Genomic DNA, 54,124 nt, shown 5'->3' on the forward strand with positions numbered 1-54,124 from the left:
CCGCTACGAACGCAAGGGCGAGCACTTCGCAGCCTTCGCCAGCATCGCCGTGGCCGTCATCTGCTACCGCAGACTCTCCAAATGAGATGACTCCTTAGTGTCAGGCCGAGCGGGAACCCCGGACCGGGGCCCGCTGCGGTCCCCCCGATCGGCGGCACCGCCCACCCGCTCGTCCATTCCCGGGTGGCCGGTGCTGCCTTCCAGGCCAGCGCCGAAGGGTTCCTCACCGTGGTCGTGCACTCCCATGTCTTCTTCCTGACCCGAGATCCGGTCTCCGTGCCCATCGCCCGCCGCAGGGTGAGGACCCGCATCGTCAGCTGGGGCGTCCTGCTGGACGAGGACACCCGGCTCGCGCTGGACACGGTCACCTCCGAGCTGGTGACCAACGCCGTCCGGCACACCCAGCGGCCGATGCTCACCGTCGCCGTCTACGTGAGCGTGAGGCTGCGGCGGGTCCTGGTCGAAGTCTACGACGGCTCGATCGCGCTGCCCCGACCCCTCCGGGCACTGCGACTGCTCCTCACTCATCCAGCGTGCCTACGGAGTCGCCGGCATCCAGCTCACCCGCACCACCTACACCCAGGTCGCGGAAGGCACCGCCGTCTCCACCGACCCGGCAGCACTTCGCGCGGGAGACCTCGTTTTCAGCCGCGGCAGCGCACAGCGGCCCGAGCACGTGGCCATGGTGATCGGCCCCGGCCTCATCGTGCAGGCGCCACGCACCGGCGACGTCGTCAAGGTGTCGGAGCTGGCCCAGCAGGGGCCGGTCCTCGCGACCCGGCGCGTCGTGGCCGGCTGACCCCCTGCAGTTTCCAGTTGATCTTGTCAGTTTCCGGTCGATCTGTCGTCGACCTGTCATCACCAGCGGGAAACCGCAGGTCAGCCGTCCGAACGGCCTGTCATCCCCGCCGATAGGGGGCCGGTTCCCGAAGAATCTGACAGATCGATCGGACGAACTCGCTGACAACTCATCCGGACATCTGCGCATCGCCGCAGGCCGCGGCTGTTCCGAGTGACAAGTACGCCGGAGCCTGCGGCGTACGATGGCATCCCCTTGGAGGTGGTTCGTGTTCAACAGCGTACGTACCGTGATGGCCTTCGCCGTGGACCCCGAGGCGGCGGCCCGCTGGTGGGGTGAGCTCCTGGACGTTCCCATGAAGCTCGATGTCAGCGACACCGGGGCCGTCTACGCCTGGGTGGAGATCGGCGGAGTCGAGGTCGGCTTCCACCCCGCCGACGACGAGCGCAACCCCAGGGGCGGCAGCCCGGTCGTGTACTGGGGAGTGGACGACGTCGACCAGGTGCGCGAGCGGCTGCTGGCGGCCGGCTGTAAGCACCACCGCGGCCCGCTGACCATCGAGCCGGGACGGCGGATCGCCCAGCTCCAAGACCCGTTCGGCACCGTCGTCGGCATCGAAGGCCCGTAGCAGCACACGCGCCGAACGCCCGGTGCCCCGCTGACCACCAAGGATCAGCGGGGCACCGGGCGTTCGGCGTTCACCGGTCCAGGCCGTGCAGGCTCTCCAGTCCGGTGGCCGCCGCGTACGCGCGCAGGGCCGCCTTCAACGAACCGGCCGTCCAGCGGGCGCCGTGGGCGGCGGTGGCGTCGAGGTACAGGCCCAGCACCTGGTCCGGGCTGGTCTCGTGCCCGGCCTGGCGCAGGACGGCAGGGAGGGTGACCAGGTCGATCAAACCGGTGACGTCCGGGCGCACGCTCTCCACGTCCAGCAGCACCACCTCGCCGTCCGCGCGTCGGCGCAGGTGCTCGGGCTTGAGGTCGAGGTGGCCCAGCGGCACCAGGTTCGGGCCGTAGGCCTCCAGGTGCGCGGCCAGCACCTCGCCGTACGCGCCCGGGTCCGCCATCCAGGCCGGGGCCGGGGCGCTCCACAGGGCGGCGAGGGTGAAGGCGGTCAGTGCCTCGGCGGCCTCGTCGGGCAGCCGCAGCGAAGCGGTGTGGACGGCGGCGACGCGCTCGGCCAGCACCGCGGGCATCCGCGGTCCGCTCCAGTCGGCCGCCTGCGGCAGGTACTCCAGCAGCAGCGACAGCGACTCCTCGCCCTCCGCGTACAGCCGGGCGACGGGGGCGGTGTCGGCCAGCAGCGCGTACGCCAGCGTCTCCCCGGCGTAGGCGGCCGGATCGGCGTGGAGTTTGAGGACCAGCGAGCCCTGCGGCGGCGGCCGGTGCACCGCGAACACCGCGGCGGTGTAGCGGGCGCTGAGCACGCTGACCCTGCCGTTCACGCCCGGGTGGTCGGCGGCGAGTGCCCGGCGGGCGCGCACGAGCAGGTCGGCGGGGTCGGTGGGCATCGGGGTGGCCAGCCACCCGGCCGGGCGGATGCGGGCCAGGCCCGTCAGCGCCTCGGCGGCGGTGGCCGGGGCCGTCGTCACCGGGGGACCGCCGGGGCGGTGATGCCGGCGGCCATGGTGGCGTAGGACAGGGCGGCGAGGTCGGGGCGCTGGTGCTCGCCGTAGATGCCGAAGAAGGCGTAGACGAGGCTGTCCAGCGGGCGGCCGATGTGCCAGCACTCCATCGCGCCGCCGGCCACGTCCCACACCTGCAAGCGGCCCGTGATCAGGGCGAGGTAGTCCTGGAAGAACATCTCGGCGCCGAACGGGTAGGCGGCCATCGCCTCCTCACGGCGGGTCGCCTCGACCTGGACGAAGTCGGCGGTGGTGACGTCCCAGGCGAGCTGCAGGAGGTGGCCGCCGGGGCCGTCCTTGAGCCGCAGCACCGCGCGGTGCGCTCCGAGCGGGCCGGAGAGGTACTCGTGGATGCTGCACGCCAGCATCCCGGTGCCGGTGGCCAGCAGCTCGCGGCCCAGCCGCGGCAGCTCCGCCGTCACGACGGCGAGGGCCTGGTCCTGGTCGGCGGGTTCGTCGGCGAGCGGGGACAGCTGGACCGTGCCGGGGTCGGCGAGGAACACCGCGTGCGCGACCAGGGCCTCGTACTCGAAGTCGTCGTCGATCCGTACCCAGCCGACCCGGTCGGCCGTCACCTTCTGTGCGGGTGAGGCCGGGACGGTCAGCCGCTCGCCCGGGCGCGGGCCGTGGACAGTGAAGAGGTGTTGCAGGCCGTTGGCGGCCGCGGCCATCTTCGGGTGGTCGGAGTACAGGAACGGGCCGTGCGGGCTGCCCGGGGGCAGGAAGCCGTTGCCGCACAGCGCCACGTCCGCGACGCCGTCGAGCGGGGCGAGGACGTCCAGCAGCAGCTGGTTGAGCACGCTCAGGCCGGTCTTGTGCCGGGTGCCGTCCACACCGGGCAGCAGGTTGACCGAGGAGGCGGGCATGCCCGGCGGCACGATCTGGGAGTTGTTGGAGACCACCGCGACGCGGGGCACGGGCTGGGCGCCCTCGGCGACCTGCTGCAGGTACAGGTCGGAGGGGTCAGCGTCCACCGCGACGAACACCGCCGGCCCGTCGCCGACGCGCAGGCAGGGCTGGACGACGCGGTCCTCCCAGAACAGGGTCCGGGCGCCGGCCGGGTAGAGGGTGACGCGCAGCTCGCCCAGCTCGATCGGGGTGGTGTGGTCGATCCGGTGCACGGTGAACCCCAGCGCCGTGATCGCCTCTTCGGCCGGGGCGGGCAGCAGCGGCCCGCTGTAGACGGGCACCTGCCGGTCCAGCAGGTCGAGCGAGGGCAGGTGGAAGTGGTCGAGGTGCTCGTGGGTGAGCACGACGGCGTCCGGGCGCGGCATGAGGCCGGTGTCGACGGTGCGCGGGGGCCACACCCGGCACTCGGCCCGGCCGGGCAGGCCGAACGCGGGCTTGAGGACGGGGTCGATCAGGACGCGGTGGCCGCCGCCCTGGACCAGCCAGGTCTGGTGGCCCAGGAACGTCAGCTCCAGGCGGGTGTCCACGGGGTGCCTCCTTGATATGCGGGACCGGGGGTGTGGAGAGCCCGGGAGGGCGGGACGGCCCCAGCCGCCCCGCCCTCCCGGAGTACCTCAGTGGTGGTAGGAGTGCGGGGCGGCGGCCAGCGCGCCGGTGCCGACGAACCGGCTGACCTTGGCCTGGAGCGCGGCGACCTTCTTCGGGTCGAGCGTGACCGCGGTCTTCGCCGGGGTGGTGGTCTTCGTCATGGCGCAGTCCTCCTTGCGTGAAGGGGCGTTGGGGACTCGGCCGGAGGGCCGGTCCGGTGCTCACAGTTCACCGCCGCGCGCCGCCGGGGTCGAGGCCGGATCACCGGACGCTTCACCGGACACCGTGACGGGTAGGTACCGCTGCCTCGCTCACGGTCGCCATGATGGCTACCGTGGTGGTCCTGGATTCCGGGGGTGCCCATGCCCGAACACGTCGCCAACTGGCGCCTCGTCGCGGCCCGCGTCGAGCATGGCTGGCACACCCAGGAAGACTTCGCCGACGCGTACGACGAGACGGCCCGTGAGATCGGTGAGCGGGCCAGGATCTCCGTGCGGCAGGTGAGACGGTGGGAGTCAGGCGAGTCGACTTGGCCCAACCGCGACGCGAGGCGCGTCCTGGATGCGATGTTCGGCTGCCCGCTCGAAGACCTCGGCTTCCGCCGAACCGCCCGGCCCACCGGACGGCGCCCCGGCGGGAGCGGACGACAGATGGAGGAGCGCGACGTGCGCCGACGGACGTTCCTGGGCCTGGCGGGTGCAGTGCCGATGCTCGACCTCCAGGCCCTGGACCACCTCACCGCCGCCGCCCACGGCGCCCGCCACCACGGCGACGGCGAACTCCTCGACCACCTGCGGACCAAACTGGACGACGCCGCCCGCGCGGATGGGCTGGCCGGCCCGCACGAGGCGCTGCCCACCGTGCTGGGCATCCTGGCCGCGATCAACTCCACCGCCCGCACCGCCGGTGAGGACCTGCGGCGCGAGCTGCTGGCCCTCGGCGCCCGGGGCGCCGAACTGGCCGCCTGGCTCCACCGTGACGCCGGCGCACCCGCCCCGGCCGTCGCGTACTGGCACCGCCAGGCCAAGGAATGGGCAACGCTGACCGGCGACGGTGCGATGCACGCCTACGTCCTGCTCCGCCAGGCCCAGGCTACCGACCGCACCGATGCGGCCCAAATGCTCGATCTCGCCCGCGCCGCCACCACCGGGCCCTGGACCCTGCCCCCGCGGCCCCGCGCCGAAGCGCTCCAGCAGGAGGCCCGGGCGCTCGCCCTCACCGGCGCCGGCGCCGACCAGGTGACCCGCGTCCTCGACAGCGCGCACGCCGCCCTCGACCAGGCTGCCCCCGCGAGCGGTCCCGCCACGTGCACCGGCCCGCTCGGCGACGGCTACACCCGCGAGCGGCTGATGGTGCAGAGCGCGATCTGCTACCGCGAGGCCGGCCAGAGCGAACGCGCCGTCAGCCTCTTCCGCGAGCACCTCACCACCAGGGTGTTCGCGCCCCGCGACCGCGCGTTCTTCACCGCCCAGTACTCCGGCGCCCTGGTCGCCGCCGGCGAACCGGACGAGGCCGCCAGCGCCGCGCGCGAAGCCCTCACTCTGGCCGCGGGCGCCCGCTTCGGGCAGGCCCTCGCCGAACTCCACCGCACCGCCGCCGACCTCGCCCCGTACGCCCGGCGCCCGGCAGTACGCGAGTTCCGGCAACGGCTGGACGAGCTGACGCCCGCCTAACCGGCGAGGAACGTTCCCACCTTCGCGATGACCTCGGCCTGCCACGCCTGCGACTGAGGATGCAGGTACTGCGGGTCGTCATGGACGGCGAAGCCGTGCTGGGCGCCGTCCAGTTCCACCAGCTCCACCGGCCCGCCGAACATGGGCCGGTGCCGGCGGGAGGACTCGACGGGGACGAAGGTGTCCGCGGTGCCGTGCACCATCAGCACCGGCGCCCGTACCCCGGCCAGGATCGCCGGGGTGTCCAGGTAGAACACCTCGTTCAGCAGGGCCCGGTTCAGCTCGAACGGCGACTTCTCCGTGAAGCCCTGCTCATCCAGCCGCACCGCCATGTCCCCGGACAGGTAGTCGTCCGACCAGCCCGGCCGGGAGGTGACGTACCGCTCCTTGTAGTCCAAGCGCGGGTTGAGCAGCACCAGCTTGTCGACGTCGTGCGGCCGGTGCGCAGCGTGCAGGGCGGCGGCACCGCCGGAGAACGAGGCGGCGATCACGTGCACCGGGCCCTGCCGTCCGGTCCGCGCGCGCAGGTGGTCGCCGGCCGCGCGGATGTCGTTGGTCACCGAGGCGATCGTCAGCTCCGACTCCCGCCCGCCGCTGGCCCCGTGCGCCCGCAGGTCGAACCGCAGACTGGTCACCCCCGAGGCGGCCAGGGCGGCGGCCAGACGCGTGAAGAAGCCGCCCTCCTCCCGGGTCACCCCCGACCCGTGCACAAGCACTGCCACCCCGGCCAGCGTCTCCGCTGAGCAGACCGTGCCGAACAGCGCGGTGCCGTCCAGGGACTGAAACGCCGTCTCGTGATCGACCATAAGCAGATAGTAGTCACTCAGCCGACCGTCCGGGCCCGCCCGCCCGATCTGGCCTACCGGGGCAGGGCGGCCCGGCGGGCGGCGGCCGCGCGCTCCGGGTGCGGAGTCTTGACCGGCCCGGTCGAGCCGTCGCTGTAGCGCACGGTGCACGCCTCCTCCGACAGAGCCCCGCACCTGGAGCAGGGGACGACGAGTCCGTCGATGTCGGCATCCGCCCCGGCTGCGGCCAGGGCGCGCACCGCCGGTGGCGGCAGCGAGGCCCGGCTGCGCGGCCGGGGAGCCTGCTGCGGCCGCGTGCTGGTCGCGCTCGGGTCGCACGCCTTGTGGACGGGCTTGCCCCGGGTGCCACGTGCGTTGCTGAACACGGTGGGCGACTCCGTGTCGGGGTAGCCGCACACCGCGCAGACCAGCGGGCCGCGCCGGGTCCCCTGGCGCTGGGTCGCGCGGGGCTGCTGCGCGGGCACGACCTCGGTCGTCCCGTCCGCGCGGGTCACGGTGACCGGCGAGGCGGGCGGGGTGTCGTATGAACGGAGGTCGGGGGTGGCGGTGTGGGTCTGCCCCTTGCGGCCGCCTCTGCCGATGCGTCGGGCCATGGCCAGCACCGTAGGGCACCGGCGTCCGACCGGACGCGACGGACGGCCCGGCTAAGGCAGGGTTCACCCGGGCGAGTGGCAGATCGCAGCGCCGCCGCGAGCTGACCGGCCAGCGGCGACTGCGGCCCGCTCGGGGGTCCGGGTCGCAGCCGCCATCCTCCACACTGATGCGGGTGACCTCTGCCGGCACGCGGGGCTACGCCGTGGCGGCGTCGGTCGGACGGGTGTGCTCGGCAGTGGGTACGAGTTCTGGGTGCAGCTGCGCGCCGCTCGCAAACGCCGCAGCGGGGCCCGATTCCCGAGGAATCTGACAAATCGACCGGACGAACCCGCTGACAACTCGTCCGGGCACTCGCCCATCGCCGCAGGTCACGGGACGGTGCCGGGTGACAAGTCTGATCGGAACCCACAGCTTTTATAACGGGACGGCAAAACCTTGGCGGGCGGTGTCTGAACGGGGCGGCCCGGAGGACTTGGTCAGGGCGTGATGTCCGCTGCCGACCAGGAGGTTGCCGTGCACCGCCGTCCCGTTCACCACTTGTCTGGCCTGGGGGTGACGTCGTGACCGTCGCCGATGCCCTCGAATGGGGCGCCCAGGCCTGTCCGTACCTGGCAACGGCCACGGCCGCCGGCGGCGCAGGGTGGGGGTGGGCGGCCCGGCGCCGGCTGCGGCGTGGCCGTGCGGCGCTGACCCGGCGGGCGGTGGTCGAGGTCGTCCCCACCACTGCGTTCGACCCGAGCGAGGGGGAGGTCGCCCGCTTCGGCCGCCATCTGGCCCGGGTCCGCTACGCCGCCGGCGGTGTGCCCGCCCGCGGCTCGGCCGTGCGGGTGCGCTACAGCGCCGAGGCCGGGCGGATGCACTGTTTCCTCGAGGGGCCCGTCGAGGCGGCGGCCGTCCTGGCGATGCCCGGCTTCGCCGGGGTCGAGGTCCGGGCCGCCGGGGGCCGCAGCGCGATCGCCCCGGTCCGCTTCGCCGCGCCCGGGGACACGCGGTGAGCGCGCCCGCGGTCAGCCTCGCCAAGCCCGCCACTTCCCCGGCCCCTTCCGCCGGGCCGGCCCGGCGCCTGTATGTGCAGCGGGCCGAGCTGGTCCTGGCGTTCGCCGACCAGCGCCCGCTGGCGGCGCTGGGCCTGGCCCCGGACCCGCTACAGCAGGTCGCCGCCGCCATGGCCTCGGTGCGCACCGAGGCGGGCGAGCAGGCCGGCGTGGTGATCGACCTGGTTCCGGTCTCCGAGCGGAGCCTGGCCAGGCGGCGGCGTCGCCTGGTGGCGCGCTCGAGGCGCCAGGGGCCGTCGGCGTACGGGGAGCGGCTGGCCGGCGGGGTGTGGGGGGCGGGGCTGGCGGAGTCGTTCTCGGCCGCCTGGTCCGGCGGCGGCTCGGGGCGCAGCAGCGCCGGGCAGCGGCTGCCGCGGATGACGGACGTGCGCGATGGGGTCGGGAAGTTCACCCCCGGCACCGGGGTGTTCGCCCTCCAGCTGCTGCTGCGTACCCGGGCGGCGCACCCGCAGGCGGCGCTCGCGCGAATGCACCAGCTGCTCGCCGCGTTCGCGGTCACCGGTGGCGAGAATTACCTGAAAGCGCGGGTGCCGCGCACCCGGCGTGCGCGGGCGGCGTTCGACCGGCGCTTCGCCAGTGGGGAGTTTGCTCCGGCCCGGCGCCAGTGGGTGACGGTGCCGGAGCTGGCCGGGTTCCTCAAGCCGCCGAGCGCGCGCTGCCAGGCGCCCGGTGTCGTGCGGTCCGGGGGCCTGGTGCCGCCGGCGCCGGCGGACTTGCCCGTCTACAGCGGGCAGCGCGACCTGGTGCCGCTGGGCGCGGTGGTCTATCCGGACGGGGTGGAGCGCATCGGCGCGGCCCGGGTGAAGGATCTGCTGTTCGCGCTGGTGCTCGGCAAGTCCGGGCACGGCAAGACGGAGTCGGCGCTGGTGCAGTGCATCGCGCTCGCCCACGCCGGGTTCGGCACGTGGTTCCTCGACCCGCACGGCGAGGCGTGGGTGCGGGCCAAGCCCTACCTGGCGCACGCCGATGTCGCGGCGCGGGTGTGGGAGATCAATCTGGCGCGCTCCGAGCCGGACCAGAGGGTCGTGTCCTGGAACCCGCTGTCGATGGAGGGCCGTTCCCTCGGCGACGTCCAGGAGGTCGTGCGCTCGGTCGTCGAGGGCATCGCCGCCGCCCAGGACTGGGGCGACCACGCGCCCCGGGCCCGCACGATCCTGGCACGCGCCGCCCAGTCCCTGGCCCTGCTCAACCTGCAGGCCGTCGAGGCGGGGAATCCGGACGCCCAGTGCACGCTCTTCCAGCTGCGGACCTGGCTGACCGACGGGGACTGGCGCGCCCTGCTGCTGCCGAAGCTCCCCGCCCGGGTGCGGGCCTACTGGGAGAAGACCTTCCCGTCCCTGGCCCGGGACGCGGTGCCGACCGTCACTTACGCCATCGACCGCCTCGACACCTCCAGGTCGTTGCAGGCGTTCTTCGGCTCGCCCCGCTCCGCGTACGACGTGCGCCGGGCCATGGACGAGAACCGGATCGTGTTCGTCTGCCCGTCCGGCTCGGAGTCCGACGCTCTCGTCTCGTGCCTGCTCATCCACGACCTGCACCGCGCCGGCCTTTCCCGCCAGGACACCCCGCGCGACAAGCGCGCCACCTTCTGGGCCTGGGGCGACGAGCTCACCGCCCTGGACGCCTCCAGCAAGGGATTCCTCGCCGCCATCGCCGAGCAGCTGCGCAAGTACGAGGTCCGCTTCACCGGCATGACGCAGATGGCGTTGCGTCTGTCCGCGACCACCCGGCAGGCGCTGCTGCAGAACCAGTCCTTGCTGGCCACCTGCGCGGCCGACTTCGACGAGGCCGCGTTCGTCGCGCGCCGCTGGAATGGCCACGTCACCCCCGAGACCATCACCGACCTGCCGAAATACCACTACGTCATGTCCCTGAACCTGGACGGCCGGCGCACCACCCCGTTTAGGGTGCGCGGCCTGCCCGTCGAGGAGATCTACGCCCACTACGACAACCCCGGCGGCGTCCCCGACCTCGACCGGGCGATCGACGCCAACCTGAGCCGGCGCACCGTCGCCGACATCCTCGCCGCCCTCGAGGACCTCGACGGCGCCGTCCTCTCCCACCACCTCGGCCTGCCCTCCGCCCCCGCCGACAACACCGACCCCACCACCACCCTGGACTGAACCGGAGCACCACCCATGCCCTACCCCGTCACCATCCCTCACGGCGTCGGCCCGATCGGCCGGCAGGCCATGACCGTCCTCTACCAGCACCGCCTGGTCTCCACCGACCAGCTGCACCGCCTCCTGACCCCGCACCACACCAGGGCCGAGTACCTGCGCCGCCAGCTCCACCGCCTGCGCGCGCAAGGCCTCGCCGACGCGGTCGGACGCCGCGCTCAGGGGCAGGCCAACCTGTTGTGGTGGCTCACACCCAAAGGCGCCGAAGCCGTGGAAGCCGCAGGCCTGCTCGCCGAGCGCCCCTACCGGATGAGCCCGGAGGCCGCCGCCGGCCCACTGCAGGAACACACCCTGGCCACCGTCGACACCGGCATCGCCTTTGTCCACTGGGCCCGGGCACTGGGCCACGACTGCGGCCCCCTGGACTGGTCCCCGGAGACCGCCCACTACTACCGCGACGACACCCGCCCCGGCGAAGACCTCTCCCTCATCCCCGACGCCGTCCTCAACTACGTCCACACCGACCAGGACGCCCGCACGCGCACCCTGCTGACGTTCTTCGTCGAGGTCGACCGCGCCACCATGTCCGTCGCCCGCCTCGCCCACAAGCTCCACGCCTACGCCAGCTACCAGAAGTACATCCCCGCCGCTGGCGGCCGGGGCGGCGTCCGCACCGCCAAGCCCGGTACCGCACCGGCCTGGCGTGCCCGCTACCCCGCCTTCCCCCGCCTGCTGCTCGTCTTCACCGGCGCCCCCGAGCCGCGCCTGCAACGCCGCATCGCCGACCTGCGCAGCCTCGCCGCCGCCGACCCGCTCACCGCCGCCGGAACACTGCGCGCCGGTGCCACCACCCTCGACCAGCTGCGCCAGGAAGGCCCGTTCGCCCCGGTGTTCACCCCGCTGCTCGGCCCGGCCACCCCCGTCGACGCCTGGCTACGCCCCGGCGCGGCCGCCGCAGCCGTCGCAGCCGCATGACGACATCCGCGCCGCCCACCCTGCTCACTGGACGGGCTGCTGCCTCGTCCTGCGGCGGCCGGGCGGCGGGTCCGAACTGCGCCCGCTTTATTCCGTTTTGAACGCGCTGTGTAGGCGAATCCTCACGCAGTGGTGGGAAATTGGCCGAATTTCTCGTAGTGTGGCCGCTGCGACGCACGCGCACGATGGGGATTGATCATGGCGTGCGCGCTGCGGCCACTCGCTCCACCGACGCTGTCGCACCAGTTCAGGCATGTGACCGCGGGGGGCTGCGGCCAGTTACACCCGGCATGGAAGACGCGCCGATCGCGCGCACCTGCGGCCAGGACAACTTGGGGGATGACGTGCTCGTGACGAACCGTTCGATCAGCCGGACGTTTTCAGCCGCCACCGCAGCCCTGTGCACGGCCGGCCTGCTGGCCGCCTGCAGCTCCGGCTCGGACAGCGCGGCTCCGCCGCCCACCGCGAACTCCGCCCCAGCGACAACCTCCTCCACACCCTCGCCCACGGCGGACCCGACGGCCGACGCGAAGGCCGCAGCGCTGGTGGCCTACCGCGGGATGTGGGGGACGATCGTTAAGGCCTACACGGCCGGCTCTCTCACCGGGGTCGACGACCTGGAGACCTACAGCCGCGATAAGGCTCTGGCGAACATCAAGATCGCGGTCAACTATTACGAGAAGAACAATTTCATCGTGAAGGGCGAGCCCAAGCTTTCCCCTGAGGCCCAGGCCGTGGACCTGACGTCCACGCCAGCGCGGGTGACGATCCGAGACTGCGTGGACACCACCAACTTCCTGCCGGTCGACAAGACGACGGGCAAGCCCTCGGAGACCGATGGCAAGTTTCGGCACGTCACCAGCGCGGTCGCGCAGCGTGTGGACGGCAAGTGGCTGATCGGCGACTGGTCGATCGACAGGCAGCAGACATGCTGAGAGGCCTGGGCGCAGCGTCTGTGGTGGCAGTCTTCACTGTCGCCGGCGCCCTCGGGCTCTCCCCGCTTGCATGGGCCGATGACGGCAGCACCGACTGCCCTCCGGGAGTCTTCAACTGCGACCTTCACGCCACCGGCGGCGGCGCCAAGGGGGGTGGCGGAGCGGGCAAGCCCGCGGGCGACGGCGGCAGCGGAGGCGGAAGCACCGGCGGCGGGGCGAGGTGCACGATCGACGGGGCCGAGGTCGCCTGCTTCGTGGCCAAGCTCGGCTGGTACAACCCGAACGACAGCTGCTACTGGCAGGTCCTCGACCCGCAGCCTCCGGCGGACAGCGAGCGATGGAAGATTGCGGCTGGCATCCCCGCTGACTGGAAGCCCGGACAGGGCGCGCTGTACAACCGCACGTGCCTGGCGAAGGGCGCCGAGCTGATGAGCGGCGCCATGTACAGCGCCACTCCGCCTCCGGGGATGGGCGGCATGGTCGACCCGGCCCAGCTCGCCCAGCAGGCGGTGGACAGCATGAAGCTGACCGGTGCGGAGATCGGGATCGCCCCGAAGCCGGGGTCGACGTCGTTGGTGGGCCTGCCGGTGTGGCTGTGGACGGCCGTCAAGGACACCACCTGGGGCCCGAAGTCGGCCTCGGTGTCGGCCGGCGGCGTCACCGTGACCGCGACCGCGCACGTGGACCGGATCATCTGGACCACCGGTGACGGCGCGAGTGAGACGTGCCGCACCCCCGGCAAGGCCTACCTGCCCGAGTACGGCGCCCAGCAGCCGGAATGCGGCCACACCTACAGCAAGGCCGGCCAGTACGCGATCAACGCGACGAGCAAGTGGGTCGTGGACTGGACGGCGAGCACTGGGCAGAGCGGCCGCATCACCACGGACCGCCAGGCGGCGACCTCGGTGGCGATCGCCGAGGCCCAGGCCCTGAACCAGTGAGCGCGGCCGCAAGGGCCGCTTGCTCCCCTACTCCTGAGGTTTTGTGATGGCACCCACTTTGACCAGGCAGCGGCGTGCGCCGGCCGGTGACGGGGCGAAGGGCGGGCAGTCCGGGCCGCTGCCCGTGGCAGACCCAGGTCCGCGCCGGAGCCGGCGGCCCGCGGTCATCGCGCTGGGCGTGGCGCTGACCGCCGTCGGCGGCCTCGCCGCCGCCTACTACAACATCAAGGCGGCCGACCGGGTCCAGGTGATCGCCGTGGCCCACCCGATCCCGGCGGGCAAGATCATCTCGTCTGACGACCTGAAAACGGCCTCCGTGATCGCGGATCCCGCGCTGCGCCCGGTGCCCCTTTCCCGCGCCCACGACATCCTCGGCAAGGCGGCGGCCTCCGACCTGCCGGCCGGCACGCTCGTCACGGACGACTCCGTGCGCGCCGGTCAGCCGCTGCGGGCGGGCAAGGACACCGTCGGCGTCCTCGCCAAGACCGGCCAGCTGCCCGCGCAGGCTCTGCAGCCGGGCGACGAGGTCCAGGTGGTGTCCACCCCCGGTCCCCAGGACGACAAGGCGGCGCCGGCCGCGCGGCCTTCCACGATCGGTGCGGTCGTCCTCCAGGTCGGCGAGGCCGACGCCAACGGCGCCCGCGTCGTCGACCTGGCCGTCGGGCCGGTGGACAGTCCCGTCGTCGCGTCCTGGGCGGCGACGGGGCGCATCGCCATCGTGCTGAAAGCGAGGCCGTGATGCTCACCGCGCTGGTCTCCGCGAAGAGCTGCGGGGTCACCACCACCGCGCTGGCGCTGACGCTCGCCAGCCCCAAACCCACCGTGCTCGCCGAGTGCGACCCGTCCGGCGGCACGATCCGCACCGGCTACCTCCAAGGCCGCACGACCGCGGCGATCGGCCTGCACCGCCTGGCCACCGCTCAGCGCGACGGCACCCTCGCCGAGGTCTTCGAGCAGCACCTCGTGCCCCTCGACCAGGCCGGGCACCGGCTGCTGCTGCCCGGGCTGACCGACCCGACCCAGACCCCGTCCCTGGCCGGCACCTGGGACCCGCTGCACCGCCTCCTGCGGGTGATGGAGGAGGACGGCTACGACATCGTGGTGGACGCCGGCCGCGTCGTGGTCGAGTCGGCGACCAGCCTCAGCGACACCTACTCCCCCGCGCCGCTGCTGCGCCGCGCTGACCTGCTGCTGCTCGCCGTCCGCGCCGACACCCCGTCGGTGGCGGCGGCCGCCCCCGTGATCCGGGTGCTGCGCGAGGACCTCGACCGGCACGGCACCGGCTCCGGCTCGCTGCGGCTCGTGGTGATCGAGGACGGCCCGCTGAAAGCGGGCCAGATCGCCGCCGCACTGGGCGTGCCGGTGGTCGCCACCATGGCGCACGATCCCGCGACGGCCGCGGCGCTCGGCTCCGGGGGCAGCGTGCGCGGCCGCTTCGACCTCGCGCCGCTGATCCGCGGTGCCCGCAGCGCGCACGAGCAGCTCACCCTGAATGCCACCCGGCGCAGGGTCCAGCTGGCGCCGCGCCCCGTGCAGGAGGCCGCGCGTGTCTGACGTCATCACCCCGTCCGTCCCCGCCGACGAGGCCGGCTCCCGGGCCGCGCGCTTTCGCGACGCGCTGCTGGCCGGGCACGAGGGCCAGGGCTGGCGCATCGCCGGCCCGCAACCTCCTCAGCACGTCCCCGCACCGGCCCCTTCCGTTCCCGCCGTGCGCACCGGCCCCGTCGTCGTCGACGGGCCCGTCGCCCCGCCGGTCCCGCATGCGGAGATCGCGAAGCTGCGCTCGCTGGTCGCCGAGCGGCTGGCCGCCGCCACCGCCGAGTCTCCCGGCATGTCCCGCGACGACCGCCTCCAGCTCGGCCAGTCCCTGGTGACCAGCGTCGTGAGCGTGTGGGCCACCGACTACGCCGCTACGGCGGGCGCGCTCACCCAGGAGGGCGAGCAGGCGGTTCGCAAGGCGGTCCTGCAGGAACTGTTCCAAGCCGGCCGCCTCCAGCCCCTGCTGGACGACCCGGACATCGAGAACATCCTGATCCGCGGCACCGGTGTCCGGGTCGACTACCGTGACCGGCCCTCCGTCGAAGTGGGGCCCGTCGCCGAGTCCGAGGCGGAACTCATCGCCCTGGTCAACGGCGTCGTGCGCACGCAGGGCCAGGGCGAGCGCAGCCTCACCCCGGCGACGCCCCTCATCAACTCACGCCTCGCTGACGGTTCCCGCCTCGCGGCGACCGCCTGGGTCAGCGACCGGCCCCACGTCGTGATCCGCCGCCATCGCACCCGCTCGCAGCGGCTGGCCGATCTCAAGGCCTGGGGCACGCTCGACTCCACCCTGGTGGCGTTCCTGGCCGCCGCCGTCCGCGCCCGCAAGAACGTGATCATCGCGGGCAGCCAGGGTGCCGGCAAGACGAGCCTCATGCGGGCCATGGCGCTGGAAATCCCCCGGTCGGAACGCATCGGCACCCTGGAGGACTCCTTCGAGCTGTGGCTGCACGAAGACCCCGAGGCCTGCGAGGTCGTAGCCCTCGAAGCGCGCGAAGGCAACGGCGAACGGGGGCCCGACGGCCGGCCGGTCGGCGAGGTCACCCTCAGCGAACTGTTCGAACAGAGCCTGCGCATGTCCCTGCGCCGGGTCCTGGTCGGCGAGGTCCGCGGCGCCGAGGCCCTCCCGATGCTGCGCGCCTTCAACTCCTCCGACGGTGGGAGCATGGCGACCATCCACGCCAAGAGCGCGGAGATGGTGATCGAGCGCCTCGTCGAACTGGTGGAGGACGCCGGGCTCACCGACCGCTCCGCCTACCGCAAGATCGCCCTCAGCGTGGACTTCATCGTCTACGTGCGCCTCGTCGACGAGACAGCCATCGGCGGCAGCCGGCACCGCTTCGTCTCCCAGATCGTCGAGATCACCGGCGTCGGCGAACGCGGCATCCCCTCCCGCCAGACGATCTTCGGCCCGCGCCAGGACCCGGGCGGACACCGGGAACCGAGGGCCGTGCCGCACATGCTCCCGCAGTGCATCGGCGACCTCGTCCGCGCCGGCTTCGACCCGACGCTCCTGCACCAACCGTGGGGCACTTGGGAGCACCAGTTGAGGACGGTGACCGCGCTGTGACGCTCACACCCGAAGCTCTGGTCGCCGGGGTCGGCGGGTCGGTCGCCACGCTCGGAATCGTCCTTGCCGTCGTGGGCCTGGCCGGCACCAACGCCCCGCCCGTGCCACGCCCCGAGGGGGCGCTGCAACGGCGTCTGCGGGCAGGCGCCGCCGGGCTGCGCGGGCGCGGCCGGCTGGTGCTCGGCGCCTCCGTGATCGCCGGACTTGTGGTGTGGCTGGTCTCCTCCTGGATGCTGGGCGGGCTGCTGACCACCGCCGCAGCCCTGGGCATGCCGTGGATCCTCCAGCCCGGACGGGGCAGTACGCGGCAGATCACGCGGCTCAAAGCCCTCGAACAGTGGGTGCGCAGGCTCAGCAACATTCACACGGCCGGCACGTCCCTGGAGGCGGCCGTCACCGCGAGCCTGCGCAGCACCCCGCCGGAACTCCTTCCGGAGATCTCGCGGTTGACGGCCCGCCTCGGAGCCGGCTGGCGCCCGCAGGAGGCCTACCGCGCCTTCGGCCACGAGATGGACGATGCGACCGCGGACGCCGTCGCGCTGCTGATGATGAGCCACGTCGAGGACCGCGGGGCAGGCCTGGGCCGGGCGCTGGAGAAGCTCGCCGACCAGGTCGGCGAGGAAGTGCGGATGCGCGAGACCGTCGAAGCCGACCGCGAGAAGCCCCGTGCCAACGCCCGCTGGGTCGCGCTGATCTGCCTGGGGGTCTTCGGGCTCTCGGTCCTGTCCGGCAAGTACGTCCAGCCCTACAGCACTCCGTTCGGGCACCTGTACCTCCTCGCCCTGGCCGCCGCCTTCGCCGGGGTCCTGATCTGGATGCGCCGCATGTCCCTGGCCAAGCCGGCCCCCCGCATCCTCGCCGCCCCGGCGGACGACCGGGACGGGGAGGCCCTGTGATCGCCACCGCGCCCGCCATCGCCGCCGGTGCCGTCACCGGCCTGGGAGTTGCCGTCACCATCGCCGGGGCCACCCGCGCCCGCCCCGACCTGGGCGACGTGCTGCGCCGCATGGACGCCCGCCGGCTGGAACACCTCGACCCGCGGCCCGTGCGAGCCGCCGACTCCGTGCTGGAGCGCATCGGCGGCCGGCTCCTCGGCCAGGTCGGCGACGGCCCGTTCCGGCTGCCCCGCCGAGACCTGGACCTACTGGGCCGCACCCCGGCGCAGCACATCGGCCAGAAGATCGGCTTCGCGCTGCTGGGCCTGCTCTTCCCGGCGCTGGTACCCGCCGTCATCGCCCTGGCCGGCGGCTCGCTGCCGTTCACGGTCCCGGCCCTGGTGTCCCTGGGGCTGGCGGCCGTGATGTGGATGGTGCCCGATCTCAACGTGAAGGAGGAGGCGGGCGAGGCCCGGCGGGCGTTCCGGTTCGGCATCGCCTCCTACCTGGAGCTGGTGTGCCTGGAGCGCGCAGCCGACGCCGGACCGAGCGAGGCGCTGCGCAAAGCCGCGCTGCTGGGCAACGGCTGGGTGTTCGTACGGCTGCGGGACACCCTCACCCGCGCCGAGCTGAGCGGCGTCTCGCCGTGGGACGGGCTGCGCCAGCTCAGCGAGGAACTCGGCGTGCCCGAACTCGGCGCACCCGCCGACATCATGGCCATCGCCGGCGAGGAAGGCGCGTCCGTCTACACCACGCTGGAGGCGCAGGCGTCCAGCCTGCGCGGCACCCTGCTCGCCGAGGAGCGGGCACGGGCGAACATCACCTCCGAGAAGATGATCGTCCCCGTGACCGCCCTGCTGCTGATCATGTCGCTCTACATGGGCTATCCCGCCATCGCGCAGATCATGTCCGCCTGAGCGCCTCCCTCCCCCACCTCTACCGAAAGGACCTTCGCCGTGCCCGACTTCGAGAAGGCGGCCTCCGCCGACCCGGTCATCCAGGCGTTCCTCACCCGGATCCGCTACCAGCTCTACCGACTGCGGGACGCCCGTACGCGCAGCGACTACGGCGGCATGTCCATCGAGGCCGCGATCATCATCGGTGCGCTTGTCCTGGCGGCCATCGGCCTGGGGACGTTCATCGCCACCAAGCTCACCGAGAAGGAAGGCGCGATCAAGTAGCCGCAGGCCGCACGCCCGGCAGCCGGATCCAGGCCTCTACCAGGAGCAGTCCATGTCCACACCACGCCCGGCCCCCCGGGCCCGCCGCCGGCCCCGACGCCGCAGGCCCGGCGGGGACCGCGGCGCGGTCTCCCTCGAGCTGGCGATCCTGTTCCCCGCCCTCATGGCCCTGATCTTCGTCACCATCCAGGCCGGCCTCTGGTACCACGCCCGCAACGTCGCCCTGTCCGCCGCCCAGCGCGGCGTCGAACGCGCCCGCATCCAGGGCGGCACCCTCAGCCAGGGCACAGCCTCCACCCGGGACTTCCTCGACCGGGCAGGGACCTCCATCAGCGACCGGTCCGTGACCGGCAGCGACGGCCAGACCGTGCGCATCGAGGTGAGCGGGACAGTGAACACCTGGATCCCCGGCCTCAGTCTGCCGGTGCACCAGCACGCCTCGGCCGCACGTGAACGGGTGACCGCCCCGTGACCGGCGCCCGCAGACTCCTCGCAGCCGCCCGCCGCCGCCCCGACGGGGGCAGCGTCACCCTGGAGCTGGCCATCCTCGCCCCGGTGCTCTTCGGCATGCTGGCCATCATCGTGGCCGCCGGCCGCGTCCACCTCGCCCACAACGTCGTCGACGACGCCGCCCGCAACGCCGCACGCGCCGCCTCCCTCGGACGCGACGCCGTCTCCGCCCGCATCGCCGCCCAGCGCGTCGCCCAGCAGACCTTCCAGGACCAGGGCCTCACCTGCACGGGCCTGTCGGTCACCGTCCCCACCGCCGGGTTCCAGGCCCCGCTGGGGACGCCGTCCTCCGTCACGGTGACCGTGCGATGCACGGTGGCCTTGTCCGACGTCGCGTTCCCAGGCCTACCGGGCAGCACCACTGCCACCAGTGACTTCACCTCAGCCATCGACGCCTACCGCGGAAGGCCCGCAGCATGACGTCCCGCCAGCCCTGGCCCGCCACGGCGCTGCGCCGGGTCCTCGCGCGACGCCGCGCGACGGGCGACCGGGGCAGCATCACCCTGTTCGTGGCCGTCGCGACGGCCACCATCATGCTGCTGATCGCCTTCCTCGTCGACGGCGCCGGCAAGCTCCGCGCTCTCAACCACGCCGAGGCCACCGCCCAGGAAGCCGCCCGCACCGGCGCGCAGGCCGTCGACGCCGGACGGGCCATCTCGGGCGGCGGCGTCGCCATCGACCGCGCCGCCGCGCAGCGCGCCGCCACCGCCTACCTCCGCAGCGCCGGCGCCACCGGCACCGTGAGCTGGGGGGCGGACGGCTCGATCAACGTCTCCACCACCGAGACGTACCACCCCTACTTCTGGCCCGGCGACATGACCGTCACAGGGCACGGCAGCGCCGCACTGATCGTCCAGGGAGGCTGACCTCTATGCCCCGCCGACCCGCTTCCCGCCTCGTCGCCGCCCTTCGCGGCGTGCTCTCCCTCGCCGCCCTGGTCGCCCTGCTCGCCGCCCTGCCGGTCGTGCTGTGGCACGTCGGCGCGCTGCCCCACCAGGTGCCGAACTGGGACGACGTCACCAACGCCCTGTCGAACCCGGACAACGGCAGCCTCTTCCTCGGTGCGCTCACCCTGCTCGGCTGGGCCGGCTGGCTGAGCTTCGCCGCCTCCACCCTGGTGGAGGTCTGCGCGCTGCTGCGCCACCGGCGGGCACCGCGCGTACGGGCGCTCGGAGCCACCCAGCGCCTGGCAGCCGCCCTGGTGGCCGGAGTGGCGATGCTCCTGCCCGCCGGCGCCGCCTTCGCCGCCCCGCAGACTGCCGCAGCCGCACCGGTCCCCGCGACCGCACCCGCCGCGGTCGTTGGGAGCCCCGCTGCTACCGCCGTACCCGTAGCGGCCCCCGACACCCGCACCGGCCCCGTCCACCAGGTCGTCGACGGGGACACCCTGTGGGACCTCGCCCAGCACTACCTCGGCGACGGCACCCGCTGGCACGAGATCGCCAACCTCAACCCACAGGTCAACAAGGCCGACCTCCTCCAGCCCGGCGTGGTCCTGCGCCTGCCGGCTGACGCGAAGGCCCCGCACGCCGCGCCTTCGGCACCGGCGCAGAAGGACGACGGGGAGGACCCGGGCGGGCACACCGTCACGGTCCGCGCGGGGGAGACGCTCTCCGGGATCGCCGAGCGGGAGGTCGGTGACGCGGACGCCTACCCGCGGCTGTTCGAGGCGAGCCGTGCGACCGAGCAGCCCCGCGGCGTCCATCTGACCGACGCCGACGAACTCCAGCCTGGCGACGTCATCGTCATCCCCGGCCCAACCAACGCCCCCGGCCAGCAGCCCGCCGCCGGCCACGCTCCCACCGACCGCCCGGCCACCAGCACCTCTGCGGCCGACGCCCTCACGCCCAGCTTGCCGACACACACCGTGGACACCCCGGAGAGCCTGTGGGACGTGGCGGTCCGCCACCTCGGCGACGGGCAGCGCTGGCTAGACATCATCGCCCTCAACCCCGCACTCGCCAACACCCCACCCGCCCAACCCCTCCCGCACGGGACCATCCTCCGACTCCCCGCCGACGCCCACCCGGCGCCAACCACCAGCACGACAGCACCCGCGCCCTCCGCCGACCGACACGACAGCCCTCCGGCACAGACCACGCCCCCTGCCGGTACCCCCGCCAACCCCAACACCCCCTCGGCCGCCCCAACCACCACCACGCCAGAACAGGCCACGACCACCCCGGGCGCCCCCCAGAACCTGCACCACCTCGCCCCCGCCAGCATCTTCGCGGGCGCCGGGGCACTGGCCGCCGCGTTCATCGGCGCCCTCGCACTGCGCCGCCGCCTCCAGCAGCGCCGCCTGCGCCCCGGCCGCCACATCCCCCTGCCCACCGGGCGCACCGCCGCCACCGAGCAGTCCCTGCGCGCCGCCCAGCGCCCGGGCGGGTTCCACCTGCTCGACCGGGCCCTGCGCACCCTCGCGCTGAACCTCGCGGACCAGGGCCGCGACCTACCCTCCCTCGACGCGGTCGTCCTCACGGAGTCCCGCGTCGAACTCCACCTCGCCGACGACGGTGCCGCCGGGACGCCGGTTGAGCCGTTCGCCGCTACGGCCGACCGCCTGTGGACGTGCCCGGCCACCAGCCCCGGCCTCGGCGACGAAGCGCGCCTCGCCGCAGCCGACGCCCCCTACCCGGCACTGGTGTCCATCGGCCACGACCCGCAGGGCCGGCTCGTCCTCGTCGACCTGGAACACCTCGGCGTCCTCCACCTGACCGGTGACCAGGACCGCGCCCGCCACGTCCTGCAGGCCCTCGCCGTCGAACTCGCCACCACCCCGCTGCCCGCGCACCTGGAGGTCGACGTCCTCGACGCGACCGCCCCCGGCCTGGAGAACGCCGCCCCCGACCGCGCCCGCCGCTTCACCGACCCCGCGCAGGCCGCCGAGAGCCTGATCGACCACATCACCAGCCAGCGCCGCGCCCTGACCGCCGCCGGGGCCGGATCCCTCCGGTCGGCCCGTCTCGCCGAGGCCTCCGACTCCTGGGCGCCACGGATCCTCCTGGCCGCAGACCTGCCGCAGGACAAACCGGGTGCGCAGCTGCTCGCCGACCTCACCCAGCAGCCCCGCACCGCCGCCGCGGTCGTCACCGCCAGCGCCCCGGCCGGGCCGGACACCGGCTGGACACTCCACTGCCCGGCCGACGACACCGCGGTGGTCCTGCCCGGCTCAGGGCTGCCCGTCGTACTCCAGGGCCTGAGCGACGAGCACTACGCCGACGCCATCGACGTCCTCGTCCTCGCGGCCGGCCCCGCCGACGCCGACGCCCCCTCCTGGGCCACCGCGCCCGGCACCAGCGACCAGGCACCGGACCCAGGGCCGGAAGCGGGCGACGACGGCCTGCCCGCCGAGTACGCCGAGCTGGAAGACGAACTCGCCGACAGCCAGGCGCAGCCCGGCCCGGTCAAACCGTTCCAGGCCCCAGTGCCCCGACCCCAGGCACCCACCGCCCACGACGCGCCCGCCGGCCCAACCCTGGCCGATGTCCTCAACGACCAGGACGACTCGGCACCGGCAGCCCCCGCACGCACCCGGCGCACCCTGCCCGCCCCCGCCCCCGACCAAGCCCCCGACGGCCCGTCCGTCCTGCTTCTGGGCCCCATCACCATCGACGGCGCCGCCGGACAGATCGACTCCAACCGCCGGCGCAGCGCCACCGAGCTCATCACCTACCTCGCGCTGAACCCCGGCGTCGACCACCACGCCATCGACGCGGCCCTGTGGCCCGGACAGATCGTCAGCAAGCAGGTCCGCAACGCCGCCATCTCCCGCGCCCGCTCCTGGCTCGGCTCCGCCCCCGACGGAACCCTCCACCTGCCGCGCGTCCAGGACACCGACGACAACCGCTACCGCCTCACCCACGTCGACTGCGACTGGGACCGCTTCCTCCACCACTACCGAAACGGCCTCGCCGACCCCGGCGAAGACGGCGACCTCGCCCTGCGCCGCGCCCTCGCCCTGGTGCGCGGCCGCCCCTTCACCGGCATCGACCCCACCCGCTACTCCTGGGCCGAACCCGCCATCCAGACGATGGTCTCCACCATCACCCACGCCGCCCACGAACTGTCCACCCGCCGACTCGACGCCCACGACGCGCCCGGCGCCCTCTGGGCCGCCAAACAAGGACTGCTCGCCGGCGAGGAGAACGAGACCCTGCACCGCTGCCTCTTCCGCGCCCACCACGCCACAGGCGACACCGACGCCCTGCGCGCAGCGGCCGCCACCCTCGCCCGGATCAACAGCCGGCTCGGCGACCTCGACATGGAAACCGAAACCGCCGCCCTCCTGCACGAACTGCTCCCCCGCCCCCTCGCCTCCCGCTGACACACGAGACACACACGGACATGCCCATCCCACTGCCCGCCGCCACCATCGCCGGCGTCCTGGCCGGCACCCTGCTCGTACGCCCCCTCACCACCCACTACACCGCCCCCACAGGACACGAACTCCCCCGCCACACCTGCCCCCACTGCGACCGCCCCCTGAACGCCACCCGCCCACGCGACCTTCACGCCATCAGCCTCACCCAGCGCTGCCCGCACTGCACCCACCGAATCGGCCCCGCACCGCTACTCCCCGAGACCCTGACCGGAGTCGGCGTCACCGCCGCCATCGCGACCGGCAGCGGTATGTGGGTAACCGCCGCCCAGCTGTGGCTCACCCTCATCGGAGCCGTACTGGTCATCACCGACGCCTCCGTACGACGCCTCCCGGACCACCTCGTCGCCGCAGCGGCCACCGGTGTCGCCCTGCTCCTCGGCGCAGCCGCCGCCCACGGCTCCCCCGGGTCCCTGCCGCGCGCGGCCGTGGGGGCCGCCACGGCCGCCGCCGTGTTCACCCTGCTCTTCCTTGCCGGAGGCGTCAGCCTGGGCGACGTGAAACTCGCTCCGGTGCTGGCCGCAGTCCTGGGCTGGCACAGCTGGTTCACTCTGTTCTGGGGCCTCGCCGCAGGTTTCACGCTGTGCGCGATGCACGGCGCCGCGCTCATGGCGTCCGGTGGGCGGCAACGTCGGATCGCCTTCGGCCCCGCCTTGATCATCGGCGCCCTCACGGTCTGCGCCATCACACCCTAGGTACCGGCTCAAAGGGTGCCGACTCGCCCATCGGCGTCGGGCCTGGTCTGCCGCGTCCTCTGCGACCAGGTTTTCCACCGGCGTCGGAGGCCGGCGCGGGGAGCCTGGCCGCGGAGTCCAGTACGGATAACGGTCGAGCCTGTCCAGGTCCTCGTCACCGTCCCGCGCGGGTCGTCGGTAGGAATCCCCCTGTTCCGCAGAACCGCTCCCCGCCCGCACCGGAACCGCCACAATGGGGGCCAGACGCCCGGCCGCACGACGAGAAACCCTCGATGCCCAACGAACGCCCCGACAGCTCTGACCACACCGTCGGTGACCCCGGCCCAACTCATCGAACGCGAGCAGCACCACCAGCTCGTCTGGTTCGACACAGCCGGCCCTGCCACAGAACTCGCACAACTCATCCACGGCGAGGAGTGCTACCCCCAGCGGTCCCGGCCCCGGACGACTTCCACTGACCGGCGGCCCCTGGACGGCCTCCACCTGGACACCACCGCCCTCGACCCGGCCGACATCGAAGACGGGTTCATGCTGATCAGCAACGGCTGTTCCTACCCCGGCGGACGCAGCATCTACGGGCCGGCCTCGGACCGGCCCGGCGTCCTGGCGCGGCACGGGGACGTGCCCTAAATGTTCATCACCGCGACCGCACCGCAGAAGCCGTGACCAGGCCACGCTTCCGGCGGCAGGCCCTGCCAGACTGGTTCGGCCGCAGGACGACGGGACCAGGAAGGACGCGGGGATGCTCGAGTTCTGGGACCGGTCGACCGAACAGCGCCTGCTGCGCGCTCTCGACGCGTGCTGTGCCCTGTTGGGCGGCACGGAGGAGTCGACCGCACGGAGGGCGGTCCTCCAGCGCTTGCTCGCGGTTGTCTTCGAGGCCGGGGCCGGCACCGACGACCCGATGAGCGAGCTGTACGCCGCTGACACCGTGCTCAGCGAAATCCCGCCGGACACCGGCCTCGACGACACCCAGGCGCTCGCCTGGCTGACGCAGGCGCAGCAGCGCCGCTTGATCGGCTTCCTCGAGGAGACCGACTCGTGGGGGACCGGGTACTCGAGCGAGGAGATCGACGGGCACCCGATGTGGCGCATCCACCGTCTTGGTGCGTTCCCTCGCCGGCTGCGTCTGCTGATCTCCGCCACGGGCAGCAACAAGACCGCCCTTGCTCGCGGGCTCGGCGTCCCCGCTCACCAGGTCGGACACTGGGCCGCCGGAGGTTCCACTCCCGGGCTCGCGGAGCGGACAAGCTCGCGGCCGCGCTCGGCATCCATCCCAGCTGGCTCGCCGAGAGGCTCGACGGCCAGGCGCCAATCGACTGGTACCAGTTCGAGGACGGCTGTCCGTGTGGAGCCTCGGACGGCACGTTCGCCCGTGAGCCGCTGGACGGGCCGTGCGCGGACATCGGCGCCCATGCCGAGTAGGGGCTGTGGTGCGTCGGCGACACCGCCAGCGGGGGCGGCTGCGGCCAGCCTTATCTGATCGACGGCGACCTCTTCTACCCCGCCCCGACCATGGAAGACGGCTACGGCCACCGCTTCACCGCCGTCCGTGACGGCGTAGGCGATATCGGCAACTGCGGCCCCGAACTCACCGCGCCCTGGCCCCACGCCCTGTGGAACATCCCAGTCGGCCCCGACCGACGCGGCCCGCTGCACCTGCCCGACCTGCTCACCCAGGCCCCGGGGCCTGGGTAGCCCGCCAAGCGTTTCGGCTCCTCGGAACAACATGGTCAAACCGGCTCCACGATGTACGTCGCCCACACCAGCACATACGAGCGGTCAGCCGACGGCGCGCAGCCGGGTACGGCCCGACACCGCCCCGCCAGGCTCAGGAGCGCCGGTCCGCCGCGCCGGCAGCGGTTCCAGCCAACGTCCCAGGGAACGATTCGGGCGTGCACAGCGAGCACCAGGAGCAGGCCAGCCCAGTCGGCGAAGCATGGGCCCGGGAACTGACCGAGCAGCTGCGCACGGCGATCGAGGACGTCCGGGCCGCCGTCCTGGTCCTGGCCCGCCGGGTCCGCGCCGCCTACCAGGCGAAGGTGTGGACCGTCCTCGGGCACCCATCGGGATGCCGGCTTGGAGCACGGCGCCGCTGGTGTCCTGGTGGGCGTCGGTGAGGCGTTCGGCGATCAGGTCGGTCAGAAGCCTGCGGAGGAATGGCCAGGTCCAGTCAGATCGGCCGGTCCGGGTCAGAGAAGGTCAGGCTGCCGGGCGAGAGGTGGCGGCGGGCCGGGGCGGGTACGGCCGCGGCCTCACCGGGCGGCTGGCGGAAGTCCGCCCACTGCTCGACCGGCAGCCAGCGCACGCCGGACTGGGCGGGCGCGGGAGCGTCAGTGGCGGGCTCGGAGAAGCGCAGGGAGAGCCTGCGGCGGTCAGTCATGATCACCAGTCTCGCAGTCCAGACCGAGGTAGGCCAGACCGCTATCTCCGGTCGGGTCCCGAACAGGCGGTTAGCCGACCGCGCGCAGCCGGGTGCGGCCTGCCTTGGGAGGGGCGGCCTGGTAGTCGGGGATGAGGATGGGGGAACGCCTTCGCGGGCGGCGCGGGCCATGGCGGCCTGCATCTCGAGTTCGGAGCTGTAGCCGGCGATGGCGGGGCGGAGGCGGTAGCGGTAGCCCTTGCGCAGGACGAGGCCGCGTTCGACGAGGAGGGTCATTCCGCGGCTGACGACCGAGGGGAGGATTCCGAGTTCCTCCGAGCACCCGCCCGGCCGCACCGACGCACCCCCAATGTGATCATCAATGTCCCGGGCCCAAGCCAAGCTTCAGCACAACGCTACCGAAGATGCCCCGCCGCGCAGCCCCCTCATGACTACCAAGACGGCCGCCGCCCACAGCCCGACGCGCACCAGATACCGTGGTCGGTACGAGCAGGAGGAGTCCGCCATGAGCGCCCAGCCGGTGCACGACCACACCCCGCAGCCCCGAGTCCCGCGCACACCTGACGGCATCGCCGAGGCCCTGACCGGCGCCCGCCGGATGGCCTTCTACCGTGAACTCGGCCACGCCCCCATCGACCAGGTCGAGCAGATCCTCAACCGCTGGTGGTGCGAGGCGGAGATGGACACCAACCCCGACCAGGATCGCATCATCGCCGCCGCCCGCAACGGCACCCTGCCCACCAGCACCATGGCCGACGTTCTGCGGCTGCGCCGTGAACGGGGCGGGGACCTGCCGGGTGAGTAACGAAGAACCCGACGACCTGTGGCCGGTCCTGCCCTCCGAAGCCGTCCAGGACGCCCTGTCCGACCCCAGCCTGCCCGTCGACTTGTTCTCCGCCATCGTCGCGCTCACCGTAGCGATCGCCGAGGATCCGTGGCTGCCCGAGAGCAGCGCCCGCGACAGCGCCGGCGACTGGCGCCGACTCCCGATCCCCCACGGACGCAGCCTCGTCGAATACGTCATCGACCCGCACAGCCACGTCGTGCGTCTCACCCGCGTCATTCCCCTCTGACCGGCCACTGCCTCGCAGCCCGATCCTGCCTCGAGCCGATCGAGGGCGCGGACGGCCAAGGAAACCTGTCACGGTGGTGAGGCAAGGGCCAGAAGAAGCGCGGACGGGGTTAATGTGCGAGACGCGTCAGACTGCCGAGGCCCCGAGGCGGCGCACCGCGGAGGAGGTGCCGGGAGCGGTGCCGGCCTGGACGGCGACGTGGATCCGGTCGCCCTCCGGGTCGCGGTACAGCTCCGCCCGCAGCCACCAGCGGCGCAGGACGCCGCCGATCGTTTCGACGTCGGCTTCGCCCATCTCCCGGTAGAACTCCATCCGCTGCGCGGGCGGCAACGCCGCGGCGACGCCGTTCTGGGTACGCGGGATGGGCTGATGGCCGTCGTGGTGGCCGAGCAGGGGCGCTGCGCTCACCGTTGGTCCGGAAGTCTCGTGCGGGCGGGCCCGGTACAAGTGTCCTGTCCCGGGAGTGCCGGTCGGTACCCGGGGCCCGGCCGCCTCGGTGCTTCGCCGAGCCCCTGAAGCCGCTTCGTGAACCACTCACGGGCGGCCTCCGGTCCCTTGCGACTGATCCGCCTACCCCGCTCGCCCTGCTGACTCAGGTGGCTGACGGGCTGAATAACAGCGGTTCAGCTCAGAGCCTTCACGCTCACCTTCCTCCGCACCAAGCGCGAGGAAACGCAACGGCGAGCCCGACGCCCGGTCGTCGATCTGGGCATTCCCAAACCCCGAACCGACCCCTCAACTCCGGAGGCCCCTTGACCAGTCGTACCCCTAAGCCGCGAGACTCGCCCGCACCCATGTCCGGTCGTCCGTCAGGTACTTGTCCACCTTCAGGCCCACCTCCGCGACCGCTCCCTCGAACTGCTCCTTCGTCAGCGGCCGGGACAGGAACGTTTGTGTCCACGTGGCATCCGGAAACTCGTACTCCGCATACACCGAGTTCACCCCGTCACCGGCCGGCTCCGCCGACACAATCCGCGTCGTGAAGCCACTGGGGTCGACACGCTCACTCGGCAGGTTCGTGTGCCAGTCCTCACCCTCTCGCTGGATTAGCACGCAGCCGTCCATTGCGAGATGCCGGGCGCAGGTGCGCAGCAGCGCCCGCCGCACTTCAACGTCTCCGGCGTGCACGAGGAACGACGCGAGCATCACCACGTCGAACGTCTCGCCCAGGTCGAGATCCTCGATCGCGCTGTGTATAGTGCGCGCGCCGCGTACACGTTCGAGCATCTCGCGGGACTCGTCCACAGCAGTCACAGTAAAACCCCGCTCCAGGAGCGGATGGGTTATGCGCCCCACGCCGCAGCCCAGTTCCAGGATGTGCGCACCCGCTGGCACGGCCGCGGCGACGATGTCCGGCTGGGTCCCGACCGGCAGTCGCGAGTACAGCTCGACCGCGCATCCGTCCGGGGTGATCACTCCGGGCCCGGTCCCCTGATGCCCCGCTCGCTTATTCAGCCCCATGCCCGTCCAACGGGCCGGGCCGGACGGCCGTTCCCCTACCCAGCCCACCACCCGTTCGGGTGAAGTGCAGAGAAGCCCGTCACAGCCAGGCGCCGGGAGTAGCGGGGTAGCTGCGGTGGTACCTGCGCACATACCTGCGGTGGTGCCCTCGGTGATGTCTGCGGTGGTACCGACCGCGGCCGGGTGCTAGGCCAGGGCACCCACCGGGAACTGCTCGACCGCAGCGACTTCTACCGCGAACTGGCGGGCAGCCGACTGGCCCCAGCGGCCGGGTGAAAGGATCGTCCGCAGCTGCGGACCCCGTCCGACCGTACCCGCGGTGATCCGATCCCGAGGAAGGAAGCACAGATGACCGACCTCCCGACGCCCGCCCCCTTCACCTCCGAGGACACCCTGTTCGGCGCGATCACCGTCAGCCTGGAGGACCAGGAGCGGGTGACCGTCTCCGGGGAGGGATCCCCACCGTCGTGCTGACCCGCGACCCGGACTGCGAGCCGGATCTTCGGCTACGCCCTCGCCTCAGCCTTCGGCACCGGTGGGCACCCGACCTGGATGCTGCTCGTCGAAGCGGTCGCCGCGCTCATCCCCTGAGCCGCCAGGGTCGCCTCCACCGGCGGCCCCGTCGGCTCCGGCTCCCGGGCCAACTCCTCGGCGTTCACGGCGCAGACCAGCGCCGTCTCGGCCCCCTCCAGACGGTCCAAGTGCCGCATCAGGCAACCCCTTCAGCGAATCCGTCCAAGCCTGGCCGAGTTCGTGACCCTGCCACAGGCCGGCCGGGCGAAGGCCTGGCACCTCACCGCCCAGGGCGCAGCGGTGGCGGCGACCTTCCGCGAGGCCCGACGCGCGGATGCCCAGGCACCGGACGTCGAGCAGCTCGCCGTCCGGCATGGGCACGAGCACCTGCTCGACGTCGGCCGGATCCACGCCGCCTTCATCGCCGACGCCCGCGCCCGCGGCGAGGCCTGGGGGCCGCTCGACCTCCTCCCCGTCCCACGGCTGCCTGTCGCGGGCGGCGGGGTGTACCGGCCCGCCGCCGAGCTCGCCTACACCGCCGGCACCGGCGAGGAGCGGCACCGCCTGCGGGCGTTCGCCGAACGCCACCGCCCCGGTATTGGCGCCGAGGAGACCGCGGCGCAGCTGGCGGCGTGCGTCCGGCTGTGGGAGCAGGCGGGCCCGGACGGCCAGGGCCGGGCGTGGGAGCGGCGCTGGCGGTCCTTCCCGCAACTGCTGGTGGTCCTGGTCGGCACGGCGGCCGCCGGGGTGCGCGGCGCGGTGGCGGACCTGCGCGTCGCCGCCGAGGAGAACCCGGTCACCGCCGAGATGCTCGCCGCCGTCCCGGCCGGCGCCGCCCGGATCGAGGACCTCGTCCAGCGCGGCCCGGCCGCACCAATCTGGCACCCGCTCAGCGGCCGCAGCGGGCGGGCGTGCGGGTGGACGGAGCTGTAGACGGGCGGCGGCGCAACAACAGCGGGAGGGGCGGACCAGGTCCGGCCCGTCCGCTCTCTGCTAAAGGTCGAGCTGATGCTGGTGCGTCGTGTGCGTGGGTGTGTAGCCGAGACCGTCGTTGCTCTGTCGGCAGCCGGGGCGTGTACGGCGCCTCCAGGGCCGCGTTCCTCCCCGGTCAGGTGGACGTTGAGCGCGGCCGCCGCGTCGTCCAGGTGCCCCGGGCCGGCCGGAGCTGACGATCACCGTCGACGTCGCCACCCGCTCCATCCTGGCCGCGGTCCTGCGCCCGGCCAGCACCAAGGCCGTCGACGCCGCGCTGCTGCTCGCGGAGATGTCCGTCCCCCATCCCGCCCGGCCCACCTGGCCCGACGTCCTGCGGTTCGCCCGCTCCTCCATCCCGTACCGGGAGGAGCTGCTGTCGGCCGACAAGCGCCTCGAAGGCGCCGCGGCGCGGCCGGTCGTCGTGCCGGAGACGATCGTCGTCGACCGCGGGAAGATCTACCTCTCCGAGACCTTCACCGCCGCCTGCCAGAGCCTCGGGGTCAGCGTCCAGCCCGCGCCGCCCCACGCCCCCACCGCGAAGGGGATCGTGGAGCGCACCTTCGGCTCCATCAACGCCCTGCTGTGGCAGTACCTGCCCGGCTACACCGGCTCCAACGTCCTCGAGCGTGGCCGCGACGTCGAACAGCACGCCTGCTACAGCGTCGCCCAGCTACAGGACCTCCTCGACGAATGGATCGTCCACTGGCACCACCGCCCCCACAACGGGCTGCGCCACCCCGTACTGCTGAAGGCGCGGCTGACACCGAATGAGATGTGGGGCGCGCAGACCGCCGTCTGCGGGCACGTCCCAGTGCCGCTGTCGGGGCGGGACTACCTGGAGCTGCTGCCCGTGCGTTTCAGGCTCATACTGATGACAAGTCACTCATTCAGCGTATTCAGGAGCAGGATGGACAGACGACGAGCCCTCCTCCCCGCCGACCAAACCCCGGCACGTCCAGCACGGGCGCAGCGCGGCGTTGGCCGTACGAACAGCCTCCAGCCGCTCCTGCGCCTCCCGCGCCAGCCGCTCCTTGGCGGGTGGCGCCCGCGACCCGGGCTGCCATCCTGGCTCGACTCAGCCGGGCACGTCCATGCGCTGGGTGCCGATCACCGACAGCAGCCGTAGCGCCTCCTCCGCGGGAGAGCCGGGCTCGGCCGTGTAGATGACGACTTGTTGGTCTCGGTCGGTGATGTCGAGGACATCGCAGTTGACGGTGATGGGGCCGATCAGCGGGTGGTGGAGGGTCTTGCGCAGGGTGGGCTCGGCGCTTACGTCGTGGGCGGCCCACAGCCGGGCGAACTCCGCGCTGCCTGCGAGGAGGTCGTCCACCAGCGCGGCTACCTCGGGATCGTCCGGGTAGCGGGCGGCGGTGGCACGCAGGTGCCGGGCCGCGGCGCGGGCGAACGTCTCCACCTCGGACGGGTCGTACGGCAGCCGCTCCCCCGATCGCGGTGCGAGGAAGGCACGGCGCACGAGGTTGCGCTCGCGCCGGGGCAGGGCGGAGAAGTCCTCCAGGAGAGCTGCCGCCAGGTCGTTCCAGGCGATCACCTCGTAGGTCGCGGACAGCACGATCGCCGCGGCGTGCGGCAGCCGTCGCAGCAGGTCGAGGATGCTCTGCCGCACTTCTCGTGAGGGCCCGGCCGGCGGACCGGGCGGGGCGCCGGCGAGATGGTGCAGGTGGTCGCCCTCGGCGTCCGACAGGCGCAGGGCCCGGGCCAGACCGGCGATGACCTCGCGTGAGGGGCGCGGGCCCCGTGCCTGCTCCAGCCGGGTGTAGTACTCGGTCGAGATGAACGCCAGCTGCGCCACCTCCTCGCGGCGCAGCCCCGGGGTACGGCGGCGCGGCCCGGCGGGCAGTCCCACGTCGGCAGGGTTGATGCGTTCACGCCTGCTGCGCAGGAAGCCAGCCAGTTCTCGTCTGTCCACGCCGCCTAGTGTGCGCGGGCGCCGCGGACCCGATCCAGGTACCGCTGGTGCCTGGATCGGCCCCGCGGCGGGACGCAGGCTCGCTGCCATGGACAACGCACAGACCACCGACATCTCCACACCAGCCGCCATGGGCCTGCTGGCCGGCAAGGTCGCCTTCATCACCGGTGCCGGCCGCGGCATCGGCGCCGCCGCGGCGCGCCTGTTCGCCCGGGAGGGCGCCCGGGTGCTGCTCGCGGCCCGCACGCAGGACCAGCTCAAGGCGGTGACCGAGGAAGTCCGGGCGGCCGGCGGCACCGCCGAGTACGCAGTGTGCGACCTGGCCGACGGGGCCAGTGTCCGTGCCGCCGTCGACCGCGCCGTCGACCTGTACGGCCGGCTCGACGTCGCCTTCAACAACGCAGCGACCAGCGTGCCGCCGGCCCCGATGGACCACGTGCCCGAGGCAGATTTCGACCACCTCTACGCCGTGAACCTCAAGGGTCCGTGGCTGGCCATGTCCGCCCAGGTCGCCGCCATCCGGGCCACCGCCGGCACGGGTGCGATCGTCAACAACTCGTCCGTCGGCAGCCTGATGGGCAATCCCACGCTGCCCGCCTACGGTGCGATGAAGCGGGCGGTCAACAGCCTCACCGAGTCGGCCGCCATCACCTACGGCCCGGAAGGCATCCGCGTCAACGCCATCGCCCCCGGCACCACACTGACCGAGATGCTGCGTGCGTGGAACGACCGATCCCCCGGCGTCATCGACCAGCTCAACGCGCGTACCCCGCTGCGTCGTGGGGCCGATCCTGACGAGATCGCCCAGGCTGCCGCCTGGCTCCTGAGCGACCGCGCATCCTATGTGACCGGCACGGTACTCCCGGTTGACGGCGGCATGCAGGCATGAGCCGGAGGCCCGGCGAAGGCCGCCGCGGAGACAGTCGTTGCACCCCCAGCGGCGCCGGTCGTCTCGTAGCCGGCGCCGCAGGGCGTGTCAGAACCGGCGGCGCACGACCGGCCGGCCAGGCCGGCCCTGCTCGCAGCGCGGTGCGAGGGCCGCGCTGCGAGTGTGTTCCAGCCAGCTCATGACCTGGCGCAGCGTGGCGGCATCGAGGTGGTGGGTGAGGTCGCGGGGCCTGGCGGTCGTCGCCGCTCAGGGTGGAGAGGCCGGCGCGCTCCAGGTCGGTGCAAAGGGGCTGGGCGACGGCGCCGGTGGTCGGCCGGGCCTGGCGGGCGGCTGGCACCGATCCCGACGCCCCCGACCTCACCGGCTCGTCGGCGAACTCCTCCTCAAGAGCCCCGACTTCGCCAGGCTCTAGGACCACTGCGACGTCACCGGCCGCAAGGTCACCGCCAAGACCTTCCACCACCCCCACGTCGGGACGATCACCCTCCGGTTCCAGGGCATGACCCTCGAAGGCACCCCCGGCCAGCGCCTGGGCGTCTACACCGCCCGCCCCGGCACACCCGACCACGACGCCATGCTCCTCCTCGACCTCACCGCCCCCCCAGACCGCCGAGCCGGCACCGTCCCAGCAGGGTGGCGGTAAACCCGCGGGACACGCCTTCTGATCAAGCTTTCATCGCGGGAGCTCGATGGTTGTTCGAGGTGTGCGGCGGTGACATAGCGCATGGCAGTGTGCCGGCCAGGTTGGCCATCGCCCAGCCGGGCACGGCGCCACTCCCTTGGGGCCGCCCGGCATGCGAGGCATGGAGCCGTCGGGGCCGGCCAGGCGCAGCAGGCGACGGGGCGCAGCGACCGGACACCGGGACAGCACCGGAACCCGGGCTCGACATCCGTCTCCGCACCCGGACCGACGCGCCCCGATCGAGTTCGTCACGAACCGCAACCGACATGACGGGCCGGCAGCCCCGTAGACTCAAAAACAAGCTGCTGACCAGGGCAGATGAAGAACCGCAACTGCAGTACCAGGCCGGACGTTCGGCCGGGGCCGCGGCGCTGCGAGCCGGCGGGCGGTCAGAGGCGCAGCAGGGCACGGGCGTTCGCCGAGCCGATGCGGCGCTTGACCTCCGGCGGGAGGGCGGTCCGCTCCAGGGCGGCGACCGCGGCCCCGGTCTTCTCATAGGGGTAGTCGACGGCGAAGAGCACCGCCTCCGGGCCGAGCACGTGCACCAGCGCCTCGACCGTGGCCGGCGAGAGCACGCCGCTGGTGGTGGCCAGCACGTTGCTGCCGAAGTACTGCGACGGACTGCGCAGCAGCGGCGTCGGGACGCTCAGCGTGGCGTACCGGGAGTCGAACCGGGACAGCTGGAACGGCAGGAACTCCCCCGCGTGGCCGAGGACCATCCGGGCCTCCGGGTGGCGGTCGAAGACCCCGGAGAGCACGATCCGCATGGCGTGCCCGCCTGTCGTCGCCTGCCAGCTCCACAGCGCGCCGTTCATCTCCGGGTGCCCGGACAGCACGTGCCAGGAGTCGGCGGGTGGCATGCCCGGGTGCAGGTAGAGCGGCACGCCGAGCTCGACCAGGGTGGCCCAGACGGCGTCGAAGGCGGGGTCGTCGAGGTACCTGCCCTGGACGTGGTCGTTGACCAGGGCGCCCTTGAAGCCGAGTTCCCCGACCGCGCGCCGGAGTTCGGCGACCGCGGCGGCCGGGTCCTGCAGCGGGAGGGCGGCGAAGGCGGCGAACCGGTCGGGGTGCGCTGTGACGATCGCGGCCAGCGAGTCGTTGACGTAGCCGGCGTTGGCCACCGCGCGCGCCGGGTCCGGGTCCGCCTCGATGCCGGGGACGGTCAGCGACAGCACCTGCACGGCGATGCCGTTGGCGTCCATGTCCGGCAGCCTCAGGCCGGTGACGTCAGGCAGCCGCCGGGTCACGTCGGCGACGAAGGCGGGGTCCATGCCGTCCGGCACCGGGAACGGGGGGCGGCGCTCGGCGAGGCCCGGGATCGCGATGGCCTCCTCGATCGCGATGTAGCCCGCCATCACGCGCCCGCCGTCGGGACGAGGATGCCGGCTCCGGCCGTGGGCAGCTCGGCCTCGTCGAGCATGAGCGCGGCGACGGTGGCGCGGGAGGCGTGCGGCGGCAGCAGCGGCTTGGGGTACTGCGCCAGGGGAACGTTGCGGCGGGCCGCGCTGAGCCCGCCGACCCACAGGTCGGGCGCGTGGAAGACGGTGGCGCCGCCGGCCAGCACGATCGTGTCGGCCGCGCCCTTCTCCGCCAGCTCCTTGCCGACGAACATCCTCATCACGCTCTGGTAGATCCCGCCGCCGGCGCCGGTCGAGGCGCCCGAGCCGAGCGCCCCGAGCCAGAGCGTGCGGACCGGCAGGCCCGCCAGCAGCCGCGCGCCGGCGAGCAGGGTGCCCGGGCCGTCGCCCTTGCTGATGCCGAGCGCGGAGACGAGCACGTCCACGTCGCCCAGCTCCGGGAAGTCCTGCGACCTGGTCACGTCCGCCGACCGGACCTCGACCCAGCCCCGCGCGGGCGGGTCGTACTGCTGCGGACTGCGGACGAGGGCGACGACCTGGTGGCCCCGGTCGAGCGCTTGTTCCACCACCAGGCGGCCGACCCGCCCGGTCGCGCCGAGGACTGCGATGCGCATGACGACTCCGTAACTGAACAGGTGTTGGTTACTTGAGTGAACATGTGTTGGTTACGGGTTGTCAAGGCTGGCCCGGGCGCTCCACGGCACTCCGCCGCGCTCGACCGTGGTCCGCCGCGCTGGACCGGGGCGGCTGCGCGACGCCGAAAGGTAAAGTGATCTTCCGTCGCCGACAGGGGAGGATCCGGGAATGGGCGGTGAGGAGGCCCCGCGCCGCCGACGCAACCCCCGCGGACAGGGGCAGGTGCTCAGGGCCGAGCTCGTCGCGGCCGCGGCCCACCTGCTGGCCACCCTCGACCAGCCGGAGAGGCTGACCCTGCGGCAGGTCGCCCGCGAGGTCGGGGTCGCGCCCGCCAGCATCTACAGCCACTTCCCCGACCTCGGCTCGTTGGTCCAGCACGTGCTGCGCCTGCGCTACGCCGAACTCGCCCGTCTGATGGACGAGGCCGCGGCACCGGCCGCCGACCCCCTCGACGACCTGGCCGGCCGCTGCGCCGCCTACGTGCGCTGGGGGGTCGAGCACCCCGGCGAGTACCGCACGCTCTTCGGTGGCCGGATGCCCGCCGACCTCACCCTCCTCCAGGACCACGGCGCCGGCGACGCCGGCGAGGCCCTGCTGGGCTCCATCATCGCCTCCCTCGCCGCCGTCCGGCAGCACGGCGGCGAGCAGTCCGCCCCTGCCCGGCAGTGGCAGGACGGGCTGCTGCTCTGGACGGCGCTGCACGGCCTGGTCGTGCTCTACAACGACCACGGCGAGCTGCCCTGGCCGCCGCTCGACGCGCTGATCGCCGACGTGCTCGGCCTCCACGCCGGCCGTCCCGCCGAGGAGGTCGCGGCCCGCCTCGCGGCGCAGTGAGCTCCGCCCCCCGCCCTCCAAGGCTGAACGCGGCGAGCCCGTCGCCCGCCTCTCGCTGCCGACCGACCGTCAGGAACTGCCGCAACTCTTTAGGGACTCGAACGCAGGCACAACGCCAGGCGCCGGCCACCGCGTGGTGGACAGCGCCTGGCTTGTCAGAACTGGCTGCGGCGCGCCCCTGGGACGGACGGGCGAGGCCTCGGTACCGCCCAGTGCGAAGGCTGCGGCGCGGGTGCGCTCCAGCCGGCTCATGACCTGACGCAGCGTGGCGGGGTCGAGGTGGCGGGTGAGGTCGCGGACGGCCTGGCGGTCGTCGTCGGTGAGCGCGGGAAGGCCGCCACAGGGCGTCAGACACAGAACCGCGGGACGCGGTGTCCCGGCCGCCTCGCGCCCGAAGCAAGGCGCAACGGGGCCGGGCCTCGGGTGCTGCCGGGGGTGGTCGGCGGACCCTGGTGGCGGGCCGAGAACTCCCTGGTCACGTGGGGCAGGTCTGATTCTTCGGGGCGATGTCCGGGCTGTTCGTGCGGGCGGACGGCAGCTCGGTGAGCGGCGTCACTGACGTGACGTACGTAGGCGGATACGTAGGCGGATCCGAATCAACCCTGGGCAGGGAAGCGGCGTCCGGGGGCGCCCTCGCGCCATAGTCGGTACAGGACGCGAGAGACGCTGGTGGTGGAAGGCCTACGCGTACCGGTGTGCGGGCAACGACCGCTGCGGGAGGCGGCGGACGAAGTCCAGGAGCAGGGCGCAGAACACCGCGGGCTGTTCCAGCGGTGCGAGATGTCCGGCGTCGGGGATGACGGTGGTCGGACCCGCATCGAGGTCGCGGACCAGAACCTCGCCGCCCTCGTGGAAGTCGGGCATGTCGTACTCGCCGACGCCGACCAGAGCGGGCACGTTCCTGAGCGTACGCAGCGCCGCCGGGCCCGCGCCGAGGGGATCCGCCGCTTGCGGCGGTTCGCCGTGGGTGAGCTGTTCGGTCAGCTGGCGGTGGAGCATGCGGGTGGCGTGGGTGCGTACCTTTTCGGCGGCCCCGGCCCAGGTCCATGCCTGGACGCCGGCCTTCACCGCGGCGTCCAGGTCGCCGGCGGCCAGCGCCGTCCGTTCGGCCTGCCAGGCGGCGTCCAGACGTGGGGAGGCGGGCTGGTCGTGGGACCGGTATCCGACCAGTACCAGGCCCTCCACCCGCTCGGGTGCCGTGATGGCGGCCTGGAGTGCCACCAGGGCGCCCAGTGAGTTCCCGGCAAGCACGAAGCGGTCGGCCCCGAGGTGGTCGAGCGTGTCGAGCACGTCAGACCAGGGGGCCACCTCGCGGCGGTCGGGCACGGTCGCGTCGCCGTGGCCGGGCAGGTCCAGGGCGATGGCCCGCAGGCCCGCCTCGGCGAGCAGCGGGAGGTGGGCGTCCCACATGGTGCGGTCGGTGGGGCGGGCGTGCAGCAGGACGACGGGGCGTCCCCGACCTGCCTCGGTGGAGGGAAGCAGCATGGCTTGAAGTTCCTTCTTCGGTGAGTGGGTGGGGCCGGCCGGCCGGTGGAGAGGGAAGCGGCCGGTCCCGCGGGGGTGCGGGTCATGCGGCGTCGGTGAGTTCGCCGTGTTCGGTGCCGGTCAGGCGCAGCGTCGCCGCGGCCTGGTTCTCCTGCAGGTGCGGGACCTTGGAGGTGCCGGGGATGGGCGGCACGAGCTCGGAGCGGGCGAGCAGCCAGGCCGGCGCGTCCTGGAGCAGCCGGGCGCCGTGGGCGGTCGTGATCCGGTCGGCCGGCCCGCCGGGCGGGCGAGCTCGGCCGCAGCCACCGGCGCCCACGGGATGAAGCCGATGCCGTGACGGATGTGGTGGTCCAGGACGTCGGCGGGAGCTGCGGTCGGTCAGGTCTCCTGAACTGTGGGGGCCGATCCCTGCTCGGCCAGTCGGCGGAGCAGGGCCAGGGCGTCGGCACTGGCGCTGCCGGGTTCCGCGCTGTAGACGGACAGGTGCTGGCCCGGGGCGCTGGTGACGGCCAGTGCCTCGAAGTGCAGCTGCACCTCGCCCACGCGGGAGTGCCGGAAGTGTTTGTCCTCCTGCATGCGGGGGCGGACCTCGTAACGTGCCCACAGGCCGGTGAAAGCGGGGCTGCGCACGCTGAGCTCGCCGACGATCCGCTCGATCCGCTCGTCCTCGGGGAACTGCGAGGACGACGCCCGCAGATTGCCCACCGCGGTGTGCGCCGCCTTGTCCCAGTCGACGTAGAACTCCCGCGCGAACGGGTCGAGGAAGATCATTCGCAGCAGGTTGTCGTACCGGGCGAACCCGCCGTACAGCTCGCGCGCCATCGCGTTGGCGGCCAGCACGTCCTGCGCCGTGCCGATCACGAAGGCCGGCACGTCGCGCAGGCCGTGCATCAGACGCACCAACTCCGGGGCGACGGTAGGTACCGCGGCCGCCGCGGCGAAGACGGGCAGGCCGAGCCGGAACAGGTGACCCGCCGCGGCGCCGTCCAACCGCAGTGCCGCAGCGATCGCCCGGAGCACCTGCTCGGACGGGTTGCGCTCACGACCCTGCTCCAGACGGATGTAGTAATCCGTGCTTACCCCGGCCAGCAGCGCCACCTCGTCCCGCCGCAGTCCCGGCACCCGCCGGTCCCCGCCGTCGAGCAGCCCGACGTCCCGCGGCGTGGTGATCGCACGGCGAGCACGCAGGTACTTACCGAGCCCGTTGTCGCTTTCCATGGCCGCCACGCTAGACCCGCCTCACGGGTCGGGGCGTGGGTGTGGTGCACCCACCCGGGACTGCGGCTGTACGTCCTACCTCAAGCAACCATCATGTGGACGCACTTGTGAGCCCGAGGTGAAAGCAATGATCTGGCTGAACGGAGATCCGGTATGTGGCTGCGCAGGTGAGAGGCGGTTCTGGCTCAGCTTGTGTGATGCTCCTCGGCAGCCAGGGCGGCGGCGAGTCGCGCAGTCGCGTCTCCGGCGAGCCGGTGCCGCGACTGTCCGGCCGGCCAAGTGGAGATACCGTCTTCCGCGCCGCGCTCTAGGATCAACTTCGTGTGCCGAACACCGGTACGACACGTGAATACAGCAGGGGGGACCACGATGAAGCGGACGAAGACACGCACGCTCACCGCAGCGGCCGGGGTGCTCGGGGTGACGCTGGCGTTCGCCGGGACGGCATCGGCGCAGCCCGCCGACCCGGCACCGGTCTCGGCCTCGGCCTCGGCCTCGGAGGAGCCTTTCGGTCAGCCGGGGACGGGCCGGATCCTGCCGCCGGCCCCGGACGAGGACACCATGTTCTCGATCCCCGACTGGATCGGGAACGGCAGCGCGGTGACGGCCTCGGTGATCGAGACGCTGCCGATCGCCGTCACCGTCGGCTGTCAGGGCGGCGGTTCGGTGCAGGTGCACGTCGGCGGTCTGGCTCCGGCCGACTTCACGGTGCAGTGCCCGGTGGACTCCGTCGGCGTCGGCTCGGTGGACATCCCCGCCCGTCCCGGCCGGGACTTCCAGTTCACCGTGCACACCTCGGACCCGTCGATCCACTGGGGCATCAACGCCCTCCAGATCCGCCCGGCCCACTGACCCGGATCCCGGGCCCCGGGCTCAGCCCCGGACGCTCCGAAGGCCGGTGACCCCCGCACCCAACGCGCCCATCGGGGTGCGCAGTTCGCGATTGGCGGTGACCACCACGCAGGCCCGCGCCGGATCCTCGGCGCGGGCCTCGCGGACCCGGCGTGCGGGCACCCCGCCGCACCCGCGGCGCCCTGACGGCCGGCGGCTCCCTGCTGCTGATCGCGGAGCGCCGTACCGATCTCCGCCCCGCTCGGAGGCAAGCCCGTTGCGACGTCGACCCCACGCCCCACCGCGGCCTCGTCATCCTGACCTACATCCAGGGCCGGAAAGCACAGCACCGAGCGGTCCTGAGCTCCCCGCCCTCGAACGGAGTGCCGCCAACCAACCAAATCCGGCGCATGGCCCGGAAACCGAGCGGGCAGACGGGTGCACGACAGGGCGCTGCGATACGGAGGGAGAACTGCGATGAGTGCTTCGGACAAGGCATCGAACCTCGGTGACAAGGTCAAGGGCAAGGTCAAGGAGACCGCGGGCAAGGCGGTCGGCGACGAGCGCCTTGAGGCCGAGGGCAAGGGCGACCAGGTCAAGAGCGACGTGAAGCAGGCCGGCGAGAAGGTCAAGGACGCGTTCAAGGACTGACCGCCCCTTCGGCGAAGGGCTGGGCTGGACACCTCGGGAGAGGGGTGCCCGGCCCTTCGTCATGCCCGGAGACATCTCCGCGCCACGCGTCCTTCACGAATCCGAGCTACTACACAAGTCGAAGTTCGCCACCGAGAGTCCCCGCGCGATCAAGCGCATGATCAAGACCGCCATCAAGAAGGCCCCTGCCCAGCCGAACACCGATGGCACGCCCCGACGCATCCATATCTACGATTTCCGCACCAAGACCGTCGGTCACCACAGCAGTGGAGCGAGGAAGACACGCATCAAGGTCGTCGTACGCCACGGCAGGGTCGTCACCGCATACCCGTATTGACAGCAACCCGCAGGTCACCATGGGACTGGATGTCTTCTGGCATTCGGAACGCCCCGATCCGACCCGATGGGAATCACTGCAGAAGACCGTCCTCGAGTCCCTTCATGACGGGGACGACGTCCTGATGGACGCCGTCACGGAGCTCCCCACCGAGGAGTTCCCCGTCCTGCGCAGCATCGACCCCTACGGGGACACCGTGCTGGACTCCCGGCAGTGCACCCCCGCGCGCGGAGGTGCACGAAATCCCGGCCTGGAGGGAGAACTCACAGTTGGTGAGGCTGGAAGCACTGCTGCGCGACTGCAGTGAGGCACCGGGCACCTACGTGTACGTCGCCGACGACTGAGACGACCGAACACCACGGCGACCGGGCGTCTTCGGACGCCCCGCCGTTCGCTTTCGACAGTTGAGCCCTCGCCACCTTCGAACGCGCTGGTCGGAGCGGCTGGCGTGACGCTTGGTCGGGGTGCTGACGGGCGTCTCCCGGTGGTCGTGGTCGGCTGCAGGCGGAGGTCGGCGGCCAGAAAGCGCAGCGCGGGGCGATCATGGCGGCGCGTCCACCCCCGGATCCTCACGGGCACCGAGACCGGCCGCGGACCGGACTACGAACCGCTGCTCACCGACGCCCACCCGCTCGCCCGCCTCAGCCCCGACGTCATCGCCCAGGCCGAGCACGAGATCACGCACCAGCCCGGCGCCCGGGGGCCGCTGCGCCGTACCGGCCGGCCGTGACACCATCGCCAGCGAGTTCCGCGCACCCGATCCGGTATACGGCCAGCGGCCCGCATTGCGGCTCGTCCACGCGGAAGAGCCGCAGTAGGCGGTATGGCGAAGGGGGGCAGCCGGGCGGTGGGCCCTGCTGCCCCCTTCGGGCTGTCCGGTCAGTGTCCGGCGGGGCGGCCCACCAGGTCGACGGGGTCGGTGTTGGCCCCGCACAGCACCACGGCGATCTTCTCGCCGTGGCCGGGTCGGTAGCTGCGGCTCGCCGTGGCGGGTCGGGTGGGCAGATCTCGGTCGGGGACGTGCGGGTCCGGGGAGGTGAGCGCGGCCAGGGCGGTGGCCGCGCCGTGCTCGACGGCGACCCTGCGGTGGTCCCACAGCGCCTGGCGGGCGCGGACGATCTCGCTGTCCGGCACCAGCACGGTGTGCACGCCGTCCTGCTGGGCGGCGTGAAGGGCCATCCGCGAGGTGCGGCGGGCACCGAGGGAGTCGGCGGCGATCGAGTCCACTGTGACGTCGACCAGGCGGCCGGCCTCGATCGCGGCGTTGAGCGCGCGGCAGTTCTCCGGCTCGACGGCGACGGTGCGGATGCCGTGGTGCTGGGCGGCGGTGGCCACCCCGGCGAACAGACCGCCGCCACCGACCGCGACCACCACGGTGTCCAGGCCGGGGATCTGCTGGTGGATCTCCTCCAGCAGGGTGCCGGCCCCGGCGGCGATCAACGGGTGGTCGTAGGCGTGCGAGGCGAGCGCGCCGGTCGCGGCGGCGAACTCCTCGCAGGCCGCGAGCGCCTCGGCGTACTCCGCGCCGACCAGGCGGACGTCGGCGCCGTAACCGCGGAGCTTGGCGACCTTCACCGGCGGAGCGGTGGTGGGCAGGAACACGGTGGCGGTGACGCCCTGCTGCTGGGCGGCCCAGGCGCACGCCAGTCCGGCGTTGCCGCCCGACGCGATCGTCACCCCGGCGTCGGGCAGGGTGTTCGCGTCGCGGTGGGCCTGGATGAAGTTCTGCGCGCCGCGAGCCTTGAACGAGCCGGTGTGCTGCATGAACTCCAGGGCCAGCCACACCTCGCAGGGCTCATCGGGGCGGTCGTCCAGGGGGTCGCGGTGGGCGGTGCGGATCGCGCCCGGGTCGACCGGGGCCAGGGTGACGGGGCGCACGCGCCCCGAGATCCGGTCGGTGGCTGCCTTGATGTCGCCGTACGTGAGCTGGTGCACGTCGTTGCTCCTGCGATGAGATGGTCACGACCAGGCGATGAGCTGGCCGGTGGTGGTCAGGCCGAGGAAGAACGCGAAGGCGATCCGGCGCCCGGTGGGGTTCGGCTCGACCGCGTGGAAGTTCGCGGGGTTGAACAGCAGCCCGTCGCCGAGCTCGGGCGTCAGGCTCACACGCTGGCAGTGCTCGACGGCCTCGGGCCGGTAGCCGTACGTCTGCCGGTGCTGTTCGTCGACGGGCTCCCAGCGGTGACGCCACACGGTGGTCGCCCCGCCCGTGGCCGGCACCGACACCCAGACGTTGAAGGCGAGCTGGGCGAGCACCTCCTGGTCGAACAGGCCGGTGGGGAACTCGCGGTTCAGGTCGTCGTAGTGGACCAGCGCCCCGGCGTTGATCTCGCGCAGGGTGCCGCCGAACACCGGACGGCCGGCAATGGTGGCCGGGGTGACGGCGGCGCCCCAGGCGGAGCCGAGACGGGCGAGCGAGACGGCGATCGGGTCCGGGCGCATCCCGGCGCGCTGCCAGGCCGCCCGGGCGGCCTCGGCGTCGCGCCAGTACCGGCCGGGGTCCAGCCGGCCGTCCTGGCCGCGGTAGTCGTTGAGGGCCGGGCCGAACCGGACGATCGGGGTGGGCCCCCGGGCCGGGTCGTAGTCAGCGGTGGGAAGCCGGTCGGTGGCGGCCAGCGCGGCGGCGCACGACGCGGGATCGAGGAAGGCGGGGACGCGGACGGCCGCGAGGGTGCCCGCCGCGAGGTTGGCCAGGTGCCGGTCGGTGAAGGAGTCAGCGTCCACCGCCGTGAACAGCGGGTCGGGTGCCGTGGTGCGGGGCATGTCGCCTCCGTAAGGATGCACGAGCCTACCGTGACGGTACGGTGTACCGTACGCTGACTCGCATGCCGAGGCAATCCGCTTCCCTGGACCGAGCGACTCCCGAACGGATCGCTGACCAAGCCCTGCTGATGGTGGATCAGAAAGGACCGAGCGCGCTCAGCTTCCGCACGCTGGCCGCCGCGCTGGACATCTCCGTCGCCTCCCTCCAGCGCCGCTGCACCGACCTGGCCGGACTGCTGGACCTGGTGACCGACCACCTCGCCGCCCGCCTGCCCGACATCGAGCCGGGCACCGACTGGGCGCGCGCCACCGAGGCGCGCTTCACCGCGCTGTACGAGCTCCTGACGGCCCATCCCGGCCTGGTCACCCTGCGCGGTGACCGGCCCTGGCTCGGCCCGCAACTGCTCAAGCGCCTGGTGGAACCGCAGCTCGCCGACTCCCTCACCGCCGGCATGACCCCCGAGCAGGCGATCGTCACCTACCGGCGGCTGTACCTGCTCACCCTGGGCAGCGCGAGCTTCGTCAACCACCGCGACCCCACGGCCGCGCAGGCCGCCACCCGGCGCGCACTGGCCGCCCTCGACCCGCAGGAGTTCCCGGTGCTGACCGGGCAGCTCGGCACGGTCCTTCCCGCCGTGGTCGACCACGAGGTCTACTTCGGCGCGCTCCGCCAGCTCATCCAGGCGGCCGACCCAGCCCGGGCCACCGTCGTGCCCGCACCCGCGGGCGAGGGGAAGTAGACCGCGTGGACAGCACCCTCGCCGCCTACCGCGGCCAATCCGCCTGGGCGGAGCTGATCCACGGCCGGCCCGCGGTCGTCTACCCGCGGCAGCTCGCCGCCCGCCCGGCGCGCGGCAGCGACGGCTGGTCCGGCCAGCGCCAGCCCGAGGGCTGGACCGAGCCGCACCCGCTCTGGTCGGCCGTCCTGGACGGCCGCCAGCTCACCGTCACCGGCCCGGGCGGCCAGTGGTACACCGGCCAGCTGGCCGTCACCCGCGACTGGCGCCGCTCCGCCCGCAACACCGGCGCCATCCTGCAGATCACCGGCGCGTTCACCAACCCCCTGGAATTCCCGACCGCGGCAGCCGCCGGGCTTCTGCAGCTGTGCGTCGTGAAGCTCACCTTCACCGGCGACACCTGGTAGGACCGCACTCCACCCGCGCCGCCCACGGCTTCTCATCATCGCGGCGGATCCGCCGCAGCCCTTCGACGGGATCCATCTCGTGCAACCGGCGGCGCGGTACCGGGGCCATAGGCAGACAGGGTGCCGACGATTCGCCGCGAACCGTTCGCTACAGCAGTCCGACCAGAAACCGCACCGCCAGCACGCATCCGAGCAACAGGGAGCCGCCCACAAGCCACAGTCCCACGCGCAACGCGAGGCCGACCAGGCGATCACCGACGGTCCGAGGATCACGGCTCCTCCCGGAAGGGTTCCGGAGCGGGAAGCGGGCCCGTGAGGCCAGACGCATGTGCTCCTCGGAGCAGTACGTGCGGTGAAGCACCTGGGTGCTCCGGCGGTCGATCTCCGCCGCAGAAGTCACAAAGCTCCAGATCATGTCAGAACGAGGCGGTGTCAGTGAGGAGTCTCTGTTGTGGTGGGGGGCATCAGGCAGGGGGTGTTGACGCTGAAGGCCAGGAGCCCTCCCTTCGTGGTCTGGACGGTGACCAGGTATCGGCTCGATGCCTGGGATGCGTCGAGGACTGTGTCCACCTTGCCGTTGGCGCTCTCCCGGTAGCCGTCGATTTTGAAGCCCTGCTGTTCGAGCATCGTGCGGACCTTACGGACGGCCTCGGGGTGCTGTCCGAGCGGGGCAGAGCTGTAGACCGCGTACGACAGCTTGTACCGGCCGTCCTCCCGGACCTCATCGTGTTTGCCGACGCAGTCGCTGAAGATCGGTTCGACGCTGCCGGTGTCGAGGGTGACTCCAGCCGTCTGCGCCATGTACTCGGTCATGTGCTTGGCCCAGTCCTGGGCGTCCTGGCGGGCCTTGACGGGGAGAGGATCGTTGGGACCGGGCGTGGACATGCATCCTCCGAGGATCAGTGGCAGGCAGAGCGCTATCGCGGCAACGCCCAGACGTCGGGCTCCGACCCGGCGTGCGCCGAGTCGTGAAAGAGGGAACGGCACAGTGAATTTCCTTGCGGCCGGGGCAGGGTGAGCAACCGGAAACAGCCGGGCCGGACCTGGTCGGCCCTGGTCGGCCCAGCTCCAGCGGTCAGGGGGGAGGCGGCGGACTGTCGTGCTCCTTGGGAACCGTAGTCGGCGGCACCCCGACAATAATGCGACCCTGGTTGGCAAGGCTCTCGCCGCCGTCCCAGTACCCGCTGTGCCCGGATGTGTCAACCAGGAAGTTGTTCCCGCCGAACCGGTCGATCATCGGATCGTCGCCGAGAGTGAGTCCTGCGGCCAGTTCGATCGGGTCGTCCTTCGCCCTGCCGGTCCAGAAGTGGCTCGGGTCGATGTGGAGCTGGTCAGCGCGCTGGACGGTCATTCCGGGACTCGCGATGGCGACGATGTCATCGGCGCCCAATCCGTTCCCACCCGCGGCGGCCGCGCCGACGAGCGTCGTCCCATAGCTGTGGCTGAAGACCGAGAGGTGATTGGGGTGGTCGCCCTGGGCAGCCCGTGCGCCCTGGGTGAAATGCCGCAAGGCCTCGGCGCCGTCCTCGGCCCGGGCCGTCCAGCCGACGGAGAGGTTCGGCGCTTGCATGCTTGGAATTTCGGGGGCGTCGTATCCAAGCCAATAGACCACCGACACCTTCTCGTTCGTCCCCTTCGCCGCCCTCTTCGCGGCCTCCTGCATGTCGCTGACGCGTGTGAGGTTCCCGTTCGTGCTGTCGATCGTCGTTCCCGTCCCCGGCACCAGGACGGCGGTGTGATCGGCGGTGTCGGGGTTCCCCATGGCGATGATCGTCTTACCGTCGCCGTCGTAGGCCTTGGCATCGAACCCGAGCAGGAACAACTGCTTGTCCTCGGCTGCGCTGTCGTGCTGGTCGAGCTGCGCCTTGAACTTCTCCAGCTTTGCCTGGAGGGCGTTGTACTCGTCATACGTCATGCCGCTTCCGGGCGGGTTGCCAGCCTTCAGCGCGTCCAGTTGCTGGTCGAGGACCAGCCGGTTCGCCTCGTCCCGAACGGTTGCGGGCAGGCCGTCCAGCCCTCCGACCTTGTCCGGGTAGAGCGCGATGTAGCTGCTCTGCTGCTCAGGGGTCAGCGACTTCCACCAGTCGGCGGACTTCTGCGGGTCCTTGTTGTCAGGGACGTACGGATCGAGGCCGAGGTCCTTCGCCACGTCCTTCACATCGGTGGCGGTCTCGGCGGTGGAGCCGTACACCCGCGGCCGAGTCAGGATGTCGGCATCGAGGCGGCCGAGGGCACGCTCCCCCTGGTCGTTCGCCTCCTTCGCATCGGCCAACGCTTTGTTGATCCAGTCCTGGGCGTCCCCCTTCAAGGTGGCCAGCGCCTTGCGTTCGGGGTCGGATCTGGCATCGGGGTCGTTCTGCTCGCCCTTGCTCAGCGGCGGCAGATCCACTGTCCCGTCGGAGCTGACGGTCAGGCCCCACTCCTCGGCGCGGTGCACGGCGTTCTTCAGGTTGGTCTGTGCCTGGTAGATCCGGTCGGCGACGGTGTCCAGGGTGAGTGCGACAGCGGCGGACTCAACCCGCACGATCTCCAGGATCTGCTCGTTCCGGCCCAAGGTGGCGAACGCCAGTTTGGCGTCGTCCCCCTCCCAGTTCGAGTGTCGCAGCGGTCCGTTGACCTGGTTGCGATGCCTGGTGTCAGCGGACTGGGCCCCATTAGACAACGCGCGCCACGCCTTGGCAGCATCATGCAGCCCGGTCGGGTCGAAGCTGAACAGCAATTCAAAGGCATTGCTCACTGGCCCGGCTTCTCCCATGCCTCGCCGATCTTCTGCTTCTGCCAGATCTCAACGTTGGCATGCTCGTTGTTCGTGTAGGCCTGCGCCGTGGCGGTGAGATTGTCGGCCGTCTTCTTGAGACGGTCGCCGACACTCGATAGCACGGGCGCCCAGCCACCCGCCACCTGGCCGAGCCGCACAGCCACCGACCAACCCGTCAGCTGACTGACAGCCGCCTGACTGGCAGTTACCACTGCCTGACAAGGCTTCGCGAAGTCCTCACCGATGGCCCGCGCCACACCCCCGGACTTGGATATCTCTCCCGGGTCAACCTTGAGATCGCCCACTGCTTTCCCCTCCCCGACAACCTTCGGTCAGCAGGAAGCCTATTTCGGTGATCGACCGATCTCTATCCGCACAGATACTCATCCGAAATAAGTCGATTAGCCTTGTTTTAGCGAAACACGTCTTTTACGCCACTTCTGCGACTGCGTCGTCCTCGCTCTGTTCCGGTGTGTGCCGTCCTCAGGCACCCGTCGCGATCGGCCTACGCGCTCGCCAAGTTCGACATTGGCCGAGCCACCGCGTACCGGTTGCTCGAGCTGACCGCCGTCCCGGCCGGCGCCGCCCGGATCGAGGATCTGGTCCAGCGCGGCCCGTCCGCGCCGATCTGGCACCCGCTCAGCAACCGGGTGGGCGGGCGTGCGGGTGGACGCAGCTGTAGGACGGAGGGAGAGAGGAGCGGCACCCGTACCAGCTCTCGCAACGGCGTAGCAGCGCCCCGGGCAGCTTGGGCGGAGCTTGGTCCCTGCCCGCTGCCGCCCGGCTCAGTGCGGTGGCTGGAAGCGCTGTACGTACATGGCAGTCGCCGTACTGACGGTCCGCCAGGTCATGTCCGTACCGACACCGCCGCGGCCCACCTCGCTGGGTGCCCGTCTCTACAGCCCCGCAGGCCGCTTCCTCCAGGTCGGCCATCAAGAAGGCCACTCCCCCGAACACCAATGGCACGCCCGGACACATCCATATCTACGATTTCCGCACCAAGACCGTCGGACACCACAGCAGTGGAGCGAGGAAGACACGCATCAAGGTCGTCGTACGCCACGGCAGGGTCGTCACCGCATACCCGTATTGACAGCAACCCGGAGGTCACCATGGGACTGGATGTCTTCTGGCATTCGGAACGCCCCGATCCGACCCGATGGGAATCACTGCAGAAGACCGTCCTCGAGTCCCTTCATGACGGGGACGACGTCCTGATGGACGCCGTCACGGAGCTCCCCACCGAGGAGTTCCCCGTCCTGCGCAGCATCGACCCCTACGGGGACACCGTGCTGGACTCCCGGCAGTGCACCTCCGCGCGCGGAGGTGCACGAAATCCCGGCCTGGAGGCAGAACTCACAGTTGGTGAGGCTGGAAGCACTGGTGCGCGACTGCAGTGAGGCACCGGGCACCTACGTGTACGTCGCCGGCGACTGAGGCAACCGAACGCCACGGCGGCGGGGCGTCCTCGGACGCCCCGCCGTTCGCTTTCGACAGTGAGCCCTCGCCATCTTCGAACGCGCTGGTCGGAGGGGCTGGCGTGACACTTGGCGCACCGATGCGTTTCGCCCGGTTCCTCCGAGTCGCGACCCGGGCGCCGCCTACCATCCGGGTCACCAGCCAACCACCGCCACCGGGCTGGATCGCCAACCACCCGCGTCGCTGCCCTGCGCACCGTCGCCGCACGCTGCGCCAACGACACCCTGACCCTCACCCGCCTGCCCGGTCCTCGTGCCGCTGCCCGTCACGGCCGGTACGCCGTCGCCGACGTGGCCGCTTCGTCGACACAGGGCGGCAGCGTCGGCAGCGGCCAGGCCGGGTCCGGTGCCCAGGTCGGCCAGCCGGCGGCGAACGGCCCAGTGCGGTCGTCCAGCATGCCGATCGCCCGGCCGCGGGCCCGCTCGACCTGGTGGTGTGCGTAGTCGTCTACCACGCCGAGGCGGCGCAGCTGGGAGTACTCCTCAGTGTCCTTCCAGTGGTGCCCCGTCAGGTCGGGGCTGATCACCAGGTCAAGGGCGAGGTCCATGGTGTCGATGCCGAGGCCAGGGCGGCGCTGGTAGGGCTGCTCGAAGTTCACGTACCAGCGCAGCGGCTCGTGGGTGGTGGCGTCTTGGAAGCAGTGCACGGAGAACCATTCGCCGGCCAGGAAGTGGGAGAGCAGCTCCGTGCCTTCCCAGCGGTGGCGGCCGAGGGTCCAGGTGCCGGCCGCCAGGTCGGCGAGGCCCTGCTTGCGGGTGGTGTCGTCGCCGGTGCGCGTCGAGGCGATCCAGGTCGTCGGGGCCAGGCTCTCGATCCCCGGCCAGTAGGCCAGGGTCAGCACGTGGCCGGTGTCGTCGACCACGCGCTGGGGCATCGCGGTCCACACCCGGCCGGCGTGGACGTCGCGGCGCACCACGGTGGTGCCGGGCTGGAACAGGCTGCTGTCGGTGTCGGTCACGGCCGAGAGTGTTCCCGGCCCCGGGGGTCGGGAAGTCCGCTCGGAGGCGTGCCGGCGGGTCAGGGCTGGGGGAAGCCGTCGCGGCCGGCCGCCCAGCGGTTCGGCGGCTGCGCAGCTGGGAGGGCATGTGCCCGAGGAGGACGCGGGCCTGCTCCTGCCAGCCGCACAGTACGTCGAGCCTATCCGCGCCGGGCGGCCAGGCGGACCGGGACGGCCCGGTCACCGGCCGCCGTGGACGGCTGCCCCCGGGTCGTGCAGACGGGCTCGTGCCAGGTCGTCCGCACGACCATTCCGCCCGGGGTCAGATGCTCGCTGGACCAGGTCCGGCAGCACCCGCCCCCGCCCTCGGCCGGCCGGGTAGGAGCCGGTGGCGCGGCACGGACCACGGCAGCGGGGCCGGTGGAAGCGTCCGGACGGGAGTAACGGCGGCGGCGCCGGGTGGGAGTCGTCATGCCGAAGGATCTCCCCACCACACCCGGCGCCGAACCTGGCGGTGCGGCCCACGGAGAGGGCGCCGACGACTGGGTCCTGATGGCCACCTGGAGGTGCGGTGAGGACGTCACGGAACTGGACGCCCGGCGTGGCCCATTGGTTGATCCGCCGCCAGGACGTGGCGGTCCGGCGCTTTGACCGGGTCCGCCGCTACGTCGAAACGGCCTGACAGCGCGGGCGGGGACGGCCGGCTCCCGGCACTCACCGGCCGCCCCCGCCCACCTCCACTCCGAACCGTGTCGTCACGGTGACGACTGAGCGTCGCATCGAAAGTCCGGCCCCGGCCCCGGTCACGCTACTTCCGCGTCCTCGCCGGCCAGGAATGGATGCAGCAGCGTGAGCAGGGCGCGCGGGCGGTGCAGCGGGATGATGTGGCCGCAGTCTTCGATGACGTGTCCGGTGAGATCGTCGGTGATCGGGCGGAGCTGGCGTTCCAGCGCAGCACCGACGGGCCGGGCGCCCAACGCCATCGTCGGCACCGTCAGGCGGGCAGTGGCGACCGCCTGCTCGATCTGTACCGCGCTCTCAGGCAGCGCCCGGTAGTACGAGAACGCGCGGCTCAACGCGTGGCGGCCGGTGTATGCGCGGACGAAGGCGTCCCGGAGGGCGGGGCGCACCCCGTCGCCGAGCGTGCCGGCGCGCAGGAACCAGTCGACGTAGGCGGCCTCGTGGCCCTCTAGCACGGTCTCGGCGAGGCCTGGCGCTGCGGAGTGGAAGCCGAACCACCACGGCGGCCCGTCGGCGAGGAATTCCTCGGCGCCAGGCAGCCTGCCCAGAAGGGACTCCATGACGACCAGGCGCCGGACGAGACCGGGGCGACGCAGGGCGAGGAGGAACGCCGGCGCGACGCCCGCGTCGATGCCTACCACCGCGGCCGAGGACACGCCGAGCGCGGTGAGAAGCGCCGCGGCGTCCTCGGCCAGGGTGCCCGCGTCGTACCCGGAGGCGGCCCGGCTGCTCGCGCCGAACCCGCGTAGGTCCGGCGCGATGACGCGGTAGCGGCAGGACAGGTCGGCCATGACGTCCGTCCACAGTTCCCAGGTGTGCGGGAAACCGTGCAGCAGCAGTACGGCCGGGCCCGATCCGCCGAGAGCGACGTTCAGTTCGACACCGTTGACGGGGACGCGCCGCAACTCGGGCATGGAGAGGCTCCAGTTATGTGGTGAGGAATGGTGACCAGGTCACGCTAGGGAACTATGCTGGGCCGTCCAAGACGGCACTTCCCCTTCAGGCGGTGAGCCCCGAGTGACCACATCGAGGCCCGGCGGAGCCAGTCAGCGGCCCGGTGAGCGGGGTGATCTGCTGGATCCGCGCTGCCCGACCCGCCAGTTGCTCGACCGTATCGGCACCAAGTGGACGTCGATGACGGTCAAGGTGCTGGCCGAGGCTGCGGACGAACTCCGTTTCGCGGAACTGCGGCGCCGTATCCCGGGCATCTCACAGAAGATGCTCTCCGTCACCCTGCAGAGCCTGGCCCGCGACGGTCTGGTCGCGCGCCGAGTGGAACCCACTGTGCCGCCCGCCGTTCACTACCGGCTCACCGCGCTCGGCCTGTCCCTCGAAGAAGCGCTCTCCGCCCTGCGGGTCTGGGCCGAGACACACATGCCGGAGATCGACCGCAGCAACCAGCTCGCCGACGAGTCAGCCCCCGACTGTGTCCCTTGATCCGCGACCGCAGCAGGTTCGGCGGACTTGTTCGGAACTTGAGTTCTCGTCAGACGAAGAAGGCGTTCATGCTGGGGACGTCGGAAACGCTCAGCCGAACACCACCCCACCACAGCCGCCCCCCCGTAGAACTGGGCTCTGTCGGCTGCTGACCGGGATCCGCCGGGTCCTTGCCAGTATGGGCGCCGGCGTCGTCGTCACCCGGTGCCAGGACCTCGCCGACGCGTGGGCGAGCGATGACCCACGCGCTCCAGTCCCGCTCGGCCACGGCCGGCTCGGCCTGGATTCGGTCGGCCTCCTCCCGCAACTCGTCCATGCGACGGCGAGCGGTCAGCTCCCGCTGTTCCAGCAGCCCCACGACCGACGGCATCCCCAACCTCCACGGGAGCGACAACTCGACACGTCACCGCTCCCGGGCCGCCGAACCTATTCCTGACCAGCGGCAACGCAGCCCGCGATGCCGGAAGGACAACAGCCGCTCAGGTTTTGATGGCGAGGGCCGTTGGTCGGCACTCTCAGTCATGGCCGGTAGTAGGCGTCGATGGGGGCTCGTGCCTCGCCAAACAGGGCCGGGCCGTCCTGCGTTACCGTCGGCCAGGCGCCCGACTGCGGGTTGAGTTCGATGAGTTGCTCGGTGGAGAGCGCATAGACGACCCGGCCGAGCCCGGAGCGTACGATGCCGCCCGCGCACATTCCGCAGGGCTGGCAGCTGGTGTACAGGGTGGTTCGTGCGGCCGTGTCACTGTCGAGTTCACGGGCCGCCCAGCGGGCGAGCTTCAGTTCCGGGTGGGCGCTGATGTCGTTGTCGCGGCGCACCGTGTTGTGGGCTTCGGCGAGAACCGTGCCGTCCGGACCGGCCAGCAGGGAGCCGTACGGCGCGTCACCCAGGGTGGTGGCGCGGGCCGCGATGGCGATCGCGCGCCGCAGCAGAGCTTCGTCGGCGGTGGTGATCACGATGGGTTCCTCCAGTGTGCGGCCACGGCGGCGAGGGCCTGCCAGGCCACCTGGGGCCTGCGGGTCTCTTCCGGGTTCCCGTGGTACGGGTCGAGCAGGACGGTTTTGGCGCCGAGCCGGCGGAGCTGCTCGAGATCGTCGATGACCTGCTCGATGCTGCCGGTGCCGGCGAGCCGCTCGGGGTCGTCGATCGGCGCGGTGGTCAGCCGCAGGGCGATGCGGGGCGCGAACGCCGGCAGCGAGTGGATCGTCAGGGCCGAGCGCAGGAAGGGAAGGGTGGCCCGCAGCGGGTGCCAGGCGGCGTCGAACCTGATGGCGCGTCGGATCGCGGCCTCGCTGTTGCCGCCGACCCAGACGGGTATCGGGCTGGTCCGGCCGTCGGCCTGCTCGCGCAAGGTCTTCCGCAGGGTGTCGAGGTACTCGTCGGTCAGCCTGCCGCGCGCGGCGAACGGCACGCCGAGCGCCTCGAACTCCTGACGTGCCCCGCCGACGCCCACCCCGAGCACGAGGCGCCCACCGCTGAGCTGGTCGAGGTTGGTGGCCATCCGCGCCACCAGCAGCGGATGCCGGTAGGGCAGCACGAGCACCGTCGTGCCCAGCCGCACCCTGCTGGTGATGCCGGCCAGCCAGGACAGCGTGGTGAACGGCTCGTAGAACGGCTCCGGGTACCGCACGGCCACGTCCGGGGTGACGGCCACGTGATCCGACACCATGAGGAGGTCGAAGCCGAGCCCCTCCACCATCCGCGCCCACTCGCGCAGCACGCCAGGATCGGTTCCAGGCCCGAAGTTCGGTACGTTGACGCCAAGTTGCATGATCCGAGGCTATATCGGCGATCAAGGAATATGGAACCCATTTCTCCCGGCTACTCTCGCATTCTCCCGACGATT

General features: G+C 72.3%; 62 protein-coding genes and 4 pseudogenes. 40 read left to right on the plus strand and 26 right to left on the minus strand.

The window, feature by feature from the left end:
* Positions 1-493: 493 nt before the first annotated feature.
* Both ACZ4WV_RS12440 and ACZ4WV_RS12445 read left to right on the plus strand, forming a co-directional pair.
* Positions 494-799, plus strand: a pseudogene (locus tag ACZ4WV_RS12440) (C40 family peptidase); the annotation flags it as partial.
* A 268-nt stretch (positions 800-1,067) separates the two neighbouring features.
* Positions 1,068-1,427, plus strand: coding sequence for a VOC family protein (locus ACZ4WV_RS12445; RefSeq protein WP_465745609.1), 360 nt, complete (start codon positions 1,068-1,070; stop codon positions 1,425-1,427).
* 70 nt (positions 1,428-1,497) lie between these two features.
* Here ACZ4WV_RS12445 and ACZ4WV_RS12450 read toward each other — a convergent pair whose 3' ends face one another.
* The 3 genes from ACZ4WV_RS12450 to ACZ4WV_RS12460 all read right to left on the minus strand — a co-directional run bounded on the left by ACZ4WV_RS12450 (position 1,498) and on the right by ACZ4WV_RS12460 (position 4,079).
* Positions 1,498-2,388: a hypothetical protein gene (locus ACZ4WV_RS12450; protein ID WP_465745611.1), complete on the minus strand. Its 891-nt coding sequence runs from the start codon at positions 2,386-2,388 to the stop codon at positions 1,498-1,500.
* The gene (locus tag ACZ4WV_RS12455; RefSeq protein WP_465745613.1) at positions 2,385-3,857 is read right to left on the minus strand and encodes an MBL fold metallo-hydrolase; all 1,473 of its coding nucleotides are present in this window, start codon (positions 3,855-3,857) and stop codon (positions 2,385-2,387) included. Before ACZ4WV_RS12455 ends, ACZ4WV_RS12450 begins: the two co-directional genes overlap by 4 nt.
* Before the next feature lie 87 nt (positions 3,858-3,944).
* Positions 3,945-4,079, minus strand: coding sequence for a hypothetical protein (locus tag ACZ4WV_RS12460; protein ID WP_465745615.1), 135 nt, complete (start codon positions 4,077-4,079; stop codon positions 3,945-3,947).
* Between the two features lie 201 nt (positions 4,080-4,280).
* Between ACZ4WV_RS12460 and ACZ4WV_RS12465 the strand changes: the two genes are divergently transcribed.
* Positions 4,281-5,591 (plus strand): helix-turn-helix domain-containing protein, encoded by a 1,311-nt coding sequence (locus ACZ4WV_RS12465; RefSeq protein WP_465745617.1) that lies wholly within the window; start codon positions 4,281-4,283, stop codon positions 5,589-5,591.
* Here the strand turns inward: ACZ4WV_RS12465 and ACZ4WV_RS12470 are convergent.
* Positions 5,588-6,397, minus strand: a complete 810-nt coding sequence (locus ACZ4WV_RS12470; protein WP_465745619.1) for an alpha/beta hydrolase — start codon at positions 6,395-6,397, stop codon at positions 5,588-5,590. The genes ACZ4WV_RS12465 and ACZ4WV_RS12470 overlap by 4 nt on opposite strands.
* A gap of 53 nt (positions 6,398-6,450) precedes the next feature.
* On the minus strand, positions 6,451-6,990 hold the full coding sequence (locus ACZ4WV_RS12475) for a hypothetical protein (protein ID WP_465745621.1): 540 nt from the start codon (positions 6,988-6,990) through the stop codon (positions 6,451-6,453).
* A gap of 561 nt (positions 6,991-7,551) precedes the next feature.
* Between ACZ4WV_RS12475 and ACZ4WV_RS12480 the strand changes: the two genes are divergently transcribed.
* The 20 genes from ACZ4WV_RS12480 (at position 7,552) to ACZ4WV_RS12575 (ending at position 25,888) form a co-directional block, all read left to right on the plus strand.
* Complete coding sequence (locus tag ACZ4WV_RS12480; protein WP_465745623.1) at positions 7,552-7,986, plus strand: hypothetical protein; 435 nt, start codon at positions 7,552-7,554, stop codon at positions 7,984-7,986.
* Entirely contained in the window at positions 7,983-10,169 is a 2,187-nt protein-coding gene (locus tag ACZ4WV_RS12485; protein WP_465745625.1) for a type IV secretory system conjugative DNA transfer family protein, read from the plus strand. Before ACZ4WV_RS12480 ends, ACZ4WV_RS12485 begins: the two co-directional genes overlap by 4 nt.
* A 15-nt stretch (positions 10,170-10,184) precedes the next feature.
* Positions 10,185-11,141 carry a replication-relaxation family protein gene (locus ACZ4WV_RS12490; protein WP_465745627.1) on the plus strand — a complete coding sequence of 319 codons (957 nt, stop codon included), beginning with the start codon at positions 10,185-10,187 and terminating at the stop codon, positions 11,139-11,141.
* A 290-nt stretch (positions 11,142-11,431) separates the two neighbouring features.
* Positions 11,432-12,076: a hypothetical protein gene (locus ACZ4WV_RS12495; protein WP_465745629.1), complete on the plus strand. Its 645-nt coding sequence runs from the start codon at positions 11,432-11,434 to the stop codon at positions 12,074-12,076.
* Positions 12,077-12,099: 23 nt separating this feature from the next.
* The gene (locus tag ACZ4WV_RS12500) at positions 12,100-13,017 is read left to right on the plus strand and encodes a hypothetical protein (RefSeq protein WP_465745631.1); all 918 of its coding nucleotides are present in this window, start codon (positions 12,100-12,102) and stop codon (positions 13,015-13,017) included.
* 46 nt (positions 13,018-13,063) lie between these two features.
* On the plus strand, positions 13,064-13,756 hold the full coding sequence (locus tag ACZ4WV_RS12505) for an SAF domain-containing protein (RefSeq protein ID WP_465745633.1): 693 nt from the start codon (positions 13,064-13,066) through the stop codon (positions 13,754-13,756).
* Positions 13,756-14,571 (plus strand): hypothetical protein, encoded by an 816-nt coding sequence (locus tag ACZ4WV_RS12510; protein WP_465745934.1) that lies wholly within the window; start codon positions 13,756-13,758, stop codon positions 14,569-14,571. The genes ACZ4WV_RS12505 and ACZ4WV_RS12510 overlap by 1 nt, the downstream gene beginning before the upstream one ends.
* Positions 14,564-16,126 carry a CpaF family protein gene (locus ACZ4WV_RS12515; protein WP_465745634.1) on the plus strand — a complete coding sequence of 521 codons (1,563 nt, stop codon included), beginning with the start codon at positions 14,564-14,566 and terminating at the stop codon, positions 16,124-16,126. The genes ACZ4WV_RS12510 and ACZ4WV_RS12515 overlap by 8 nt, the downstream gene beginning before the upstream one ends.
* On the plus strand, positions 16,123-17,022 hold the full coding sequence (locus tag ACZ4WV_RS12520; protein ID WP_465745636.1) for a type II secretion system F family protein: 900 nt from the start codon (positions 16,123-16,125) through the stop codon (positions 17,020-17,022). Before ACZ4WV_RS12515 ends, ACZ4WV_RS12520 begins: the two co-directional genes overlap by 4 nt.
* Positions 17,019-17,918, plus strand: coding sequence for a type II secretion system F family protein (locus tag ACZ4WV_RS12525; RefSeq protein WP_465745638.1), 900 nt, complete (start codon positions 17,019-17,021; stop codon positions 17,916-17,918). Before ACZ4WV_RS12520 ends, ACZ4WV_RS12525 begins: the two co-directional genes overlap by 4 nt.
* 39 nt (positions 17,919-17,957) lie before the next feature.
* On the plus strand, positions 17,958-18,182 hold the full coding sequence (locus ACZ4WV_RS12530; protein ID WP_465745640.1) for a hypothetical protein: 225 nt from the start codon (positions 17,958-17,960) through the stop codon (positions 18,180-18,182).
* 52 nt (positions 18,183-18,234) lie between these two features.
* Positions 18,235-18,654 carry a TadE family protein gene (locus ACZ4WV_RS12535; RefSeq protein ID WP_465745642.1) on the plus strand — a complete coding sequence of 140 codons (420 nt, stop codon included), beginning with the start codon at positions 18,235-18,237 and terminating at the stop codon, positions 18,652-18,654.
* Entirely contained in the window at positions 18,651-19,112 is a 462-nt protein-coding gene (locus ACZ4WV_RS12540) for a TadE family protein (RefSeq protein WP_465745644.1), read from the plus strand. Before ACZ4WV_RS12535 ends, ACZ4WV_RS12540 begins: the two co-directional genes overlap by 4 nt.
* Complete coding sequence (locus ACZ4WV_RS12545) at positions 19,109-19,558, plus strand: pilus assembly protein TadG-related protein (RefSeq protein ID WP_465745646.1); 450 nt, start codon at positions 19,109-19,111, stop codon at positions 19,556-19,558. Before ACZ4WV_RS12540 ends, ACZ4WV_RS12545 begins: the two co-directional genes overlap by 4 nt.
* Positions 19,559-19,563: 5 nt before the next feature.
* Entirely contained in the window at positions 19,564-23,019 is a 3,456-nt protein-coding gene (locus ACZ4WV_RS12550; protein ID WP_465745648.1) for a LysM peptidoglycan-binding domain-containing protein, read from the plus strand.
* A 20-nt stretch (positions 23,020-23,039) separates the two neighbouring features.
* Positions 23,040-23,768 carry a prepilin peptidase gene (locus ACZ4WV_RS12555; RefSeq protein ID WP_465745649.1) on the plus strand — a complete coding sequence of 243 codons (729 nt, stop codon included), beginning with the start codon at positions 23,040-23,042 and terminating at the stop codon, positions 23,766-23,768.
* Between the two features lie 312 nt (positions 23,769-24,080).
* A complete protein-coding gene (locus ACZ4WV_RS12560; RefSeq protein WP_465745651.1) occupies positions 24,081-24,398 on the plus strand; it encodes a hypothetical protein in 318 nt (105 codons plus the stop codon).
* A 112-nt stretch (positions 24,399-24,510) separates the two neighbouring features.
* Complete coding sequence (locus ACZ4WV_RS12565; RefSeq protein WP_465745653.1) at positions 24,511-25,251, plus strand: hypothetical protein; 741 nt, start codon at positions 24,511-24,513, stop codon at positions 25,249-25,251.
* Between the two features lie 32 nt (positions 25,252-25,283).
* Positions 25,284-25,466 (plus strand): hypothetical protein, encoded by a 183-nt coding sequence (locus tag ACZ4WV_RS12570; RefSeq protein ID WP_465745655.1) that lies wholly within the window; start codon positions 25,284-25,286, stop codon positions 25,464-25,466.
* A 197-nt stretch (positions 25,467-25,663) separates the two neighbouring features.
* Positions 25,664-25,888 (plus strand): hypothetical protein, encoded by a 225-nt coding sequence (locus ACZ4WV_RS12575; protein ID WP_465745656.1) that lies wholly within the window; start codon positions 25,664-25,666, stop codon positions 25,886-25,888.
* Positions 25,889-25,941: 53 nt separating this feature from the next.
* Here the strand turns inward: ACZ4WV_RS12575 and ACZ4WV_RS12580 are convergent, their stop codons facing one another.
* Positions 25,942-26,151, minus strand: coding sequence for a hypothetical protein (locus ACZ4WV_RS12580; protein WP_465745658.1), 210 nt, complete (start codon positions 26,149-26,151; stop codon positions 25,942-25,944).
* Positions 26,152-26,656: 505 nt separating this feature from the next.
* Between ACZ4WV_RS12580 and ACZ4WV_RS12585 the strand changes: the two genes are divergently transcribed.
* Both ACZ4WV_RS12585 and ACZ4WV_RS12590 read left to right on the plus strand, forming a co-directional pair.
* A complete protein-coding gene (locus tag ACZ4WV_RS12585) occupies positions 26,657-26,956 on the plus strand; it encodes a hypothetical protein (protein ID WP_465745660.1) in 300 nt (99 codons plus the stop codon).
* The gene (locus ACZ4WV_RS12590) at positions 26,949-27,224 is read left to right on the plus strand and encodes a hypothetical protein (RefSeq protein WP_465745662.1); all 276 of its coding nucleotides are present in this window, start codon (positions 26,949-26,951) and stop codon (positions 27,222-27,224) included. Before ACZ4WV_RS12585 ends, ACZ4WV_RS12590 begins: the two co-directional genes overlap by 8 nt.
* Before the next feature lie 126 nt (positions 27,225-27,350).
* Here the strand turns inward: ACZ4WV_RS12590 and ACZ4WV_RS12595 are convergent, their stop codons facing one another.
* Together ACZ4WV_RS12595 and ACZ4WV_RS12600 are read right to left on the minus strand one after the other, a co-directional pair.
* Positions 27,351-27,632 carry a hypothetical protein gene (locus tag ACZ4WV_RS12595; protein ID WP_465745664.1) on the minus strand — a complete coding sequence of 94 codons (282 nt, stop codon included), beginning with the start codon at positions 27,630-27,632 and terminating at the stop codon, positions 27,351-27,353.
* A 360-nt stretch (positions 27,633-27,992) separates the two neighbouring features.
* On the minus strand, positions 27,993-28,685 hold the full coding sequence (locus ACZ4WV_RS12600; RefSeq protein WP_465745665.1) for a class I SAM-dependent methyltransferase: 693 nt from the start codon (positions 28,683-28,685) through the stop codon (positions 27,993-27,995).
* Between the two features lie 348 nt (positions 28,686-29,033).
* Here ACZ4WV_RS12600 and ACZ4WV_RS12605 point away from each other — a divergent pair, with 348 nt between their 5' ends.
* A complete protein-coding gene (locus ACZ4WV_RS12605; protein WP_465745667.1) occupies positions 29,034-29,159 on the plus strand; it encodes a hypothetical protein in 126 nt (41 codons plus the stop codon).
* A 32-nt stretch (positions 29,160-29,191) separates the two neighbouring features.
* Here the strand turns inward: ACZ4WV_RS12605 and ACZ4WV_RS12610 are convergent, their stop codons facing one another.
* Positions 29,192-29,395 (minus strand): hypothetical protein, encoded by a 204-nt coding sequence (locus ACZ4WV_RS12610; protein ID WP_465745669.1) that lies wholly within the window; start codon positions 29,393-29,395, stop codon positions 29,192-29,194.
* A gap of 43 nt (positions 29,396-29,438) precedes the next feature.
* On the opposite strand from ACZ4WV_RS12610, the gene ACZ4WV_RS12615 reads away from it, so the two are divergent.
* Together ACZ4WV_RS12615 and ACZ4WV_RS12620 are read left to right on the plus strand one after the other, a co-directional pair.
* Positions 29,439-30,131, plus strand: a complete 693-nt coding sequence (locus ACZ4WV_RS12615) for a hypothetical protein (RefSeq protein ID WP_465745671.1) — start codon at positions 29,439-29,441, stop codon at positions 30,129-30,131.
* Between the two features lie 211 nt (positions 30,132-30,342).
* Positions 30,343-31,041 (plus strand): annotated as a pseudogene (locus ACZ4WV_RS12620) (transposase); the annotation flags it as partial.
* Between the two features lie 207 nt (positions 31,042-31,248).
* Here ACZ4WV_RS12620 and ACZ4WV_RS12625 read toward each other — a convergent pair.
* Entirely contained in the window at positions 31,249-32,100 is an 852-nt protein-coding gene (locus ACZ4WV_RS12625; protein WP_465745673.1) for a helix-turn-helix transcriptional regulator, read from the minus strand.
* 88 nt (positions 32,101-32,188) lie between these two features.
* Between ACZ4WV_RS12625 and ACZ4WV_RS12630 the strand changes: the two genes are divergently transcribed.
* On the plus strand, positions 32,189-32,989 hold the full coding sequence (locus ACZ4WV_RS12630; RefSeq protein ID WP_465745675.1) for an SDR family NAD(P)-dependent oxidoreductase: 801 nt from the start codon (positions 32,189-32,191) through the stop codon (positions 32,987-32,989).
* 323 nt (positions 32,990-33,312) lie between these two features.
* Positions 33,313-33,632 (plus strand): annotated as a pseudogene (locus ACZ4WV_RS12635) (MmyB family transcriptional regulator); the annotation flags it as partial.
* A gap of 428 nt (positions 33,633-34,060) precedes the next feature.
* On the opposite strand, the gene ACZ4WV_RS12640 reads toward ACZ4WV_RS12635, so the two are convergent.
* Positions 34,061-35,026 (minus strand): amidohydrolase family protein, encoded by a 966-nt coding sequence (locus ACZ4WV_RS12640; RefSeq protein ID WP_465745677.1) that lies wholly within the window; start codon positions 35,024-35,026, stop codon positions 34,061-34,063.
* Positions 35,026-35,643, minus strand: coding sequence for an NAD(P)-dependent oxidoreductase (locus tag ACZ4WV_RS12645; protein ID WP_465745678.1), 618 nt, complete (start codon positions 35,641-35,643; stop codon positions 35,026-35,028). The genes ACZ4WV_RS12640 and ACZ4WV_RS12645 overlap by 1 nt, the downstream gene beginning before the upstream one ends.
* 190 nt (positions 35,644-35,833) lie before the next feature.
* Here ACZ4WV_RS12645 and ACZ4WV_RS12650 point away from each other — a divergent pair, with 190 nt between their 5' ends.
* Positions 35,834-36,499, plus strand: a complete 666-nt coding sequence (locus tag ACZ4WV_RS12650) for a TetR-like C-terminal domain-containing protein (RefSeq protein ID WP_465745680.1) — start codon at positions 35,834-35,836, stop codon at positions 36,497-36,499.
* 681 nt (positions 36,500-37,180) lie between these two features.
* On the opposite strand, the gene ACZ4WV_RS12655 is transcribed toward ACZ4WV_RS12650, so the two are convergent.
* The 3 genes from ACZ4WV_RS12655 to ACZ4WV_RS12665 form a co-directional block, all read right to left on the minus strand.
* Positions 37,181-37,984: an alpha/beta fold hydrolase gene (locus ACZ4WV_RS12655; RefSeq protein ID WP_465745682.1), complete on the minus strand. Its 804-nt coding sequence runs from the start codon at positions 37,982-37,984 to the stop codon at positions 37,181-37,183.
* Between the two features lie 82 nt (positions 37,985-38,066).
* A complete protein-coding gene (locus tag ACZ4WV_RS12660) occupies positions 38,067-38,300 on the minus strand; it encodes a hypothetical protein (RefSeq protein ID WP_465745684.1) in 234 nt (77 codons plus the stop codon).
* Between the two features lie 62 nt (positions 38,301-38,362).
* Positions 38,363-39,202, minus strand: a complete 840-nt coding sequence (locus ACZ4WV_RS12665; RefSeq protein WP_465745686.1) for a helix-turn-helix domain-containing protein — start codon at positions 39,200-39,202, stop codon at positions 38,363-38,365.
* A gap of 369 nt (positions 39,203-39,571) precedes the next feature.
* Between ACZ4WV_RS12665 and ACZ4WV_RS12670 the strand changes: the two genes are divergently transcribed.
* The gene (locus tag ACZ4WV_RS12670) at positions 39,572-40,054 is read left to right on the plus strand and encodes a hypothetical protein (RefSeq protein ID WP_465745688.1); all 483 of its coding nucleotides are present in this window, start codon (positions 39,572-39,574) and stop codon (positions 40,052-40,054) included.
* A 21-nt stretch (positions 40,055-40,075) separates the two neighbouring features.
* Here ACZ4WV_RS12670 and ACZ4WV_RS12675 read toward each other — a convergent pair whose 3' ends face one another.
* A complete protein-coding gene (locus tag ACZ4WV_RS12675; protein ID WP_465745690.1) occupies positions 40,076-40,216 on the minus strand; it encodes a hypothetical protein in 141 nt (46 codons plus the stop codon).
* A 294-nt stretch (positions 40,217-40,510) separates the two neighbouring features.
* Here ACZ4WV_RS12675 and ACZ4WV_RS12680 point away from each other — a divergent pair, with 294 nt between their 5' ends.
* From ACZ4WV_RS12680 to ACZ4WV_RS12695, 4 genes are all read left to right on the plus strand, one after another.
* Positions 40,511-40,684, plus strand: a complete 174-nt coding sequence (locus ACZ4WV_RS12680) for a CsbD family protein (RefSeq protein WP_465745692.1) — start codon at positions 40,511-40,513, stop codon at positions 40,682-40,684.
* Positions 40,685-40,841: 157 nt separating this feature from the next.
* Positions 40,842-41,021: a hypothetical protein gene (locus ACZ4WV_RS12685; RefSeq protein WP_465745694.1), complete on the plus strand. Its 180-nt coding sequence runs from the start codon at positions 40,842-40,844 to the stop codon at positions 41,019-41,021.
* Positions 41,022-41,145: 124 nt separating this feature from the next.
* Positions 41,146-41,328, plus strand: a complete 183-nt coding sequence (locus ACZ4WV_RS12690; RefSeq protein WP_465745696.1) for a hypothetical protein — start codon at positions 41,146-41,148, stop codon at positions 41,326-41,328.
* A gap of 183 nt (positions 41,329-41,511) precedes the next feature.
* The gene (locus tag ACZ4WV_RS12695) at positions 41,512-41,751 is read left to right on the plus strand and encodes a DUF6098 family protein (RefSeq protein ID WP_465745698.1); all 240 of its coding nucleotides are present in this window, start codon (positions 41,512-41,514) and stop codon (positions 41,749-41,751) included.
* A 149-nt stretch (positions 41,752-41,900) separates the two neighbouring features.
* Here ACZ4WV_RS12695 and ACZ4WV_RS12700 read toward each other — a convergent pair whose 3' ends face one another.
* Both ACZ4WV_RS12700 and ACZ4WV_RS12705 read right to left on the minus strand, forming a co-directional pair.
* Positions 41,901-42,956 (minus strand): threonine/serine dehydratase, encoded by a 1,056-nt coding sequence (locus ACZ4WV_RS12700; RefSeq protein ID WP_465745700.1) that lies wholly within the window; start codon positions 42,954-42,956, stop codon positions 41,901-41,903.
* Between the two features lie 24 nt (positions 42,957-42,980).
* Positions 42,981-43,784 (minus strand): L-gamma-glutamyl-L-propargylglycine hydroxylase BesE, encoded by an 804-nt coding sequence (locus tag ACZ4WV_RS12705; RefSeq protein WP_465745702.1) that lies wholly within the window; start codon positions 43,782-43,784, stop codon positions 42,981-42,983.
* A 128-nt stretch (positions 43,785-43,912) separates the two neighbouring features.
* Between ACZ4WV_RS12705 and ACZ4WV_RS12710 the strand changes: the two genes are divergently transcribed.
* Together ACZ4WV_RS12710 and ACZ4WV_RS12715 are read left to right on the plus strand one after the other, a co-directional pair.
* The gene (locus tag ACZ4WV_RS12710; protein WP_465745704.1) at positions 43,913-44,524 is read left to right on the plus strand and encodes a TetR/AcrR family transcriptional regulator C-terminal domain-containing protein; all 612 of its coding nucleotides are present in this window, start codon (positions 43,913-43,915) and stop codon (positions 44,522-44,524) included.
* 5 nt (positions 44,525-44,529) lie between these two features.
* Positions 44,530-44,928 (plus strand): hypothetical protein, encoded by a 399-nt coding sequence (locus tag ACZ4WV_RS12715; protein WP_465745706.1) that lies wholly within the window; start codon positions 44,530-44,532, stop codon positions 44,926-44,928.
* Between the two features lie 432 nt (positions 44,929-45,360).
* Here ACZ4WV_RS12715 and ACZ4WV_RS12720 read toward each other — a convergent pair whose 3' ends face one another.
* From ACZ4WV_RS12720 to ACZ4WV_RS12730, 3 genes are all read right to left on the minus strand, one after another.
* The gene (locus ACZ4WV_RS12720; protein ID WP_465745708.1) at positions 45,361-45,813 is read right to left on the minus strand and encodes a hypothetical protein; all 453 of its coding nucleotides are present in this window, start codon (positions 45,811-45,813) and stop codon (positions 45,361-45,363) included.
* Between the two features lie 190 nt (positions 45,814-46,003).
* Complete coding sequence (locus ACZ4WV_RS12725; RefSeq protein WP_465745710.1) at positions 46,004-47,665, minus strand: alpha/beta hydrolase; 1,662 nt, start codon at positions 47,663-47,665, stop codon at positions 46,004-46,006.
* Positions 47,662-47,991 carry a hypothetical protein gene (locus ACZ4WV_RS12730; protein WP_465745712.1) on the minus strand — a complete coding sequence of 110 codons (330 nt, stop codon included), beginning with the start codon at positions 47,989-47,991 and terminating at the stop codon, positions 47,662-47,664. The genes ACZ4WV_RS12725 and ACZ4WV_RS12730 overlap by 4 nt, the downstream gene beginning before the upstream one ends.
* Positions 47,992-48,798: 807 nt before the next feature.
* Between ACZ4WV_RS12730 and ACZ4WV_RS12735 the strand changes: the two genes are divergently transcribed.
* Entirely contained in the window at positions 48,799-49,086 is a 288-nt protein-coding gene (locus tag ACZ4WV_RS12735) for a hypothetical protein (protein ID WP_465745714.1), read from the plus strand.
* A gap of 344 nt (positions 49,087-49,430) precedes the next feature.
* Here ACZ4WV_RS12735 and ACZ4WV_RS12740 read toward each other — a convergent pair whose 3' ends face one another.
* Positions 49,431-50,123: a DUF402 domain-containing protein gene (locus ACZ4WV_RS12740; protein ID WP_465745716.1), complete on the minus strand. Its 693-nt coding sequence runs from the start codon at positions 50,121-50,123 to the stop codon at positions 49,431-49,433.
* 782 nt (positions 50,124-50,905) lie between these two features.
* Complete coding sequence (locus ACZ4WV_RS12745) at positions 50,906-51,757, minus strand: alpha/beta fold hydrolase (RefSeq protein ID WP_465745718.1); 852 nt, start codon at positions 51,755-51,757, stop codon at positions 50,906-50,908.
* Positions 51,758-51,860: 103 nt separating this feature from the next.
* Here ACZ4WV_RS12745 and ACZ4WV_RS12750 point away from each other — a divergent pair, with 103 nt between their 5' ends.
* Positions 51,861-52,280: a winged helix-turn-helix transcriptional regulator gene (locus ACZ4WV_RS12750; protein ID WP_465745720.1), complete on the plus strand. Its 420-nt coding sequence runs from the start codon at positions 51,861-51,863 to the stop codon at positions 52,278-52,280.
* 166 nt (positions 52,281-52,446) lie between these two features.
* On the opposite strand, the pseudogene ACZ4WV_RS12755 reads toward ACZ4WV_RS12750, so the two are convergent.
* The 3 genes and pseudogenes from ACZ4WV_RS12755 to ACZ4WV_RS12765 form a co-directional block, all read right to left on the minus strand.
* A pseudogene (locus ACZ4WV_RS12755) lies at positions 52,447-52,650 on the minus strand (hypothetical protein); the annotation flags it as partial.
* A 149-nt stretch (positions 52,651-52,799) separates the two neighbouring features.
* Entirely contained in the window at positions 52,800-53,234 is a 435-nt protein-coding gene (locus ACZ4WV_RS12760; protein ID WP_465745722.1) for a nucleoside deaminase, read from the minus strand.
* Positions 53,231-54,049, minus strand: coding sequence for a TIGR03619 family F420-dependent LLM class oxidoreductase (locus tag ACZ4WV_RS12765; RefSeq protein ID WP_465745724.1), 819 nt, complete (start codon positions 54,047-54,049; stop codon positions 53,231-53,233). Before ACZ4WV_RS12765 ends, ACZ4WV_RS12760 begins: the two co-directional genes overlap by 4 nt.
* Positions 54,050-54,124: the final 75 nt, after the last annotated feature.

It is taken from the genome of Kitasatospora sp. NPDC029312 (assembly GCF_055569215.1).

Coding starts and splice junctions, on each gene's coding strand:
- ACZ4WV_RS12555 (WP_465745649.1), top strand. CDS start 23,040: ATGCCCATCCCACTGCCCGCCGCCACCATCGCCGGCGTCCTGGCCGGC.
- ACZ4WV_RS12465 (WP_465745617.1), top strand. CDS start 4,281: ATGCCCGAACACGTCGCCAACTGGCGCCTCGTCGCGGCCCGCGTCGAG.
- ACZ4WV_RS12655 (WP_465745682.1), bottom strand. CDS start 37,984: ATGCTGCTTCCCTCCACCGAGGCAGGTCGGGGACGCCCCGTCGTCCTG.
- ACZ4WV_RS12705 (WP_465745702.1), bottom strand. CDS start 43,784: ATGCCCCGCACCACGGCACCCGACCCGCTGTTCACGGCGGTGGACGCT.
- ACZ4WV_RS12650 (WP_465745680.1), top strand. CDS start 35,834: ATGGGCGGTGAGGAGGCCCCGCGCCGCCGACGCAACCCCCGCGGACAG.
- ACZ4WV_RS12680 (WP_465745692.1), top strand. CDS start 40,511: ATGAGTGCTTCGGACAAGGCATCGAACCTCGGTGACAAGGTCAAGGGC.
- ACZ4WV_RS12495 (WP_465745629.1), top strand. CDS start 11,432: ATGGAAGACGCGCCGATCGCGCGCACCTGCGGCCAGGACAACTTGGGG.
- ACZ4WV_RS12645 (WP_465745678.1), bottom strand. CDS start 35,643: ATGCGCATCGCAGTCCTCGGCGCGACCGGGCGGGTCGGCCGCCTGGTG.
- ACZ4WV_RS12600 (WP_465745665.1), bottom strand. CDS start 28,685: ATGGGGCTGAATAAGCGAGCGGGGCATCAGGGGACCGGGCCCGGAGTG.
- ACZ4WV_RS12670 (WP_465745688.1), top strand. CDS start 39,572: ATGAAGCGGACGAAGACACGCACGCTCACCGCAGCGGCCGGGGTGCTC.
- ACZ4WV_RS12565 (WP_465745653.1), top strand. CDS start 24,511: ATGCTCGAGTTCTGGGACCGGTCGACCGAACAGCGCCTGCTGCGCGCT.
- ACZ4WV_RS12610 (WP_465745669.1), bottom strand. CDS start 29,395: ATGCGGCACTTGGACCGTCTGGAGGGGGCCGAGACGGCGCTGGTCTGC.
- ACZ4WV_RS12470 (WP_465745619.1), bottom strand. CDS start 6,397: ATGGTCGATCACGAGACGGCGTTTCAGTCCCTGGACGGCACCGCGCTG.
- ACZ4WV_RS12640 (WP_465745677.1), bottom strand. CDS start 35,026: ATGGCGGGCTACATCGCGATCGAGGAGGCCATCGCGATCCCGGGCCTC.
- ACZ4WV_RS12605 (WP_465745667.1), top strand. CDS start 29,034: ATGACCGACCTCCCGACGCCCGCCCCCTTCACCTCCGAGGACACCCTG.
- ACZ4WV_RS12630 (WP_465745675.1), top strand. CDS start 32,189: ATGGACAACGCACAGACCACCGACATCTCCACACCAGCCGCCATGGGC.
- ACZ4WV_RS12690 (WP_465745696.1), top strand. CDS start 41,146: ATGGACGCCGTCACGGAGCTCCCCACCGAGGAGTTCCCCGTCCTGCGC.
- ACZ4WV_RS12545 (WP_465745646.1), top strand. CDS start 19,109: ATGACGTCCCGCCAGCCCTGGCCCGCCACGGCGCTGCGCCGGGTCCTC.
- ACZ4WV_RS12735 (WP_465745714.1), top strand. CDS start 48,799: ATGGGACTGGATGTCTTCTGGCATTCGGAACGCCCCGATCCGACCCGA.
- ACZ4WV_RS12535 (WP_465745642.1), top strand. CDS start 18,235: ATGTCCACACCACGCCCGGCCCCCCGGGCCCGCCGCCGGCCCCGACGC.
- ACZ4WV_RS12685 (WP_465745694.1), top strand. CDS start 40,842: ATGATCAAGACCGCCATCAAGAAGGCCCCTGCCCAGCCGAACACCGAT.
- ACZ4WV_RS12665 (WP_465745686.1), bottom strand. CDS start 39,202: ATGGAAAGCGACAACGGGCTCGGTAAGTACCTGCGTGCTCGCCGTGCG.
- ACZ4WV_RS12720 (WP_465745708.1), bottom strand. CDS start 45,813: ATGTCCACGCCCGGTCCCAACGATCCTCTCCCCGTCAAGGCCCGCCAG.
- ACZ4WV_RS12550 (WP_465745648.1), top strand. CDS start 19,564: ATGCCCCGCCGACCCGCTTCCCGCCTCGTCGCCGCCCTTCGCGGCGTG.
- ACZ4WV_RS12585 (WP_465745660.1), top strand. CDS start 26,657: ATGAGCGCCCAGCCGGTGCACGACCACACCCCGCAGCCCCGAGTCCCG.
- ACZ4WV_RS12460 (WP_465745615.1), bottom strand. CDS start 4,079: ATGACGAAGACCACCACCCCGGCGAAGACCGCGGTCACGCTCGACCCG.
- ACZ4WV_RS12510 (WP_465745934.1), top strand. CDS start 13,756: ATGCTCACCGCGCTGGTCTCCGCGAAGAGCTGCGGGGTCACCACCACC.
- ACZ4WV_RS12745 (WP_465745718.1), bottom strand. CDS start 51,757: ATGCCCGAGTTGCGGCGCGTCCCCGTCAACGGTGTCGAACTGAACGTC.
- ACZ4WV_RS12475 (WP_465745621.1), bottom strand. CDS start 6,990: ATGGCCCGACGCATCGGCAGAGGCGGCCGCAAGGGGCAGACCCACACC.
- ACZ4WV_RS12490 (WP_465745627.1), top strand. CDS start 10,185: ATGCCCTACCCCGTCACCATCCCTCACGGCGTCGGCCCGATCGGCCGG.
- ACZ4WV_RS12710 (WP_465745704.1), top strand. CDS start 43,913: ATGGTGGATCAGAAAGGACCGAGCGCGCTCAGCTTCCGCACGCTGGCC.
- ACZ4WV_RS12765 (WP_465745724.1), bottom strand. CDS start 54,049: ATGCAACTTGGCGTCAACGTACCGAACTTCGGGCCTGGAACCGATCCT.
- ACZ4WV_RS12570 (WP_465745655.1), top strand. CDS start 25,284: ATGGAAGACGGCTACGGCCACCGCTTCACCGCCGTCCGTGACGGCGTA.
- ACZ4WV_RS12505 (WP_465745633.1), top strand. CDS start 13,064: ATGGCACCCACTTTGACCAGGCAGCGGCGTGCGCCGGCCGGTGACGGG.
- ACZ4WV_RS12580 (WP_465745658.1), bottom strand. CDS start 26,151: ATGACTGACCGCCGCAGGCTCTCCCTGCGCTTCTCCGAGCCCGCCACT.